The following is a 57,671-nucleotide window of genomic DNA, read 5'->3' as shown; positions in this document are numbered from 1 at the left end:
TCAGATCCAACATCGCGAGGATAAAAGCCTGATTGAACAAGTGGTTTTGCGGTCGCAATCACTGGCTACTTATGAAGCCGAGAATGCAGGGCACTTTGGTTTGGCTTTGACTCATTATGCCCATTTTACCTCGCCGATCAGGCGTTATCCTGATTTGATGGTGCACCGGGCCATTGATCACATTTTGTATCACAAAGGTGAAAATTACCGCTACACAGAGGCCCAAGCCGAGGAAATCAACAAGCAGTGCTCATTGACTGAACGGCGGGCTGAAACCGCCTCGCGTGAAGTTGATGCGCGTTTAAAATGCCTGTTTATGCAGCAGTTCATTGGCGATGAAATGGTCGGAACGGTATCAGGCGTCACCCGATTTGGTCTGTTTGTACAATTAGAGCAATACCAAGTGGATGGACTGATACATGTGACCTCTTTGCCCAATGATTACTATCATTATGATGGTATCAAACACCAACTGACTGGTGAACGGGGCGGTAACCGGTTCCGTTTGACTGATGAATTGATGATTAAAATTGCGGCAGTTGATCTGGATGACCGTAAAATTGATTTTGAATTTGTCGGTAAGATCAACGCCAAAGGCGAGTTAAAACGTGCACCTGAGGAAGGCGAAAATAAACAGTCAAACAAAACTAATAAATCCAAAAAGCACAAAAAATCAAAGCAAAAAGACCACAAAAAAGACCATAACAAAAACCAAAATAAGAAAACAAATAAGGGCAAAAAACGCCGAAAAAGATAACCAATATGACATCAGAGAATAAACTCATATTTGGCATTCACGCCATCGAAATGGCGATAAAGGCTGGTGAAGTCAAAACAGTTTGGTTGCAAAAAGACGCTCAAAATAAACGCTTACTTAAATTGCTGGCTCTGGTAGAGAAAGCCGGTGTCACGTTGAACCGACTGAGTTTACAAGAATTGGATCGTTTGTGCGATGAACGACATCAAGGTGTGGTAGCCAGCATCAATGCGGTACAGCTGAAAACAGAAAAAGAACTTAAGCTGGCATTACAACAATGGGACAATCCATTGATTCTGATCTTAGACTGCATTGAGGATCCGAGAAATTTGGGTGCATGTTTGCGCAGTGCCGATGCAGCTGGTGTGACTGCGGTGGTATTCAGTAAAGACAAGTCAGCTTCCATCACCCCGATAACCCACAAGACAGCGGCAGGTGCAGTCGAACATTTGGAAATCTTTCAAGTGACCAATTTAGCCAGAGCCATTGAAGCCATCAAAGCCGCTGGTGTCTGGGTCTATGGCACCGCACTGAGCGATGACAGTGTCAGTATTTATGACACCAAGTTCTCAGGTGCAGTGGCTGTGGTTATGGGCAATGAGGGCAAAGGGTTGCGACATTTGGTCAAACAATCTTGTGATCATTTGGTGCACATTCCAATGGCCGGTGAAGTGCAGAGTCTTAATGTATCCGTGGCCACCGGCGTGGCTTTGTTCGAGGTCATCCGACAAAGAGCCAAATAAATCACACCAATTCAAACGAAAGCAATCCAAACTGACAACCACAACGTTCTGTTTTATAGGATGTGGTGATTTAATCATTCAATTTTACAAATCATTCTTCATTTACTATCATGAGCTCAACTTATTTAATTAACCCACAACAGGAGTAAAAAATCATGATCAGTGTAGGTGAAAAATTTCCAGCATTTGACTTAACTGCCGTAGATGGCAAGCCTTTTGACGAAATCAATATTGATAATGTTTTTATCAACTTAACTAATGAAAGTTTTCCCGGTAAGTGGCAAGTGATTTTCTTCTATCCGAAAGATTTCACGTTTGTCTGTCCAACTGAAATTGCTGCATTCGGTGATTTGAACGAAGATTTTGAAGACCGTGACACACAGTTAATCACTGCCAGTACCGATACTGAATTTACCCACTGGGCTTGGCGTAAGCACCAAGAAGAATTGCGTGACTTACCGATTCCAATGTTGGCTGATGTTAAGCGTGAATTGACTTCGGCTTTAGGTATTTTGGATCAAAATGAAGGCGTGGCACAGCGTGCTGTTTTCATAATCGACCCAGATGGTATTGTCAGGTTTTCAATGGTTACCGACTTGAATGTTGGCAGAAACCCGAAAGAAGTTCTGCGTGTTTTAGATGCCCTTCAAACCGATGAACTGTGTCCTTGTAACTGGAGCAAAGGCGACGAAACCATCGATTTGAACCAAGCCACAGCATCATAATTAGATAGCGACTTAAACCCACAAATAAAGACTGCGCAGTTGGGTGTCACCACCCAACTGCTAACAGCGGAGAATAATATGTCAATCAAAGAATTAAAATCAGCCCTTCCTGAATTTGCCAAGGACATCAAATTGAACCTTGGTAGTGTACTGACTGAAGAAGGATCAGCCGGTTTAACAGAAGCCCAAATAGCCATGATTGCTTTGGGTTCAGCCTACGCCACCAAAGACCGTGAAGTCATCCAAGGCATCACAGGTGCTGTTGAGACTTTGCTTTCAGCCGAAGACATCACGGCGGTCAAAGCAGCCACCACCATCATGGCCATGAACAATGTGTATTACCGATTTACACATTTGGTCAGTGACCAGGGTTATGCCAGCATGCCAGCCAAGTTGCGTATGAACGTGATGGCCAATCCAGGCATTGATAAAGTGGATTTCGAATTGATTTCTTTGGCCGTGTCTGCCATTGAAGGTTGTGGGCTCTGTATTGATTCCCATGTGGCAGTCATTGCCAAACATGGTATCAGTAAAGAAGGCATTCAGTCATCTATACGCATAGCGGCTACCATCAATGCAGTGTCTCAAGCTTTGGATATTGAGCGATAAACGACACATTTTGAAGATTAAATAACAACTTTTTCATTTAAAACCTCCCTTGGCCACTCACTGAAAACATTTGGTGGGTGGTTTTTTTTGTTCCGCTCAAGTGATGCAGCAATTATGGTCTATAATGTTTGTATTCATTCAAAGGGGCAGCAACATGAAAAAAACCAATCGCCGACATTTCATCAAACAAGGTGTTGCCAGTACTGCACTGGCAGCAATCACTGGGTCTGCATTATCGGCTCAGGCCACACCCAGTCAAACAGCTGGTCCTTTTTACCCCATCACACCACAAAAAGACCAAGATTTTGATTTAACCCAAATTGATGGTCACACACAGAAAGCTTTGGGTGAGGTGGTTGTTATACATGGACAGGTGGTTGATACCAAGGGAGATCCTATTGACAACGCCACGGTAGATATTTGGCAGGCCAATGCGGCCGGCCGTTACAATCACCCGCATGATACAAATACAGCGCCTTTAGACCCTCATTTCCAAGGCTGGGCCATTGTACAAAGTGGTGAGAACGGTGGTTTTAAATTCAAAACCATTATTCCAGGCGCCTACCCAGTATCGGCTGAATGGAGCAGGCCGCCACACATCCATTTCAAAGTGAGCAAAGCAGGCTTTCAAGAAGTGGTGACACAGATGTACTTTCCAGATAATCCACTGAATGATGTTGATAAATTATTACAAAGTAAAGACGCCCATGAACAAAAAATGATGATTGCAAATGCTGATGAAGAGCAAAAAGATCGTCTCAATTACCAAATCGTGATGGCCGCAGTTTGAAATTGAAATCAGAGTTTACGATGTTGCCATTTTGGCCTTGATTCCAGCAAAAGATTCACTGCCTTTGATGGTGATTTTCGGACAGTCTGTGCGTTCTGTGCCCCACTCATAACGACACTGTTCGATCACCAGTTCAATCCGTAATTGATCACAAGCAATCACTTCATTCAGCAGACTGATGGTTTCATCTGCCATCTTGATTTGTAGGGGGATGTTGCCAATTTTTATTTGCTCATGGTTGTAGTAATGGGTCTCACCGTTAATCAAGTAGATTTTATTCAGAGGTAAGCCATCGGCATCGTTCTGAGTCAAGGCCTCATAGGTGGGTCGACAACCACCCGCCTCATCAGTGACTGCTTGGTAGGTGATGATGACCTCATCTTCAGCGATGGCTTGTTTGGGTTCAGTGGCATCGCAGCCAATTAAAAAAACGCAGCAGGTTCCAACTGGCAAAATTTTAAGCATTGTTTGTATCCAAGTTCAAAATAAACAGCGTATAAATGTTTCATTGCTGTTGCAATTAAAACCACCAATAATTCGCTGGATTGTGGCCAACATCACAAGCACCAACTCAATGCATTCAGAAAGCATTCAGCTGACTTGCAGATATGTTAAATAAGTTTTACAGCAGTCAGAACTCAGTGATTAATTACTGCCATTAATAACAACAAGCGTAACCAAATAAATCGGTGTTTGGGTTTGGGTTGTCTGGTTGTGAAGCCAAGACGCCCGCGCCTCTGTTGGAATCATTGTCGGCGCCATCGCTGGTCCAACAGGCATTGCTGAATTGGCCGTTGTTGCGCAACACCTGCATTTGACTTTTGCTGCAAATATTGGCACCTTCTGCATGACAAGTACGAGCAGCATCAAAAAAATTGCTGTCATTGGCATCATTGATGGTGCCTGTGCAGACGCCAGCAATCACTGTGCCTGGGCAAGAGTTATCTGTCGGTTTGGTTGACAGGCCGCAGCAGGCAAAAGCAAATGTTTGAAGATAGTTTGCGTTATCTAATGAGTTGGTGCCCAAAACATCGTTCATTAAATTAGCATCATTATCAGACAGGTCGTTACTGGCTCTGCGCACAGCAGTGGAACCAAAAGCATTGGCATCATTCAATGCCACCAGTTGGGATTTAGTACACAAATCTGAATTCTTTTGGTGGCAGATTTGACTGGCAGTTGACCAAATGGTGTCCTGTTTGTCATGAAGATAGGTTACTTTGACGCCATTGATGTCGGTGGCATTTGATCGGGTTGGTTCAGGTAAGACATTGCCACAGCAGGCATAACTGTACTGCTGAATTAAAGAGGGATCATCAGAGCTGTGGAGGAATACACCTTTCGAATTACTGTCATTATCAGAAAAATCTTGGGTCCAACGCGGTCTACCTGAATAGAACAAGTCTGTGTTAAATGTCCCACCATTCGTGGTCATGGCGACGTATTGGCTGGCAGAGCATAAATCACCACCCAATGCCGAGCAGGATGTCACTGCTGTGTTCCAATCGGTTGATTGGGTGTTGTCGTAATCCAATATACATACGTTATTGAATATCACACCTGGTGACCCATTGGATGACTGACAAACGCCCTGTGCGCTCTGATCTATTGCATCGTTACATATGATGCTGCCGTCTGCATTGATGGCACTGACATACTGGCCTTGTGAACAGCCGCCGGTGATGCGTTGTTGCACTTCAGCAATGTTTATTTGTGCTGCACCCACTTCACCATCAGCTAAATCAGCTGAGGTTATGGTGGCATCGAGGATGCTATCAGTGGTCACCGCACCGTTAGCTAAATCTATATTGTTGATGCTGCCATCTGAAATTTTAATACTGTTCACTGCGCCATCAGCCAAATCACTGTTGCTCACTTCACCGTCAATTATTTTTGCTGTATTAACCGCGTCATTGGCCAGTTTGGTCGTGGTGATAGAACCATCTTGAATTTCTGAGTTACCCACAGCATCTGCGCCAACAAATTGGGCGTGAATGGCGTAAGGAGAAGAATTGATTTTATACCTGGGTAACAGCTGTTGGAAACCGCCGTTGCTGCTGCCTTCACGGATACGAATTTCTAACCAAACTTGATTGCCAGTAAAAGGAACATCACCAAAATCCAGCTCTACGCTAAAAAAACCTTGATTAACATTGGCGTCATCGACCAGGAATTGTGCCAATTCGTTACCACCGTTTGCTGCATCATACGCATATAAGTCAAAATCATAGGACCCATCCACAGGGACACCGTTTATAGTCAAATTACCTTGATAACTGATTTCAGAGCCTAATTCTGTTTGTGCTGTTACAGCCAAGCTGATAAATATCAGTGCCACTGGTATGATTAAATCTTTCATTTTGTTCCCCATTAATTATCAAAGCCGTTCTTAAATATGATGTCATTGTTGCTGGAGGCAGACCATATGCCACCATTGATGACATAGATGCCACCTGTAACAAAGGATGATGCTTCGGATTGACCAACGCTGCCCTTGACTTCATATGTTGAGCCAGAGGCAGTGCCGCCAGAAGCTTGTATAGTGGATTGGGTGATTTCATAATCGTCACCCGACTGGGCAGGACTGATTGTTAATGCCACCAGTGCCCAAGTTGTTATGCTTGTTGCCTTCACTTTGATTATTCCCCTCAGCGAGTCTTTGCAATCATTAATATAGCACAGCACAAATAAGAAAATAGTTTTTTTGAGAAAGCAATTCAGTACCTAGAGGTTTTCAATCTATCAGGTAACAACAGTCAGCGTATGCTTATGTCTAAGCCAGACTAACTCACTCTACTGAAAAAATGCTTTTGATTGAATCAATGGTTGTCTCTGTTTATGGTCGAATTTATGCAATAGACCATATTCTGATGGTGTACTTTTGATTGGTAGAAAACAATTCAAACATCAAACCAAAAATCCAGCCATTCACAGCAAAACCAATCAGTTGTAATATAACCAATGGCAACAGTGAGTCACTAAAAAAAGGATAATTACTGTAGTCATATTGGAACATCATGTTAAACAGCAAGATTAAGACAAACATCAAGCCTGTTATTAACCCAAATCTGAATCCATCAGATAAGGCTGTTTTGGGCATCACATAAAGGTAAGCAGCAAAACTCAGGGCCAGTCCTTCAATGCCCCAGATTATGGTGTTTTTAACAGAAAAAAGGTGTGTGCTCAATAAACCGTTGAATCCAGCATAGGTGGTGAAACCCGGATTATTAGACATCATCAAATCAATCAAAAATGAAATCAAAATGAATGATAGGGTCGAGAAAAGCAGATATATTTTCATGGTAACCTCGATTGCTTGCATAATGAAAGTAATTCCCAGTTTAATTAAATACTTGTAAAATGCAAGTAATATTTGTATTATTTAGCCATGACCAAAAATACCACATATAAAATGACCGTCTGTCCGATGACATACGTGTTGGAAATACTCGGTGATAAATGGAGCTTTCTGATCATCAGAGACATGCTGTTCAAGGGCTGTTGTCAGTACAAACAATTCATCGAGAGTGATGAGGGCATGGCCACCAACATCTTAGCCAATCGCCTCAAAAAACTGACCCAACATGATTTAATTACACAATGTAAGGACCCCAACAACGGCCGCCAGAAGCTGTATCACCTGACCACCAAAGGTTTGGATTTGGTTCCAGCGATCTTGCACCTGATCAAGTGGAGTGGAAAACATGATTCTGAAACATTGCTTTCAGAGAAAATCATGCATTATTTAGAACACCGTTTTGATGATGCGGTTGACATCGTGAAACAGGAATACCGGCAAAAGTGCCATGTCGAAACGGTGAACTAGATACAAGTTTTAAAGCTGCTTTAAGACCTGATCGGTAAATGCAGTGGTTCCCAATGTTTGACAAGTACTTTCGCTGATATCAAGGGTGCGAAAACCTGACGCCAGCACCTGTTCAATCGCTTGTTCGATGGCCGATGCTGCAGCGTCTTTGTTGAGCGAATGCCGCAGCAGCATAGCCAGTGACAGTAATTGTGCCATTGGATTAGCCACATCTTGATTGGCAATGTCTGGGGCTGAGCCACCAGATGGTTCATACAAACCAAAACCCTTGTCATTGAAACTGGCTGATGGCATCATCCCCAGTGATCCCGGTAAAGCACTGGCTGCATCAGACAAAATATCACCAAATAAATTGGCGGTGGCAATCACATCAAATTGCGCTGGGTTGAGAATCAGTTGCATGGCACAGTTGTCAACCAGCATGTGAGACAGCTCGACTTGAGGGTAGTCTTTTGCCACTTGATTAAAAACCTGGCGCCACAGTCTGGAGGTTTCGAGCACATTGGCTTTATCGACTGAAGTGAGTTTGCCGGATCTCTGTGCCGCGGACTCAAATGCTTGCAACGCAATGGTTTTGATTTGTGCTTCATTATAAGAGGCTACGTCTTCAGCGACTACTTGCCCATCGACTTTAAAACTGCGTTTGTCTCCAAAATAAATGTCTCCGAGTAATTCACGGTAAATTAGGATTTCATCACAAGCATTAAATAAGTGATTTTTTAATGGTGAGATATTGGCCAATGATGAATAAAACTTGGCTGGTCTGACATTGACACTTAAATTCAAGTGATTACGCAGAGCCAGGATTGAATTGACTTCACAGTTGAGCCATTGGGGTGAATCTGTGGCCTCAATGGGCCCCCCTACTGACCCAAATAAAACAGCATCAACTTGGTTGATTAATTTTTTGGTGGCAGTTGGAAAGTGCTGTTGGTATTTGACATAGGCAGCACCACCAATCAGGCCGTGGGAATAAGTAACTTCTGGTGCCACTTTATGTAACACCCTCAATGCCTGCTGCATCACTTCGGGACCAATGCCGTCACCAGCCAGCACCGCAATGTGTGGCTTATTTTTAGCTTCACTCACTGTGATGCCCCATTTTGGATAAACAGCGAGTGATTCACGGCAGCCGTTTTGTGGGCTTTGATTTGACCCATGTGCTGCAACAAATAATCAACCTCATTACTGCCATGGGTGATGCAGTATTGAAAGAATGGATTGATATTAAATGCATGGTTGAAGTGTTTACTTGTGACGTTCGCTGTCGCTAGGTCTATGCTTAAATACAGGTTTTCAGCTTCAGCAAATTGGGCCATTTGTTGACAAGTATCAGTGCTTAATTCGATCAATACCAAGCCGTTTTTCTTGGCATTATTACTGAAAATATCGGCAAATGAAGGTGCAATGATGGCCTCAAAGCCTAATTCCTGTATCGCCCAAACGGCATGCTCACGTGAAGAGCCACAGCCAAAATTATCACCAGCTATAAGGATTTTAGCTGCTTGATAGCGTTTTTGGTTCAAGACAAAATCAGTGTTTGCCTTTTTCAGTCGAGCAAATGCATGTTGACCAAATCCAGACTGTGAGGTTTGAGTCAAGTGTTGGGCTGGAATGATGATGTCAGTGTCTATGTCATCAATCATCATTGGCGCACATAAACCTTGAATATTGTGTTTTGCAATTTTTTTATACATCATCATGAAGCCTCGTGTTGGATGAATTCAGTACAGATAAAACCGGCCAATGCGCTGTAGGCAACGGTTGCTGGTGATGCCAGATGAGTGATGCTGCCGGTTCCCTGTCGCCCTATGAAATTGCGGTTGGTGGTGCTGATACAACGTGCTCCAGCAGGCACTTTGTCATCATTCATGCCCAGACACATGGAACAGCCAGGCAGGCGAAATTCAGCACCAGCCGTTTCGAAAATTTGATCTAAACCTTCTGCTTTGGCTTGAAGCATCACCTGTTCAGAACCGGGCACCACGTACATGGTGACAGCTGTGGCAATTTTTCTGTCACGCAATATATCTGCCACAATCCGCAAGTCCTCTATGCGGCCGTTGGTACACGAGCCGATAAAAGCCCATTGGATTGGCGTACCTATCAGCTTTTGATTGGTGTTTAATTTGACGTAATCCATGGCTGCATTGTGTTCATCGGGTGTTTTTTGGTGACTTTGAATCGCTTGTTGGGGGTTGGTGCCCCAGCTGATCATCGGTTTAAGCTCAGCAATGTTCAATTCAATGGTTGAATCATAGCTGCAGTCTGGCTCACTGCAAAGGCTCTGCCAATACTCAACGGCTTGTGCAAACAATGGCCCCTGAGGCGCGTAAGGTCGATCTTTGATGTAATCGAAAGTGGTTTGATCAGGTGCAATTAAACCCGCAATCGCACCGCATTCAATACTCATGTTACATAATGTCATGCGCTGTTCCATGGACAAGGCCCTGACCGCAGCACCGGTGTATTCAATCACGTGTTGAGTGGCTCCACCGATACCAATTTCAGCAATCAAATGCATGATCATGTCTTTGGCATAAGTCCCATTGGGTAATTCGCCTGTGAACGCCACTTGCATGACTTTGGGTTGGTTCATTAAGATCGCTCCTGTGGCAAAAACATGAGCCAAGGTTGATGTGCCTATGCCAAAAGCCAAGGCACCAAAAGCGCCGTGAGTGGCGGTGTGTGAATCACCACAAACCAATGTCATGCCCGGTTGGGTGACACCCATCTCAGGGCCAACCACATGAACTATGCCCTGACGAGTGCTGTCTAAATCACAGATGGGTATGTTGTGTTTGGCACAATTTTTGCGCAGCAATTCAATCTGAGCTTTGGCGGTTGGGTCATGAATTTCATGGCGATTGGTGCGGGTGGGAATGCTGTGATCGATGGTCGCCAGGAACTTGCTGGAATCATATACGCCCAAATTCTTATCATCAAGCATGTCAAAAGCTTGAGCGGAAGTCACTTCGTGCAACAAAGCAAAATCAATACCTAAGATATCGGGGAAGCCGTTCTGTTGCTTGATTAAATGCTGTTGCCAAATCTTTTCTACAATATTATCAGGCATCTTCAGTCCCTCATAGCAACTTTTAACGCCGGTTCTTGAGCTGTTTCTAGGCGGTAATGTTCGGCAATCAAATGCTGGTTGAAAGCATCTATCAAAGCCATCAAAGCAGCTGTTTCAATGTCGTGGTGATGGGCTTTTCCTTGATAAAAATCATCACCTACAGCGATGCTGATGGTGGCATATGCCTCGGCATGACGCCCGGGTTCTTTGGATTCACTGCGATAGGATTGGATGTGAAATTGAGCAAAACGTTCACGCAGGTATCGATGCAAGGCGGTGGTTGCAGTGGCATCATCCTGACATGTGATGTCAAAGCGTTCGTCTTCGCCAAAGACTTTGGCGGCAATGGCAAAGTGCTTTTGTTGTGATTTATTTTCAAACACAATTTTTTTCACATCAATCGGTTTTCGGTAACTGAAGTAAGCTGCCATGAATTCAGCATCGGTTAAGCCTTTGCGTCGGTTTTTGTGATAATCCTTGATGTACTGGGTAATTGTTTGACGTTCTTGAGGTTCACACACATAGCCATGTTTTTGGATGATTGACTGTGCGTGGTTGCTGCCACTTAAGGGACCGAAGACAAATGATATGTTTTGACCCACTGAGCTGGGAGGAAATGGTTGGTAAACTTCTGCATTTTTCAGGATGGCGTTGGTGTGGCCGCCAGATGAATGCTTGGCTGCATTGTCGCCACTGATGGGCCAGTGTGGTTGGCGGATCAACATGTGTTTATCAACAAAGTCTGAAATTTGACTAATGTGTCGATTTTGACAACGCGTCATGGCTGGATTTTTTTTACTGCTGAAGGTTTTGATGTACATGATGCATTGTTCTAAAGCGGCATTACCGGCCCGTTCACCAATGCCATTAAAACAGCCCTCTACTTGCGTTGCTGGGCCATCAAAAACGGCGCGCATGCTGTTATCCAAAGCCAAACCAAAATCATTATGACAATGCACAGACCAGGTGATGTCTCGATCTGGAAAGCGTCGTTTCATGATGGCAGCATGTTGGTTCATGTGGTTGACAAAATAATCATCACCTTGCAGATGACAGGCACGCCCAATGGTATCTGGACAGTTAATGGTGGTGGCACCTGCGGCAATAGCGGTGCTGATTAACTCAGTGGTGAAATCAAAATTATTACCCATTTGTGAATAGGCTTCAGGACTGAATTCAACTTCTAAACCGGCATTCACTGCCATTTCAATCATGCTTTGGGTGTCTTTTATGATTTGTTGTTCATCCTCAGCATATTTGCCCAGAGAGGCTTTCATCAGTTCAGGAGCCACTGGTAAATAAACATGCAAAACGGCACGTTTTGAAGGTATTAGCGGACTCAAGGCTTGCATGGTTTTCAGCACTTGCTCTTCACGTAATTGACTCAAAGCAGCCACTTTGGGACTGTGTGATTGTTGCGCATACATTTGCGCGATGTGGTTGACTATTTTGTAGTCTTCAGTACTTGCACTGGGGAAGCCAGCTTCTAAAACGTCGATGTTAATTTTAGCCGCCAACTGCGCATATTCGATGTTTTTACTGTAACTCATGCCAGCGCCTGGACACTGTTGGCCATCCCTTAATGTGGTATCAAATATTTTAATGTGTTTCATGGTAATCACCTCTTTGTGTGACGTAAAACGCAGGTACAGTTCACCTGTATTCAAAGATTCAATCTTCGAAAGAAATCACGTCAGTTTGGTTTTTTTAAATGAGTTTGTTCTGAGTGTCAGAACGGACTTAAGTGTTTGATTCGAAGTTTAAATTCTAATCAAGAGGAGGAGGTCGAGGAGAATGATGCGGGCGTTAGATGGGTTGGTTGTTGAGCTGTTTACAGGTGTGTGATGATGTCGATAATGTTGCCGTTTCATAACGGTTTCCTCTTGGTTATTTTTAATCTAATAAGTGATCGATTTGTCCTGTTTTTATGCTTAAAAATTGGACGCCTTTTTTTAAGCTAACATAAATAAATTGAAAAAAGAAATACTTTTTTTGTATTCATGCAGCGCCATGAAAAAACCAAAAATAATTGTTGACAATAAAAATTAGCTGCAACAACATATGCCGAAACGAACACAAAATATTTTATTAACAACAACAAAAATAAACTGAAAAAATTAATCCAAATGAACTTATTTGCCAACATTCAACTCATTAACATCGTCGTCATCGTCCTCGTGATTATTGACCCACATGTGTGGTGAGTTCGGCAAACAATTGGTCAATCCAAAAAAGCCCTTCTCACCAAGAAGGGCTTTTTTTTTACTTTAATTTTTTAAACCAACAAAAATAAAAAAAGAGAGAACGATGTATTACAACAACGAAACAGTGATTTACCTTAATGGCCAATGGCAATTGGCCAAAGACACTTCAACAGGTCTGTACCAACAGTCTTTCCATTATGGCAATGGCGTCTTTGAGGGCATTCGGGCCTATGCCACTGATCAGGGTGCACAAATCCTTAGGGCTGAAGCGCACTATGAAAGGTTGTTGTATTCAGCCAAGATGATGCACCTTGATGTTGACTACAGCGTGGAGCAGTTGATTCAATTAACGCAAGAGTTATTGGCAAAGAACAATTTACAAGATGCCTACATCAGGCCACTGGTATATGCTGAGGAAAAACTGGGTCTGCAGGCTGAAAATAAATCCAACTTGTTTCTCTGCGCATGGGACTGGAGTCAGTATTTCGCCGCAGGTGAATTGAGCATGAAAGTTTCACCCTATTGTCGCCCTGACCCACGTTCATGTCATGTTGATGCCAAGGTCTCAGGCCATTATGTCAATTCAATTTTAGCCATGAAAGATGCCCATAACGAGGGCTTTGATGATGCTTTGTTATTGGATCAAAAAGGCTATGTTGCTGAGGCCAGTGGTGCCAATATATTTTGCCAAAAAGATGGTGCACTTTTTACCCCGCCTAAAGGCAATATTCTGCCTGGTATCACCCGTTCAATAGTCATGCAGTTGGCAGCAGCCAATGGCATAACTGTCCATGAAAAGTTATTCACACCGGATGAATTGATGGCAGCAGACGGTGCCTTTTTAACCGGTACAGCGGTTGAGATACAGGCCATAGGTAGCATCAATAGACAACCCTTCAAGTTACCTTGGCCAGATACTTTTGGTGCCACATTACAACAACAATTTCACCAACATGTTCGACTGCGAAAAGTTAAATTTAAAAAAACCAAGGCTGCCTGATGAAAATATTAAACCCCTATTCACAAGCTGTTACTCAAGACGACAGCCAGCCAGCAGCCAAAGCCATGTTACATGCGATTGGCTTGACGCCTGAACAATTGAATCAACCATTTGTTGGTATCGCATCCACAGGATATGAGGGCAACCCTTGTAACATGCATTTGAATGACTTGGCAAAGCACATCAAACAGGCGGTCAGTCAATACCCACTCAATGGTTTAATTTTTAATACCATCGGCATTTCAGACGGCATCTCAATGGGCACCAGTGGCATGCATTATTCTCTGCCATCCAGGGATTTAATTGCTGATTCGATGGAAACAGTGGTGGCAGGTATGCACTATGATGCGGTTGTAACTGTGGTTGGTTGTGATAAGAACATGCCAGGTGCGATGATGGCGATGTTGCGTTTGAATCGACCAGCTGTTTTGGTTTATGGCGGAACAATCGCCTCAGGTTGTCATGCAGGAAAAAAACTAGATGTGGTTTCTGCTTTTGAGGCTTGGGGTGCCAAAGTGGCGGGCCAAATGGACGAGAAAAACTACCATCAAGTGATTCAAAAAGCCTGTCCCGGTGCCGGTGCTTGTGGTGGGATGTACACCGCCAACACCATGGCCGCGGCCATTGAGGCCATGGGCATGAGCCTGCCTTATTCGTCATCCAATCCAGCTGTTAGTAACAGCAAAGCGGGCGAATGCCTTCAAGTGGCAGATGCCATCAACGGGTTGATTCATAAAAATCTGAAGCCAAGGGACATCGTAACCAAAGAATCGATGTTGAATGCTTTCAAGTTGGTGACAGTGTTGGGCGGATCGACCAATGCGGTGCTGCACTTTTTGGCGATTGCCGATGCCGCCGGCATTGATTTGAGTTTGGAGGATTTACAAGAAGTCAGTGATACCACACCTTTTCTGGCCGATCTCAAACCCAGCGGACAATACCTGATGGAGGATCTGCACCGCATTGGTGGAGTCCCTGCCGTGCTGAGTTACATGTTGGATTTGGGTTGGTTAGATGGCAGCTGTATGACCGTGACCGGTCACAGCATGAGTGAAAATTTAGCCAAGGTCAAACCGCTCGATGCTGATCAGGATGTGGTTCTCCCTTACCACAAACCAATTAAGGCCACAGGTCACATACAGATTCTCAAGGGCAATCTGGCCAGTGCTGGTGCGGTGGCTAAAATCACCGGTAAAGAAGGTGAGTTTTTTCATGGCCCAGCGCGGGTGTTCAACAGCGAGAAAGAGGTTAACGAGGGCATTGCATTAAACCAGGTAAAGGCCGGTGATGTGGTGGTCATTCGCTATGTAGGACCCAAAGGTGGGCCTGGTATGCCAGAAATGCTCAAGCCAACAGCCGCCATCATAGGTGCCGGGTTGGGTGATTCCGTGGCCTTGATCACTGATGGGCGTTTCTCTGGCGGCACCCATGGTTTTGTGGTTGGCCATGTCACACCAGAGGCTCAAGTCGGTGGCGAAATTGCTTTGGTAGAAGATGGCGACCTCATAACCATTGATGCCAAACAAAATCAAATAACCCTGCATGTGGATTCAACAAAACTGGCACAGCGCAGAACAAACTGGCAAGCACCGCCGCTCAAAACACAACGTGGCACATTAGGAAAATACGCCCGCACAGTTTCATCGGCGTCAACCGGTTGTTTGACTGACCTGCCGAGTGAAGCTGATTCAGTGGTCGAATTCAGCGCCGCAAAACCGGCACCACTGGCGTTGAATGTGAACCCTGATGAAGGCGCAGAAAATCATTCAAGACAAGGAGCTCCATCATGAAATCAGCCTCAATAATTGCCGATCCTAACATCAAGCAAAAACCTGCAGCCAGCGCTGAGACCCGAACTGTGACTGGGGCCGAGGCCATCATCTTGAGTCTTTTGGCTGAAGGTGTTGAAAAAATATTTGGCTATCCAGGTGGTGCCATCATGCCCACTTATGACGTGCTGTATAACTATGAAAATCAATTAGAGCATATCTTGGTGCGCCATGAACAAGGCGCCGTACACGCTGCCCAAGGTTATGCGCGTGCCAGCGGTGAGGTCGGTGTTTGTGTGGCCACATCTGGTCCAGGTGCTACAAATTTGATTACCGGCATTGCTGACGCTTACCTTGATTCAACGCCTGTCGTTTGTATCACAGGTCAGGTCTTTGCCAGCTTACTGGGAACAGATGCTTTTCAAGAAATCGATATATTGGATATATCCATTCCAGTTACCAAGTGGAATTACAAAGTAACCACAGCCGCTGAAATTCCAGCGGCAATGGCCAAAGCGTTTTATGTCGCCAAAAGTGGTCGACCAGGCCCGGTGTTGATTGATATCACAAAAAATGCCCAGATGGATGCATTGGATTTTGTTTATCAATCGTGTCATAACTTAACGAGTTATGCACCCTACCCCAGGCCCAGTCAATTGGCATTGGCGCAAGCCGCCAGTTTGATTAACCAAGCGCAAAAACCGATGGTGCTGATGGGACAGGGTGTCATTTTGGGCGAGGCTGAAACCGAGTTTCTGAGCTTTTTAGAGCGCAGTGGGATGCCCGTTGCCAGTACTGTGCTTGGCTTATCAGCACTACCAACAGATCACCCGCAGTACGTTGGTATGTTGGGTATGCATGGTAATTATGCGCCCAATACGTTGACTAATGAGTGTGATGTATTGGTGGCTGTGGGCATGCGGTTTGATGATCGGGTAACCAGTAATTTGGCCTATTATGCCAAACAAGCCCAAGTGATTCATTTGGAAATTGATCCCAGTGAAATCAACAAAAACGTCCATGCTGATGTTGCTGTTTTAGGAGATGTGAAGCAGACCTTGCCAGAGCTGAGCAAATTATTGAGGCCAAAAACTTATCCAGTGTGGCTGCAGAATTTTCAAAAATTACATGCGGTTGAGGATAAAAAAATTATCCAAGCTGATTTAAATGTTGAAGGTGATGAGTTAGGTATGGCTGGGGTGATTGAAGCCATCAATCAAAACTGCGATGATGCCATTTTAGTGACCGATGTCGGTCAGCATCAGATGGCAACTTGTCGCTATGCCAAATTCAAGCAAAGTCGCAGCCTCATTACTTCCGGTGGACTCGGTACCATGGGCTTTTGTTTGCCTGCAGCCATTGGTGCTAAATTTGCCCGCCCAGATCGTCCAGTGATTGGTGTGGTTGGTGATGGTGGGGTGCAAATGACCATGCAAGAGCTTGGTGTGATGATGCAACACCAGCTGGCTGTTAAACTCATCATCTTGAACAATCAATTTTTGGGTATGGTTCGCCAGTGGCAGGAGTTGTACTTTGAACAACGCTATGCTTCAACTCCCATGAGTAACCCAGATTTTTGCATGGTTGCTGAGAGTTACGGAATTGCCAATCAAAAAATTGATTCACCCAAGGCATTGAATCAAGCCATCAAAGACATGCTCTCACATCCCGGTGCTTATGTACTTGAAGTGATGGTGAAGCAGCAAGAAAATGTATTTCCAATCATAACGCCAGGTGCTTCAGTGGCAGATATGTGCCTAGAATCACCCGAATCTGATGTCGAACAAATGGGAGGCTAATCGCATGAAAAAGAATTATAACTTTGCCATTTATTCGAGTGACCAAACCGGCATTTTGAACCGCATTACCGCAGTTTTTTCGCGGGTGAATTTGAATATCGATGCACTTTCAGTTTGTGAAACTGAACAAGTTGGCGTATCCAGACACAGCGTTCAGGTACATTGTGAACAGCAAGTGGCCATGCGATTGAGCAAACAATTAGAACGCCAGATTGATGTTATAAGTGCGGAATTCAGGGAGGAAAGAGATTTGATTCAACTTGAAGTGGCTTTGTTCAAAGTGGCCACCCAGTCGATGTTAGATCAACCAACAGCTGAACAAATCATTCGTCAGCACCATGCCAGCGTATTGAGCATGAACAATGAATTCACAGTGATTCAAAGAACTGGCCAATACCAGGAAAACCAGGCTTTTCTTGAGGCTTTAACAGTTATTGGCGTCATTGAATTTGTGCGTTCAGGACCGGTAAGTATCAGCAGGCCTTTGATGCAGGCTGCATCACAAACTGATGCGGTTATTTTTAAACAACATGCCACCTGTAGTCCTGAAGAGCAGGCGGTTGCAAAATTTTAGATTAATAAAAAAGTAGGAGAAAATTATGGCTAAATTGAATTTCGGTGGCACATGGGAGGAAGTGGTGACTCGAGAGGAATATCCCTTGTCTCAAGCACAACAGTATCTTAAAAATAAAACCATTGCGGTTTTGGGCTATGGTGTGCAAGGCCCAGGTCAGGCTTTGAACTTAAAAGACAATGGCTTTCAGGTCATTGTGGGACAACGCAAAGCATCCGCTTCATGGGACAAGGCACTTGCTGATGGCTGGCTTGAGGGGGAGGACCTGTTTGATTTGGCTGAAGCCACGCAACGCGCTGATGTGGTGATGTATTTACTGTCTGATGCTGGTCAAATTGCGGCGTGGCCAACAGTCAAAGCAAACCTCAATACCGGTGATACCTTGTATTTTTCGCATGGTTTTGGGGTCACATACCATGAGCAAACCGGCATTGTGCCACCATCTGATGTAGATGTGGTATTGGTTGCACCGAAAGGTTCTGGAACTTCATTGCGCAGCTTGTTTAAACAGGGCAAAGGCTTGAACTCAAGTTATGCGGTGTTTCAGGATGTGACCGGCAGTGCCAAAGAAACCGCCACCGCATTGGGAATCGGTGTGGGTTCCGGTTATTTGTTTGAAACCGACTTTAAAAAAGAAGTTTACTCAGACCTAACTGGTGAGCGTGGAATTTTGATGGGAGCCATCGCTGGCTTGTTTGAAGCACAATATAACGTGCTGCGTGAAAATGGTCACTCACCCTCAGAGGCCTTTAATGAAACGGTGGAAGAACTCACCCAAAGTTTGATGCCACTGGTGGCCGATAATGGCATGGACTGGATGTATGCCAATACTTCAACCACGGCACAACGTGGCGCATTGGATTGGCGTCATAAATTTCGTGATGCCAACACCCCAATTTTCAAAGAGCTGTATGCCAGGGTTGCCAGTGGTGAAGAAGCCAAGGTGGTGATCGAGGCCAACCAAAAACCTGATTACCGAGAAAAACTGGATCAGGAGTTGGAACATCTGCGCAATTCGGAGCTGTGGCAAACTGGCCAACAAGTCAGAAAACTCAGACCTGAAAATGCTTGATTCAAGTGAGTGAATGATATGAGTGTCGCGCCTTTAAAAAAATCAATGATCTCATTGATTGATGTTGAATCTGCACAAAAGAGGCTTGAGGGTGTGGTTCAACAGACGCCATTGATGCCCAACTTCAATTATTCAGAACATTTTTCTGCAGAGGTGTTGTTAAAAAGGGAAGATTTACAAACCGTCAGATCCTATAAGATTCGAGGCGCGTATAACAAGTTGGCGAGTTTACAGGAACAGCAACCAAAGATGTCACATGTGGTTTGTGCCAGCGCAGGTAACCATGCCCAGGGCGTGGCTTTCACTTGTTGTAAACTGGCAATCAAAGCAACAGTATTTATGCCAGTTACCACACCGCGACAAAAAGTTGATCAGGTGAAAATGTTTGGTGGTGATTGGGTAAAAGTGAGTTTAATTGGTGATACTTTTGATGAGGCCCAACAGGCTGCCGTTAAATTCAGTGAACGCCATTATCACCCTTTCATTCATCCCTTCGATGACCCGGAAATCATTGCGGGACAGGCAACCATAGCAACTGAGTTATTGTCACAATCTGCCAATGAAAACATTGACTATGTATTTGTCCCTATAGGTGGTGGTGGCTTGGCCTCTGGTCTGTTGAGTGTTTTCAAACAACATGCACCACATACCAAAGTGATTGGTGTGGAGCCCGAAGGAGCAGCATCAATGACCGCTGCTTTGCAGGCGCGGCATCATGTCAAGCTGCCCCAAATCAGTCGTTTCGTCGATGGTGCTGCAGTACAACAAGTGGGCGAACACACCCGTGCCATCTGTCAAAATTACTTGGATGATGTGATTCAGGTTCCAGATGGTTTGATCTGTCAAACCATTTTAAACCTCTACAACAAAGATGCGATTGTGGTGGAACCAGCAGGTGCTTTGTCTTTGGCTGGTTTGCATCAATACCGCTCAAAAATTCAAGGTAAACGTGTGGTTTGCATTCTTAGCGGCAGCAACAATGACATCACTCGCATTGAAGAAATTCGGGAGCGAGCGCTGTTATACAATGGTTTAAAACATTATTTTTTGGTGCGTTTCCCGCAACGGGCAGGTGCATTAAAGGAGTTTGTAGCAGATGTTTTGGGGCCACAAGATGACATCACTTATTTCCAATACCAAAAAAAACACAACCGTGAACACGGGCCTGCTGTGGTTGGTATTGAGCTCAATGCCAACCAAGATTTTGAACCCCTGTTAAAGCGCATGAAGGCAGGGGGGTTCTACAACGACTACCTCAACAATCAACCTGAGTTGTTTTCTTTGGTGCTGTGAGTGTTGCTTTGCTTGTGCAATCAACAGATGATGGTTATTGTTGCTGCTTATTTTCTTGTTGGCGCTTTGTGCTTGCTGGGGAAATCATTGATGATTTGTTGGTAATCGATGGACTGTTTGGCCACTAAATTTCTTCTGGGTTCTGCTATGTGAACCACCCAATGGTGTTCATGCGGTGTATCTGGGTTGTAATGATAGCCCACCCCAATGTGTATTTGGCCTTGGTGAAAGTCTGTCAAACCGAGCATGTGCGATCGGTGATTTTTACTGTTTTTTAGGTTGTACAGGGTTTTTTCTGCCGTTTTACTGCCACCGGCAATTGATTCGACCTGGTTGCTGGTCGGTAAAAATGCCGCTGGCAAGAAGTAGCCATGTGACTCAAGCAAAGCGTTGGGCGCGCTGTAATCAAGGTTGTGCTCGATGCGTTGGTTGGACGCCATGGCTTTGGCTTTTTTGGCAGCGGTCAGTGCCAGGGTTGGGTGACACGCTAAATGGAAACGTTGTTGCTCATCATGTTGAATAATCAATTGAGCCAAATGTGCTGCTTTGGGATGGATGCCACAAGAATTCAGTAATGGCGCTTCAGCTTGGCTAAAAACAGGATTGCTGGAAGTCATCATTAACAGCAGCAATAGCTTTTTAATCAATTCAGTCATGGTAATTTAGTTCAACTGTAAGGCTTTAAGTTCAATTTATTTTAAAGCAACTCTTTGGACTTGACAATCAACTCACTGGAGGGTTGTAGTGCTTTTTACATTGGTGTTAACATTTTTATTGACGTTAAAATGATGGTCAAGTTGCTAGTGTGTAAACCTTTAAACAAAAGGAGGTACCATGAAAAAGTATAATTTATTGGCGGCGTTGTTGTTGATTTTGTTCAGCCCGTTGGCTTTGGCAGACCCATTCTTAGGATTTGGCTGGGGTGGTGGGATTATTGGTCTGATTATCTTTATTTTGGCCATCATCGCCATTCTTGATGTTTTGAAATCTGGCAAACCTACAGAACAAAAAATACTTTGGGTATTGGTGATTTTATTGCTGCCATTGATTGGTTTTATTCTCTACTATGTCATTGGTAAGTGAGGTGCTACAAGACGCATGCTGAATTGAGCCCAAAGGATGAGAATTCTGTGGGCCAATTCACACGGCAAGACTTAATCTCTGTTTGACTGTGAGTGTTTGCTTTTTTCTTCAAGATGCGATTTCATTGCTTGGGCAGGCAAGTATCCTGGCAACAAAGAACCATCGGCGAACAGCACGGCTGGCGTGCCTACTTTATGTACCCCCATACCCAGTCCCAAATTGAACTGAGTTTCAATTGGGTTCGGGCACATCATAGGGGACAATGATTGACCTGATTTGGCTTGGGTCATGGCCGTTTGCTGGTCATCTGCACACCACACATTGATGGCTTTTGTGTGTGAAGCTGTGTTCAGTCCGGTGCGCGGAAAAAACAGATACGAGACACCTATACCCAGGTCATTGTATTGCGACACATCCTCATGTAATTTCCTGCAATAGCCACAATCAATGTCGGTGAAAACAGTGATGTGATCGGTCATGGCAGCAGGAAAAAAGTCGATACTTTTGTGGGCTTTTTTGAATTCATCCAACATTTCCATTCGCATGCTGTTCTCAGCCAATTCTGTGAGGTTTTCTTTGGCCTGGGTGCGGATCAGGTTGCCATCAAAAAGGTACTCACCGTCGTTACTGAGGTAGATAATTTGATGGGTCGAACCACCAGAGACGACCACTTCTTTGAATCCAGATACAGCGGCATCTTTGACCGACTTAACGGTTAAGTTTTGACCTGTCATGTTTTTTAAGATCTGTTGATAGTCGTTGCCAGCGGCCTGATTGATTGTTGTGAACACCATTAAACTGGTGGTAACCATTGTTTTGAAGATGACTGAGATCGGCATGTAAGCTCCCTTTTTTATGATTATTGAAGTCAATTCAGACTTTTAACTGGGTCATTTGTTCAAATTAATTCAGTTAAGTCCACATGAGGCCAATTGTTGGTTGAAAACAGCGTTCAGTTAGTTAAAAATGATTGGCTTGTATAAATCACACTGAGGAGTCTACTTTGACCACTGAAACCCAGAGCAACAAAAGTAACAATAACAATGAGCAAAACCCTCAGCAGCAAGGTTGGTTTGCTAAGTTTTTAGCCACGGTCGAATGGCTGGGCAATTTATTGCCACACCCAATCACACTGTTTGCTTTGTTTTGTGTGTTCATTGTGTTGTTCAGTGGGTTGGCAGATTTTTTAGGTGTCAGTGTCGAGGACCCACGCCCACTGGGTGCCAAAGGCCGTGAAGCGGATGGCATCATTGAGGTTATTTCGCTGTTTTCAGCAGAGGGGTTGCGCTGGATTGTCGCCAACTTAGTCACCAACTTCACTGGTTTTACCCCACTTGGTACCGTCTTGGTAGCACTGTTGGGTGTGTCAGTGGCAGAACACTCTGGGATGCTTTCTGCGGCCATGCGCTCCTTGGTTATGGGCGCATCTAAACGCATGGTAACAGTGATGGTGGTGTTCGCTGGTGTGGTTTCCAATACCGCATCTGAATTAGGCTATGTGGTACTGATTCCAATGGCAGCCATGATTTTCCACTCATTAGGTAGGCACCCATTGGCTGGATTGGCAGCGGCTTTTGCTGGTGTTTCGGCCGGTTACAGTGCCAATTTGTTGATTGGAACAGTTGATCCATTGCTTTCGGGAATCACCCAAGAAGCGGCTCAAATGCTTGACCCAGAATACTTGGTTGGCGCAGAAGTGAATTGGTACTTCATGATGATCAGTACGTTCTTGATTGCTGTTATGGGTACCTTTGTTACTGAGAAAATTGTTGAGCCTCGATTAGGGAAATACAACGAAGATGAGGCCAGTGTAGAGCTGGGTGAACAAAAAGTGGCTGATGTCACAGACCAAGAACGCCGTGGCTTGCGCATGGCTGGTTTAACTTTTTTGATCATTTGCGGTATTTTGGCATTAACCATTGTGCCTGAATGGGGTATTTTGAGAAATCAAGAAACAGGCTTGGTTAAAAATTCACCGTTCTTAAAAGGCATTGTGGCCTATATCTTCATCACTTTTGCCATACCAGGTTATGTCTATGGCAAGGTGGCCGGGACCATGAAAAATGACCGGGATGTGATTGATGCCATGAGCAAAAGCATGGGCACCATGGGCATGTACATTGTATTGGTGTTTTTTGCAGCACAGTTTGTGGCCTTTTTTAAATGGACCAATTTGGGTACCGTGATGGCAGTCAAAGGCGCGGTATTGCTACAGACCATCGGCTTAGATGGCCCCATTATTTTTGTCTTCTTTATTATGGTTTGTGGCATGGTCAATCTTTCGTTGGGCAGTGCTTCTGCACAGTGGGCAGTGACCGCACCGATATTTGTACCGATGTTGATGCTGATAGGCTATGCACCTGAAACCATTCAAGCGGCTTACCGAATCGGTGATTCAGTGACCAATGTCATCACCCCAATGATGAGTTATTTTGGTTTGATTTTGGCGGTGGCATCCAAATACAAGAAGAATTTAGGCATCGGCACATTGATAGCAACCATGCTGCCCTACAGTATGGTGTTCTTCGTCGGGTGGACTTTGTTGTTCTACATCTGGGTGTTTTTATTGGGTATGCCAGTGGGGCCAGGAGCAGCCACTTATTACAACCCCTGAGGGTTTGATGAACGATTATTTTGATTTGCGCGTGATGCTGATTCCAACAGACTCAGCATCCGCAATGGCTTCTGGTTTTAGTACAGTCAGTTTTATTTTGTGACATTTGAAATTGTTAAACACCAGTTGGCAGACTGATTCTGCCAACGCTTCAATCAATTCAAAATGACTGTTTGCAACAAATTCAGTCACCTTCTCACACACCTCAAAATAATCCAATGCATCTTTTATATCGTCACTTTGCGCGGCTTTCTGACAGTCAAAATACAATTTGAAATCAAAAAACAATGGCTGTTTTTTTTGTTTTTCCCAGTCATGAATGCCAATGATGGCACCTACTTCTAAACCACGAATTAGTATTTTATCTGACATCTAAGGCGTAGGCTATCAGTTGACTATCTTGGGTAAACCACTGAGTAACAGCCAAGTTTTGTTGTCATTATCGTAGGTCCAAACCTGACGATCAATGATGACTTTTTCGCGTTTGGTGTGTTTGTTATACAACTTGATTTGGACATCTTGCATGATTTCATTTTCATCAGCTCCCGGTAAAATGGGTGAGGCCACATAGGAACTGACACCAAACTGTTTCAGTCGCTCTATGTCGGTATTTGACGGCTTGTTTGCTGTTTCCATTTCAGGGCTAAAGAAAGTCAAAGCAGTATTGAAGTCGGCCCAACGCATGACTTTGGCGTATTGGTATAAGGTGTGATCAAGTGATTGTTTCTTTCCCATGCGACCGCCACAAGCTGACAACAGGGCACAAATAAGCAAAGCGATGGTAATTTTTCTCATGAGTGGACCTCAGTGGTGATTAGAAATACTGAGTATGCCACAACCCTGCTTAAAAAAAAATTAAAAATCTAAATGGGATTCAGCTGTTTAGTTTGAGCACAACATAGTTGGCACTCATGCAGCTACAAATTTCTTGCTTTTGATTCAATACCTGGCACTTGATGGTGATTTTTTTTGCCCGATTTTTGCTTTTCAAGGTGGCTGCGACTTCATACCAATCGACATCATCAATGGTCATGGCTTTGATGATGAGGTCGTCATACTGAGCTTGTTTCCAAGTGGTTTCGGCTCGATGAATCACCACGTCATTTTCTATACCATGCGACTCTAATTGCAGTTTAATTAAACTCCAACCACAAATGGTCATCAAAGCGGCACTGCTGCCACCGAACACCGTTGATTTATCATTGATGTTGGGAGCCAATGGTGCTGCCGCCAGTAATTCCTGAGTGGTTAAATCAAGTAATTCCATTTTCATTTGTGCAACCAATGGGATGTGCTGATACAGGAATGATTGAAATGAGCGCAAAGCTGTCATATGAGTGGCAAGGTTTTTGATGTCAGTGGTGTGGGTTATTTAACCGGGTTTCTGAGTTTTGCAGGCAATAAAATATCAAAAATATTACCCAAGCTGGATTCTTTTTTAACTGTTGGTTCTTCTTCTGTAGCACTGATGGTGTTCTCTGTTTTTGACTTTTCAATGTCTTTAGAACGGTTCTCTTTCAACCTCTTTTGGGTATCAGAGACGGTCAGTTGCGCCGGCTTTTCAGCTTCGGTCAGAGTCATTGTGTTGTTCAGCTTTGGTTTCATTAAATCACTTTGACATGAGACGTCATTGGCAACAGCTGCAAGGCTGATGAACATCAAAATGATAAGTAAAAAAGCTGTTTTCATGGGGTGTTGATAAAATTGTCTACTTGAACCGAGTGATTTTTCTATAAAATAGCAGATAAATCAACCAAAAGTAGGTATTTTTGTCGTTAATTAACGAAAATAATCGTAGATGAGCAAGCAACTGAATCCATTACAACAGCCTTGGCTGGCTGATTTTTCTGACACGGTGCGTATTTTTGTCGTCATCGTGGTGGCAGAAATGATGGTGCTGGTTTACTCTTTGAGTTTCTTCAGTTTCAATTTTAACTTTCTCAACCAGTTGGCTTTACTGAGTTTACTGGCCCAACTCATTGCCATCAGCGTGGTGGTTTTATTAACCGCATTAAGAGATTTTTTTAACCGATTCAGTGTTTATATCGGTCTTTCTTTGGTCATGGTCATGACCTTGTTGGTGGCTGCTGCCTATACCTTGCTTTTGGCCTGGATAGATGAAGCCCTGATGTTCGACTTGATTGACCGCAGCTTCATGACTACTTTTAAAATCACTTTGGCTACTGGCCTTACTTTATTGGCATTGATGCGTTATTTTTATGTTCAGGAACAATGGTTGTTCCAGGTAGAAGCCGTAGCAAAGGCACAAATGAGTGAACTACAAGCACGTATCAAACCACATTTTCTATACAATTCACTGAACTCGATTGCCAGTTTGATTCCGCTAGATCCAGTGGCTGCAGAGAAAGCCGTTCTGAACCTATCGGGTTTGTTTCGCAAAGCTTTTTCAAACCCCGAGAAAAACATGACGGCTTTGCGCCGAGAATTAGAATGGGTGGATGAATACCTAGCCATTGAACAACTGCGTTTGATGGACCGATTGAGTTATGAGATTGTGGTGAATGATGCCTTATTAACAAAAAAAATTCCTTTATTATCGATACAGCCGTTGGTCGAAAATGCAGTGATCCATGGCATACAACACCTTTCAGAGGGTGGTCAAATTAAGGTACAAATCACCCATGAAAAAGATCAATTTCAAGTTCGTGTAACCAATCCATACAAAGCTGAAAAAGTGACCCCTGGGTTACAAACAGGTATTGATAACATCAGGCAGCGCTTAAAACTGGCATTTGGAGATAAGGCGCAAATGACGGTGCATGCTGGCGAATTATTTGAAGCGATTTGGACGGTGAAAACATGAAAGTGCTGATTGTTGATGATGAACCGTTGGCCAGGATGAGGTTAAAATCAATGCTAGAGCACCTCGGTTTCAATGATGTGCTTGAGGCCAATCACGGTAGAGAGGGGATGAATATGGCAACAGAATATTTACCTGATTTGATTTTTATGGACATTGAGATGCCTGAGATGAACGGCATTGAAGCTGCATCACAAATCAAACAAAACCACCCCAGTATGCCGATTATCTTCTCTACTGCGCATGATGAATTTGCACTCAAAGCCTTTGACTTATCAGCCGCTGATTATTTATTGAAGCCGCTGTCACTGGAACGGTTGAAACAAGCGATTGAAAAAGTCGGTTTCACAGATTCTCATGATAAAATTCAGGTCAAACGAGGCACTGACGTGTTTTTATTGGCTGCCAGTGATGTGATTTGTTTGCTTGCTGAGGATAAATATGTCACGGCTTATTTATCAAAACAAGCTTTTTTATTGGATCAAAGTTTAGCCGAACTGGAAAACAAATACCCATTGTTTATACGTATACACCGCAATGCCTTAATCAATCCAAATTTTTTAACGGGCATTCATAATGCTCCTGGGCAGCTGCCACAATGTGTCTTAGAACACATTGAATTAAAACCCACTATCAGCCGGAGGCAACTACCAGCTGTGAGGAAATTGCTTAAACAAATATGAAAAAAACCATAACCATAGCCACCCGAGAGTCTGCACTTGCGCTTTGGCAAAGCCGTTTTGTGGCTGATCTAATCGAAGCCAACACACCTTACAAAACTGAATTGTTACCGATGACAACTGAGGGTGATCAACGCCTTGAAGTGACTTTAAATAAAATTGGTGGCAAGGGGTTGTTTTTGAAAGAGTTAGAACAATCTATGTTGGCTGGTGAGGCCGATATTGCTGTTCACTCGATGAAAGATGTACCAGCAGATATGCCGGAGGAGTTTCAAATATGTGCGGTCTTTCAGCGGGCCGATGAAAGTGACGCTTTTGTCTCAAATACCTATGATCAGTTGCATCAATTGCCGCCAGGGGCGGTGATAGGTACTTCAAGCCTGCGGCGACAGGCACAATTGTTGGCGCTTCGACCAGATTTAAAAGTCAGGCCATTGCGCGGCAATGTCAACAGTCGTTTACAAAAGTTAGATGATGGCGGCTACGATGCGATCATACTGGCATCGGCGGGCTTGCAAAGACTGGGCTTTGATGCGCGCATCAAATCACGTCTGACCACGCCAGACTGGCTTCCCGCTGTTTCTCAAGGTGCTGTGGGCATTGAATGCTTGCAGGACAACCATGATTTGGCGGCGGTATTAAAGCAGTTGGCAGATGTAAAAACTTGGCAATGTGTTAAAGCTGAAAGGGCTTTGAATTTAAAACTTGAAGGTTCGTGCTCAGTGGCCATCGGTGCCTTGGCTGAATACCACGCTGATAATACGCTGTCTCTGAAAGCCGGTGTATACAGTCCGGATGGCAAGCAGTCGATAGTCACCCAACAACAAGGTTATGATCCGGAGGAATTAGGCCAATACGTGGCCGAAGAACTGTTGTCGCAAGGTGCCAGAGCGATCCTCGATTTAGCCAACTGACATGCCTCAAACAACCGTCATCATTACTCGGCCAGCGCCAGTGATTGATACCACTGCGGCAGTTTATGAGGCAGCAGGGTTTAAGGTATTTAAGTCCCCTTGTTTTGATATCCAAACCAATAATTCGATAAAACCTGAATGGCTTCAGCTCAAAGCCGATGTGTGGGTGATTCTCAGTGTCAATGCTTTGAATCATGCTTTAAAAATAGCTCCTGAATGGGTGCCACCAGCTGGTACTGAGGTCATTGCCGTCGGACCAGCGGTGGCAGCTGCCTGGGAAAAACACTTCAATCAAAGCATCAACTACCACCCCTTGATGAATTCAGAAGGAGTGATAGAGCTGTTAAAAAACAGTAAGCCGCAATCTGTCAAAACCATCAGCACAAGCGGTGGTCGTGATTTAATCAGAAAGTACTGTATGGACCAAGCCATCAGCTTTAATCAAATTAACAGCTACATCAGGGTGTCATTGGCTATCGATGTGGCTGCCATCAGTGTTTTACTTGAAGCCAGCAAACAAGTGGTTTTAACTGCTACCAGCAGTGATATTTTGAACCATTTTGTGGCGCAATTACCAACCAGCTTAAAGTCCCAAGTACTGGGTATGCCGTTATTGGTAGGAGCAAAAAGAATCGCCGAACTGGCCTGCGCATTGGGATTTGTTGACATCGCTGAAGCTGGCAGCCCCAGCGATCTATCGATGTCATCAATGATCTGAATTAATTATTGTTGATTAAAGCCATCAGCAAAAATTAAATCCCTGCCCAAACTGCCATTTGGATTGAGATTTTGGGCTTTCAAGTCTGAATTTTCGGTCCATGTGAACATGCCAAAGCCTTGGCTGTTAGCGACACTGTTGAGGCGTGAGTCAGTGCTGGTGTTGCTGCCAATTTCTGTTTGCCAAATGACCTCACCGTTGGTGTTAACTTTACTCGCCTCAATGCTGTCGTTATTGAAGCTGCGGCTGTTAATCCAAGCCACCATAGGTTGGTCATTGATTAATAAGTTTTGTACAAAACTGCGGGCGCTTGAAGTGATGGCTGCAACCACTCTACCATCGTTGGTCCACTGTCGATTGCCCATGGCATCAAATTTTTGGCCGTAGATTCCTGCTTGTGATTGGTTGTTACTCAGCTCGACCCAAAAGGTATATATTTCCTTGGTCAATGGATCAAATGAGCTGGTGGGGGAGACCCTCAGTTGTGCCTGGTTGGTTGAGGTCTCAATACCATCAGTGTCGAACAACTCATTACCATTGGTATCAATTCTTTGTACCCAAGTATTTAATGAAGGGGATGAGGTATACCAAGTGAAAATCGCACCGCCCATGGAGTCACTGATGAATGCTGGGAAATTGCCAAATTGCAGACTGCCATTGGCAGGCGCGAACACTGGAATCGGATTTAAGCCCCAAAGGCCGGCGCCATCCAAAGCGGCCAATTTTTGTGCGAACAAGTGCTTGGGAGAGGAAAAACCAGATGATTCAACCATGGCAACAATCACTTGACCCTGATCACTGGCTTGAATGTCACTGCTGATAAAAGTGGAACTGGGGTCAGAGACGGTGATGCCATCGCTCCACAGTTTGGTGCCATCGACATCTAATCGTTGTGCTTTGACCAGTGGTCCTTCTGTCCAGATGATAACTGCTTGACCGTCAGTGGTACCGCTGATTTTCGGGTTGGCCAAAATACCACCGTTGCCGCTGACATCAACACCGTTGACTCCCCACATCAGGCCACCTTGAGAATTGATTTTCTGACCGGTGATACTTTCATTGCCATCACGGTCATTGCGAAAGGCCAATAGGGCATGGCCGGCAGCATCGATTGCCAGACCATAATCTTGGGTGGAGGAGAAATTACGCGAGGCAACCAATATACCATTTTGAGCCCATTGGGCATTGCCATTGGCATCCAACCGTTGCAAGTAAACGTCATAGCCACCATCACTGTTATCAAACCAACTGATGTATGAAAACCCGTTTTCTGCAGCCACCATTTTTGCTTGTGCCTGTTCACCGGAGCGGTCAGAAATAATTAAATTATTGAAGGCGTCATCAGACCATTGTGCTTGACACATCAACGGGAAAAGTAGGCAAAAAATCAGTTTTTTCATGGCTCAAGTTTCGGACTTGGGAGATGGGTCAGTATAGCATGTGAACTGTTGCTGTTGACGCAGTCTTGTGGTCTGTCTTTAGAGCACAAAATCAGCTGGTGTGGCCCGTTCCCAAGTGGCTTCAGTGATGAGGTATTCACCATCAATCAATTCAAAATTAACCTTGAATTTTGCCATTTCACCTCTGAATGTCGGCAAGTCAGTGAGGCTGATATCGCTGCCAGCTACTGCAGCCACAACAGTGACCTCAACTTGGCTATCACCACCATCAGTCCATGTCAGATTTTTGGTCACTTGGTGTACATGGATGTTTTTGTTCCGCATCAAACGGATTCTGAGCAGGCGCTCGGCATCTTTTTTGTTGTAGCCGCGACTGACCAAAGCAAAGTCGTCGCTAACGAAATCCATAAAATCGTCCAAGGCTTTGGCTTCTATCAGAGTTTCCATGGTTTTTAGGGTATTCAAGATGCGTGTTTGTTTATCTAATTCAGGGGCACTAGAGCAGCCTGACAGCAGCCAACATACGACCAAAGGCAGGACCATGGATTTGATTTTTATGGATTGAATAATCATGATAAAACAGATTTTAAAATCATAGTTTGCATTGTATCATGTAAGAACAATGAGAAAGTATTAATGAATTTTGGTCAGATTTTTGGGTGATATGGGTCTGGTTTATTAATCAGCGGAGATTTAAAGATGAAATATACAATGAGATTGGTTTGTTTGGGCTGGGTCCTGATCAACCCACAAGCGCTTCAAGCACAAACCAACCCAGACCCAAAGCCAGCAGCCATAAAACCTGATACCACTCAGTTGAAAGGTGCCGGAGAATTATTGGCACAAAGTTCTGAAACGGCCGATGATGCCACCAGTGTCAAAGTCATAGTGCAAAAAAAGCAAACCATAGAAGAGTACCGTCAACGCGGTGAACTGGTATTGGTTAAGGTCATCCCTAATGAGGGCGTACCTTATTTTATTGACCCCTTGGAGCAACAAAAAAACCATGGCTCGGGACAGGACTTGATTAATTCTGGTGTGAAACCAGTGCGTTGGGTGATTAAGGAGTTTTAAGTAGTGACGGTTAGACAAAAATTTGTGGTGCTGTTGGTAGCAGTTCCAGTTTTGGTGGTTTTGTGGGCACAATATTGGCCAGCAGCATGGTGGTCTTTTGTCATTATCGGGCCGTTGGCTTTATTGGGTTTGCGAGACATGCTGCAAAAAAAGCGAGCCATATTGCGCTTGTACCCAGTGATTGGTCATTTTCGTTACCTGTTAGAATCGTTTCGGGTTGAAATTCAACAGTATTTCATTGAGTCTGATTTGAATGGTTCACCGGTACCTCGTGAATTCAGATCGCTGGTTTACCAAAGAGCCAAAGGCGATAAAGATACCCGCCCTTTTGGTACCATCATGGACGTCAACGAGGATGGTTATGAGTGGATCAATCACTCGGTGTCACCCATTCATCTGGAGCGCGACCAGTTGGCGGTAAAATTTGGTGGTGAATCTTGTCAACAACCCTACCATGGTTCGCCAATGAATATATCCGCCATGAGTTATGGGTCATTGAGCAAAAACGCCATCGAAGCATTGAACCTGGGAGCCAAACAAGATCAATTTGCGCACAACACCGGTGAGGGCGGTATCAGCCCATACCACCTCAAGCACGGTGGTGATTTGATTTTTCAATTTGGAACCGGTTATTTTGGCTGTCGCAATGCTGAGGGTGGTTTTGATGCTGATTTATTCAAACAAAAAGCGGCTTTAGATCAGGTCAAAATGATTGAAATAAAATTATCTCAAGGTGCAAAACCAGGACACGGCGGTATTTTACCAGCGGTAAAACTGACTGCTGAAATCGCTGAAATTAGACATGTACCGATGGGCAAGGATGTTTTGTCACCGCCCTATCATACAGCTTTTGACACGCCCACAGGCTTGCTACAATTTGTGCAACAATTACGTGAGTTATCAGGGGGTAAGCCAATTGGCTTCAAACTGTGTTTGGGTAAGCGAAGTGAGTTCTTGGCCATTTGTAAAGCCATGCTTGAAACCGGCATTAAACCTGACTTTATCACCGTCGATGGCAGCGAAGGTGGTACCGGTGCTGCGCCGATAGAATTCACCAATTCGGTTGGTACACCATTAAAAGATGCTTTGATCATTGTAAACAACGCCCTGATTGGTTGTGGCTTGAGGGATGAGATTAAAGTCATTGCTGCAGGAAAAATCATATCGGCTTTTCATTTAATCAAGGCCATTGCGCTCGGCGCAGATGCAGTCAACTCTGCGCGTGGCATGATGTTTGCTTTGGGTTGTATCCAGTCCAGGGCCTGTAATACCGATCACTGCCCCACTGGCATTGCCACCCAAGATCCTGCCAGAGTGGTTGCTTTGGATGTAGGGGACAAAGCCAAGCGGGTGGCTCGATACCACCATCAAATGATGAAAAATTTGGCAGAACTGTTGGGTGCTGCAGGAGTTAAATCACTGTCAGAATTAAAACCCAGTCACATCATGCATCGCGTTCAAGGTGCGGAAGTCAAATCTTATGAGGCTATGTTCCCTACCTTGAATCAAGGGGCCTTGTTAGCTGCTGAAACACGACCTGAAAGTTGGTCGACTGATTGGCAAGCGGCTAGGGCTGATCACTGGTAAAGTGCAAAACATTTGCTAATAAGCTATCATTAAAACCTATTCTTAGAAATCAGACACATGACACTCACTAAAAAAATCATCATCTTTATGGTGGTCGGCGCTTTGCTCGGCCTGACTTTGAATTTAACGGGACTGAACAGCAACGCTGCGGTTGATCTGTATTTAATCAATGGCTTGTTTCATGTGATTGGACAGTTGTTTATTCTGTCTTTGAAAATGATGGTGGTGCCGCTGGTTTTTGTGTCGTTGTTCTGTGGTACCACAGCCTTACGAGATCCGGCCATGTTGGGTTCAATTGGTGGGCGCACATTGGCTTTTTATTTAATGACTACTGCCATTGCCTTAGCCATCGCGTTGTCTTTTGCCTTGATGATAGGTGTAGGTGTGGGTGCCGATATTGCCACCAACCCGGGCTACACACCGAAAGAGAGTAAGACATTCATTGAAGTGATTCTCTCCATCATTGACAACCCAATTAAAGCCATGGCAGAAGGTAATTTATTGGCAGTGATTGTGTTTTCTATTTTGTTGGGCTTGAGCGCCACCATGGCAGGTAAAGCTGGCGATCAGATCATCGATTTTTTCAAAGCATTCAATGAAGTGATCATGAAGTTGGTGATGCTGATCATGCATTTCGCCCCATATGCAGTTTTTGCCATATTGGCCAAGGTTTTTGCTGAGCTGGGTGTCGATGCCATCAAGTCATTGGCAGGTTATTTCTTCACGGTTCTGGGTTTGTTAATTTTCCATGCCTTGGTGGTTTATCCGGTGTTGTTGAAGTTACTGTCGGGATTAAATCCATTGATGTTCCTGAAAAAAATGGAAGGCGCGGTTACTTTTGCTTTTGGTACTTCCAGTTCCAATGCCACCATCCCGGTAACCCTCAGGACGGTAACAGAGCGCATGGGTGTGAGTAAATCAGTGGCTTCTTTTACCATTCCATTTGGTGCCACCATTAATATGGATGGTACCGCCATCATGCAGGGTGTTGCTACGGTTTTCATTGCCAATGCTTATGGCGTCGATCTGACCACTTCACAATTATTGATGGTGGTGCTGATGGCCACCTTGGCATCGATCGGTTCTGCCGGTGTTCCCAGTGCTGGGCTGGTGATGTTACAAGGCGTTTTGTTGCAAGTGGGCTTACCAATCGAGGGCATTGGTATCATCTTAGGGATCGACCGTTTGTTGGATATGACCCGGACCGCGGTGAACATCACAGGAGACGCAACAGTCACTTGTATCGTGGCCAAATCACAAAACCAGTTTGATCAAGCTGTTTTTGATGCTGAACATGCCGGTGAAATCAAAGAGTAGCGCGTCTGAATTTGATTTGGCTGCTAATTAATAAAAGTTATTGACAATCATTCTCATTTGCATTTATACTTTACACAAGTATTCAATTAAAAGTATTTATGTACGTTTGTATTTGTCACGGTGTGACTGAAAAAGACATCCAAAAAGCAGCTAAAAATGGTGCTAATTCATTGCAAGATGTAAAGCAAATTACCGGCGCATCTACCGGTTGCGGCTCATGTGCCGATATGGCCTTGGAAGTGCTGTTAGAAGCGCAGCCCAAACCGACCCCTGATTTTCTGCAAATCATTCAATCCGGATTGAACATACAGACACAGGTTTAAAATAAATCAATCAGACAAAAAAAGGGTTCCAATCGGAACCCTTTTTTTTGTCTTATAAAATAGTTTTTTTATTTTTTGTGCTCAATCACCACATCAGTATAGATACCACCGCGAACATTAAATTTCATGGTAATTTTCATCCATTTGGGATTTGTGGCTGCAACCAGGTCATCTAAAATTTCATTGGTTACCGCTTCGTGGAAGGCACCGCGTTCACGAAAAGTCCACATGTAAAGCTTCAAGGCTTTGAGTTCTACACATTTTTCATCAGGTTGGTATTCCAGTTTGATGGTAGCAAAATCTGGTTGGCCTGTTTTGGGGCACAAACAAGTGAATTCAGGAATATCAATAATGATGGTATAATCTCTTTCCTGATTGGGGTTAACAAATGTTTCTAGGTCTTTTGTAGGGTGTGTGGACATGTTATTCTCTGCTCTGTTATATTCTGTTCTTAAGGTTTTGATCAAGGGCGGAACAATACCCAAAAAAGGGAAATTTATCAAGCAAAATAGACATTAGATGAAGCTTTCAAAGATAAAAATTGCCGGATTTAAATCATTCGTCGACGCCACTGAGGTGCTGTTACCCAGTAACCTGATTGGTGTGGTCGGACCCAATGGTTGTGGTAAATCAAACATCATTGATGCGGTGCGCTGGGTAATGGGTGAGACATCTGCCAAGATGTTGCGTGGGGCTTCAATGACCGATGTGATATTTTCTGGTTCCTCTACCCGCAAACCAGTGTCTTTGGCGACGGTGGAACTGATTTTTGATAACTCTGACGGCCAAATAAAAGGCGAATTCGCCAACTACAACGAAATCTCAGTCAAACGACAAGTCAATCGTGATGCCCAATCAATGTATTTCTTAAATGGCAGTAAATGCCGAAAAAAAGACATCATTGATTTATTCTTGGGTACTGGCTTGGGTCCAAGGAGTTACTCAATCATCGAGCAAGGCATGATCTCGAACATTGTTGAATCCAAACCCGAAGATTTAAGGGGGTATATTGAGGAGGCAGCAGGTGTTTCAAAATACCGCGAACGGCGACGAGAAACTGAACGCCGCATCAAACGCACCAAAGAAAATTTAGAGCGACTGGATGATTTAAGAACTGAGGTGGGCAAGCACATTCAGCACCTACAGAGACAAGCCAAGAATGCCGAACGCTACACCCAATTAAAACAACAATACAAACTGATCAAAGCAGAAGTATTGGCCCTCAGGTGGCAACAGTGGAACACCCAAGCTGAACAAGGCCAAAACGAGGTGGCTCGCTTAAATACAGCACTTGAGAAAGCCAAGTCAGGCCAAACGGATGGCGAAAAAAACATAGAGTTTCATCGCAGCGCACACCAGACATTGAGTGATGAAAGCAACAAGCTACAAGAACAGTTGTACCAAATCAATGGTGAAATTGGCAAGATTGAACAGGCCATTGCCCACTCGAAATCTTTGTCTGAAAGGCATCAAAGGGATTTAACCACCACTGAAAATAATTTAAACAATGCCCAAAAACGATTGCAAGAAGATCAAAAAGAACTGGCAGAGCAACAACAGTTATTGCAACAGTCAAAACCGTTGGAAGAAGAACTGGCATTGCAGCTAGAGCAAGCCCAAGAGCTGAATCAAAGCAGTGAAGAACAACAAGAAACATGGCGCCAAGCCTGGGACGAAAACAATGCACAAATTGCCGCACACAACCGCACTGTCGATGTAGAAAAAACCCGCATCACATCATTAGAATCACACATGATGCGCCAAGCCGAAAGGTTACAGTCGGTGACGCCATCAGACAACGATGAGTTGGTGGTCAAGTTGCAATCAGAGCTGTCAGAACTATCAACTCAAATTGAGACCCAACAAGCCAAGCATGATGGTTTTGAAACTGCCCTGGCCGAACAAAAAGACCAAGTTAATTTGTCGGCAGAACGCAGTCAACAACTGCGCCAACAAATTGATACAGTGCAACAAGAGTTACACCAAGCAAAAGGCCGCAGGGGCTCATTGCTGACCTTACAACAAGCAGCCCAATCTCAAGACAAAGATGAGCTTAAAGCCTGGGTCAAGAACAACAAACAACTGAGTAAAGACCGATTGGCAGCATTGATTGATGTTGAGGCTGGATGGGAGACGGCGGTTGAAACAGTGCTACAGCAACGCTTACAGGCATGGGTAACCAACAACAAAGATGTGCATGAGGTCACAGCTGGCTGGTTATTTGGTGACATGACCATGGTGCATTCAAGTCAAGGCAACCTCAAACCCAGGAATGGCACACTGGCTGAATGTGTCACGGCTCCGGATGCGGTGATTGAATGGTTCAATGAGATTAAGATTTGTACTGATGTGGAGGCGGCCAAAGCACTGACCAGTAAATTAGCGGCCGGTGAATCTGTGGTGACACAAAAGGGCGAATGGTTTGGACAAAACTGGGTGCACATCAACCAAGGGGAACAATCAGAAGGGTTTTTGTTGCGCCAAAAAGAGTTAAAAAAACTCGAAAAAGAAATTGAAAACAACGAGCTGAAATCAGAGACTTTGCAACAGGAACTAGCAACACTCAAAGCCGAGCGGGTCAATTTGGTCAACGCTGTTGAGCAGTTACAGTTGGATGTGAATATGTCGCATCGCAAACTCTCTGAACTGAATGGGCTGGTGTTGAACAAAGAACAGTTGATTGTGCGGGAACAACAACAAAACAAAGAAAAAGTGGCTGAATCGGCACAAATAAAAGCCCAGATGACAGAGGATGAAGCACAAGTTAAATCTTCTCGCGCCAGTCTCGAGAAAGCCATGAACGAACTGGCAAAGTTTGAACAAGAAAAAACCAGCTTACTCGACCAACAACAGCAACAGCAACAACAGTACCACCAAACCAAAGCACAGTTGAGTGATATTTCAAATCAATACTACCAGCATAAAATGGGCCTTTCAGCGACCCAAAACAAAATCGATTCTTTGACCCAAAACATCGAAAGAACGGCTCAGATGGTAGCCGAACTGGTAAACCGCAAAGATGACTTATTGAAGCAACTGACAGAAGATTTGAACCCGGTTGAAGGACAAAAGCAAAGCCTTGAGCAGTTAATCAGTCAGCGTTTGGAAGTAGAAAAACAACGCGATGTTATGCGTCAAGAAGTTGCCGTTTCACAAGCCAAGCTGGATGAACTTGAACGCCTGCGCCACCAACACCAAAGCCACATTGATGAGGCCAGAAATGCCCTCGAATCAGCCAAATTAGCCTTCCAGTCAAACGAGTTAAGGGCCAATGGCTTTGCAGAACAACTTCAGGATCAAGGTCATGACGTACAAGAACTGTTAAAAACCATAGGTGAAGTTGCAGCTGACGCGTTGCCTGAGGTGGTTGAGAAACGTGAGGAACAAACCGAACGTTTACATCGCAGCATTGTGCGCCTTGAGCCAGTTAACCTGGCGGCCATTGATGAATTTGAAGAGGAATCAAAACGCAAACAATATTTAGATGAACAAAACGACGATTTAGAACAAGCATTGAAAACCTTAGAGGATGCCATTGCTCGAATCGATAAAGACACCCGTACTTTGTTCAAAGAGACCTTTGAGGCAGTCAACACCAACATCAAACAATTGTTTCCACGTTTATTTGGTGGTGGGCACGCCTACCTTGAGTTGACTGGTAATGACCTGTTAACCACTGGCGTTTCCATCATGGCCCGCCCACCAGGAAAAAGGGTCTCCAGTATTCAATTATTGTCTGGTGGTGAGAAAGCATTGACAGCAGTGTCTTTGGTGTTCGCAATTTTTAATTTAAACCCAGCACCTTTTTGTATGTTGGATGAAGTTGATGCACCATTGGATGATGCCAATGTGGGGCGTTTTTCGGCAATGGTTGCTGAGATGTCAGAAAAGGTTCAATTCTTGTTCGTTTCCCATAACAAAGTCACCATGGAAATAGCCAATCAATTGATGGGTGTGACCATGCGGGAGCCCGGCGTGTCACGTTTGGTCAGTGTTGATTTGTCCGAAGCAGCCCAATTGGCGGCTGCTGAATAATTCGGCAGACAGCATCCATGCAACGCTGTGCGATTTGTCATGTACACAGCACAACTGGCTTATGTTCTGGTTGTCAGAGCCTCATCAAAGCACCAGAAAATCCCTGTTTGCTCTGTGCCAAACCCTTGCCACATGCTGGTGCCATTTGTGGAGAGTGTCGCAGTGATTCACCGGCTTTTAATCAAACCATCTGTGCTGCCATCTATCAAGCACCGATTGATAAGTGGATACAACAACTGAAGTTTGGTGAGCAGTTAGATCGTGCCCGTTTGATGGCTGAAGCTTTGTTGTCACTGATGGGTGAAATAGATCAGCACATACCATTGATTCCGATGCCACTTCACATCAACCGCCTGCGGAAACGAGGCTACAACCAGGCTTTCGAAATTGCCAGAATCATTGCCAAGAAACAAAACAGGGCTTTGCTCGGTGGTGCCTTGATTCGTGTCAAGAACACAGCGATGCAGGCAGAACTGCATGAAAAACAGCGCATAAAAAATGTTCGTTCAGCGTTCAGAGTGAACCAAGCTATTGGGCATAATAAGGTGGTGTTAATTGATGATGTGATGACCACAGGTCAAACCATGCGATCTGCCGCCAAATGTTTGGTCGGTGCAGGTGTCCAAGAGGTAATAGTGGTGGTGTTTGCGCGATCAGGTGGGTAATTTTTAAAATTCCCAATAAGCAGGAATCAATAAGATAAATAAAGTAAATAATTCCAGCCGGCCAAATATCATGGCAATAGACAGAACGGTTTTGGCCCCGTCGGAAACGTTGGCATAATGTGCGCCAGCATCACCCAGGGCTGGGCCCAAGTTGGTGAGACAAGCCAGAGAAGCAGAAAAAGCTGTGGTGATGTTCTCACCAAAACCAGCCAGCAGTAAGGTAAAGACACACCACAGGAATAAAAATTGGACAAAGAAGGCCGAGACCGAGTCCAAAACCCGATAATTTACGGTTTTGCCATTGATCTTTACCAAGTATTTACCGTGCGGATGAATCAATCGATACAATTCGCGCATGCTCATCTTGAATAACAAAATCATGCGGATGACCTTAAAACCACCTGCGGTTGAGCCGGCGCAGCCACCAATCACACTGAACAAAATCAGCAACAAGGGCAAGGCACCAGTCCACAGGTAGAATGGTTCAGTGGTGAAGCCAGTGGTGGTACCAACCGAGACTGCTTGGAATGTACCTTGGCGTATCGACTCATAAAGTGATTCGGAAGTGCCAGTGGTGTACAGCTGGAATGAGGTGATGGCAGAGGCCGCAGCCATGAATCCTAAAAATACTTTTACTTCTGTGTCGGCTAAATATGTTTTGATTGAAGCCGATTTCCAGGCCAGAAAATGCGAGGCAAAGTTAACACCTGCAATCAGCATAAAAATCACTGCAATCATTTCTATCAAGGAGTTATTGAAGTGACCTATTGAGTTATCATAAGTTGAGAAACCACCAATTGAGATGGTGGTGAACGCATGACAAATGGCATCAAATATGTTCATACCTGCCATGTAATAGCTCAAAGCACAAACCACGGTAATGCCCAAATATATGTACCACAACGCTTTGGCAGTTTCAGTGATTCGCGGCGTGAGTTTTTGGTCTTTCATGGGGCCAGGTGTTTCAGCACGAAATATCTGCATACCACCAATGCGTAACATGGGTAATACAGCCACCGCCAAAACGATGATACCCATGCCACCAAACCATTGCAATTGCTGGCGATAGTATTTGATTGAATGCGGCAACTCATCGATGTTTGTCAAAATGGTAGCGCCAGTGGTTGTTAAACCTGAAATTGATTCAAATATTGCATCGGTTATTGATAAATTCAAATATTCAGAAAGGTATAAGGGCAGGGCACCTGCCAGGCCAACAATCAACCAAGAAGCACCGACCACCAAAAAACCACTGCGAATTTTTAATTCAGCATCAATTTTACGGTACATGAAAAAAGGAATGGCACCAATAATGGCCAAGGTGGCAAAACCTTCCAAAAAGGGCAATACATCGCCATCTTGATAAATCAATCCAACCAGTGCCGGTGGTATCATCATGAAACTGGCGACCAGTAATAACAAGCCAATAATTTTTGCTATCAGACGTGGATTCATCGCAGTAAACTCATCAGATCAAAGGAATGAAGCATCCACCTCAAATAATCGCTTGAGGTCATTGATGTTGCGTTTGTCAGTCACAAACATGATCAGGTGGTCTTTGTTTTCAATCACTACATTGCGATGTGCCATCACCACTTTGTCATCGCGAACAATGCCGCCAATGTTACAACCTGGTGGCAGGTTGATGTTTTGAATCATCTTGCCAACCACTTTGGAAGTGCTGCTGTTGCCAGTGACCTCTACCTCAATGGCCTCGGCCGCGCCTGAACGCAAGGAGTGAACCCTGGCGGTGTAGTCGCCACGCACATGGGCCAGGATTCCACCCATGGTGATGTGTTGTGGTGAGATGGCAATGTCAATGGTGTCCTTCTCAATCAATTGTGCATAATTTTGTTTGTTAATCAGGGTTAATACCTTTTTGGCCCCCATTTTCTTAGCCATTAATGCTGACAGCAAATTGGCCTGATCGTCATTGGTCAAGGCACAAAAGATGTCGGTATGATTGATGTTTTCTTCGTTCAGTAATTCCTCAGATGTGCAATCACCACGAATTACCAAGGCTTTGTTCAGTTCTTCTGCTATGAACCTGGAGCGGGTTTTGTTGTATTCTATGATTTTTACTGAGTGTTCACGTTCCAGAGCCTTGGCCAAATTAAAGCCGATGTTACCACCACCTGCCAGAATGATTTTATAACTGCTTTTATCGGTACGGTGCCAAGCATCCATGAGCTTATTGATGTGTTTGCGCGCTGCCAATAAAAACACGATATCATTGAGTTTTAACACGGTATCGCCATCTGGGAAAACAGATTTGTTGTTACGGAATATGGCTGCGACACGGGCATCAACCCCTTCAGGTAGGATGTGATTGAACTCTCTGAGCTGTTGATCAATTAATGGACCATTTTTCTTCACCTTCAAGGTAACTAATTGGGCTTTACCGCCCGCAAAGTCCATCACTTGTAGGGCACCTGCATATTCAATCAGCCCTTTGATGTGTCTGGTAACCAGTTGTTCTGGTGAAATGTGGAAATCAATCGGTACGTGTTCGTGCTCAAACATTTCTGGGTGTGATGCGTACTCTGCCTCTCTGATGCGGGCAATTTTAGTGGGTGTATTAAATACGCTGTAGCAGACCTGACATGCGACCATATTGACTTCATCAGAATTAGTTAATGCCACCACCATATCTGCATCATTGGCACCGGCTCTGATCAGCACCGAGGGATGAGATGCATGACCGTGAACCGTGCGTATATCAAATTTGTTTTGTAAATCAGTTAAGCGTTCGGCATCGGTGTCAACCACAGTGACATCATTATTCTCTTGAGATAAATGATCGGCTATTGAGGAGCCTACCTGACCTGCGCCCAAGATGATGATTTTCATGATTTATCGGTGTTTTTAAAATTGATGTTTAGGGCCCTGAGTTTGCGGTATAAATTGGTTCTCTCCATGCCTGATATTTTTGCAACATCTCCCACTTTGCCTTCGGTTTGTTGCAGGTGGTGAAGGAAATAATCTCGTTCAAACTCCTCTCTGGCATCACGCAATTCCAGGTCGTATCGGGTGTTATGTGAACTTTTGCTCTGTGCGGCTTCGGTTTGTAACAACAGCTCTTTGACCTCTTCTAATTGAATTTCAGCATCGCCTGGTTGTAACTGTAACTGCCTGACCAGGTTTTTTAATTCTCTGAGGTTACCTGGCCATGCATAGTTACGTAAATGATTTTGTGCAGCAAATGATATCTTGCGGTAAGGGGTTTGTTCTTGATCTGGTAAGAAGTTGACATAAAAGTTGAGTAATTCAGGTACATCTTCTGAACGTTCAGACAGGGCGCTCACAGCCACTGGAAACTCTGCCACAAAATCGTACAATTCGCGATCAAACTCACCATTGTTCACCAGCACCTTGAGATCCTGCTGGGTGGTGGTTAATAATTGGATGGTGTTGTTTTGATGTGGTTTTTGCCATTGCTTTAAGTGAATCAGCAGTTTGTTTTGTAGGTTTTCTGTCAGACAATCAACGTTAGTTAAAATCACCGACCCACTGTCATTATGATGGGTGATTTGCTGGAAAGCCGCTTCTAATTCAGTATCCATTGAAGCATCATCCAAGGTTAAGCTGTCAATGATGGCTGCTGAATGTTGTTCATGATGCCGCAGTTGGTGTAACCACAGCGCGAGTGTCAGTTTGCCGCTGCCACTGTCGCCAATGAAACAGGTGTTGTTGTTGGTCTTGCCCAGTTTTTCAATACAGTCTCGCAGTTCTTGTGCCGCCCTCGAGCTGCCAATGGGTTCAAGAATTTGCCATGTCTCGCTGGCTGAAGGTGGTGCTTGAACCTGGCTTTGATTGGCCAGCGTTTGTTCAATGGTTTGTAATAACTTGGCCAAAGAAATGGGCTTTTCAACAAAGTCTCTGGCGCCCATTTTGGTGGCCTCAATGGCTGTTTCAATGGTGCCGTGTCCCGACATCATCACCACCGAAAATGGCATCCTATGGCCTTGGTTCCATGATTTTAATAAACTGATGCCATCAATATCTGGCATCCAAATATCCAATAAAACCAGGTCAGGCGTGATTTCTTGTAACTGTTGGTTGGCATTGTTGCCGCCATCAGCTACAGAAACTTGATAGCCCTCATCAGTCAGGATTTCAGAAATCAAGTTCCTTATGTCAGGTTCATCATCGACAATTAATATGTGTGACTGGCTCATTACTTCGGTCCTGGTTGATTAGGTATTGCTGTCAGATTAATATCTTTTTTCAATGTCTTAATTTTACACGATTTCTTTTGTTCAACCTCTTCTATCTTTAAAACATTTTGAATCGGCAGGTGCAGTGTTTTGACCCCCTTGAATTCAGTTTTCAACCGTTCTTCTGTCGGATCTATTACCACTCCGGATTGTTGGTCGAATAATAAATCAGAAATCGAGATGAAGCCAAGCAGTTCTTGGGTGTTTACTGCTTTGGCATAAAGTTCGTAAACTTCTTGGTTGGTGTTGTAGTTGATGCGGTAAATTTTGTGGTTTTTCATGCTGCTATCAAGCCATTCTCATGTTCAGTTATTTTACAAACCAAGCGAGTACAAAACCAGTTGAAAATCCCATGATATGACTGATCCATGCTATGTCATAGGAAGGGTGTGGTTGAAACTGAAGTATCAATTGAACCACCAGCCACAGCAGAATAATAACTGCCAGAGGCATCGAGGTTTTTTGAAAATACAGTCCAATTGGCAACACAAAATTTATCTTTTTGTGTGGGAACATCACCAGCCACAATCCAATCAAGCCAGAGACAGCGCCGCTGGCACCCATCAATAAATTGTTTTGTTCCTGTAAAAAGTAGCTGGCTGATAAATTACCTATGATGCCGGAAAGTAAAAAAACAGATAAAAATTTTTGTCCACCAATGACCCGCTCGATGGTAAAAGCCAACAGCAAAAACACCGTGTTATTGATCACCCAGTGTAGGATGTTGCCATGTAAGAAGGTAGCAGTCAGTAAGCGGAACAATTCAAATGGTTGGGTGCTGATTGAACTCCAGTATTCCCTGGTCTTGATGGCGTAAAGCGCCATGATTTGAGACCCATAAACGGTGAATTCATTGAGTAACAAGAACAGCAAAAAAACCACAAAAACCAGCATTGAAACATAAGGAAAATAACTGGGTTTTCGGTTTGAGAAATTAATCACTTGGGAACCAGAAACTCCAGGTTTTCAAACTTCAGCACCACACCTTCTTGGGTGATGTCTATGACTTCTACCATTTCTTCGATCAAATCGCCAATGCCGTATTTGGTCCCGTTGAGGAAAATCATGCGATTTTCGACTTGAGGATCGTACAAATGTATGCTCAGTTTAAGCGGTGGAATGTTTTTGCGGGTTTGAAAAGGAATTTGATGCAGCAACAAATAGTCTTGTTGCTGGGTCGATGTTTCGGCTTTGCTGTTGGCTGGTGGTTTGTTGCTTTTAACCGTTTCAAGCTCAGCGGGTGGGGAGGAGCTTGCTTCGCGTTTTGCAATGACTGCCATTTCATCATTCTGTTGCTGAGTTTCTGGCTTACTGGATGACTTTGTTCTTTGTGCAGATTGTTGCTTCGAGCCTTCACCAGCCGATTTCACTGCATCGCGCTCAGCATCGGCAAGCTTAACAGCTGTTTTGCTTGTTGCTGAAATCTTCTTAACCGCTTCTGTTTTAGGTGGTATCAGTTTATTGGCGTTAGTGGTTTTGGGCTGTGGTTCATCGACTTTGGTCACTGCTTTATCGGCATCATCTTCAGCAATTAATTGGGCAGGCTTATCTTCGCCACTCCAACTTGATGTAACCACTGCGAGTGCTTTTTCATGCCAGCCCTGTTGCCAGGCATAAACCGCTCCAGCCACCAACAGCAGCACTGTTACGAGTATCCAAAAGCCTTTGCGACTTTTCTGTTTGGCCTGATCGCCAAACTTGATGGCATTTACTTGAGATTTACCATCTGTGTTGCGATCATCATCTGATTTTTTTAACGCATCAATAATAGAAGACATTTTTTACTCTGTTAGTTTGGGTCCTTGGTATGCCATCAATGACAATGCCATCTGGGTTTCTTTGCCTATGATTCCATCAGCCAAAAGCCCGTTGGCCTGTTGAAAATCTACGATCCATTGGTTCAAGTTCTGTGGGCCAAGATTGGGGTTGTTATCAATCACCTGCGCCATGTTTAAGGCCCAAGTTGTCGTTGATGAGTCAATTGTACCATCTATCAACTCCACTGCCAGTGGCCACAAGATAAAATAATGTCCGTACCAGAGGTTGTTAAGTTGGGGTGCACTGATGGATAAGTCTCCATCGCTGGTGGCCAGCATCAGTTCGTCATCTTTTATGGCTTTCAATAACACCAAATTGCCATCACTTAATTGCAACATGACTGGCACATTTAACTGTTTTATTTTATTCAGATTGCCTTGTTTTAACAGACAGGCCATACCAATCATGGTGACATCAGGGCAGGCATTTTTACTCCAAATAAACCCATCTGGTTCACCCCATAAGGCCAAGTACTGTTGCCAGCTGACTGCTTTGCTTGGGTATTTGATTTCCATGGTGGTGGAAATTGTGTCAACAACAGTGTCAGCGGGTAAAGTTTGCTCAGTTGTTGTTTTGGGGTTGAAGAATTGCCAGGCCAATACAGTGAAAAACAACACGGCTGATAAGGCAGCGAATGCATAAGTGCGCGGTGATTTTTTCTGATCTGGGTACAATTCTGCAACAGCGGTTTTCACTTGCTTTGACTTGACTTGTTTGGTCTCAGCCACAAAAGCAACCAACAAGGCACGATCACACAGCACGTTAATCAAGCGCGGTATGCCACCGGTTTGCTGAAAGATTTTGTTAATGGCTGGAAGTGAAAACAAGTCTTTATCACCACCACTGACAGCCACTCGATGCTTGATGTAATGAGTGGTTTCATCCTTGGATAAGGGCTGCAGGTGGAATCGCGAGGTGATTCTTTGTGATAATTGACGCAAATCTTTGCGCTGCATCAACTGCTTGAGTTCGGGTTGGCCAATCAAGATGATTTGTAACAGTTTTTGTTGATCAGTTTCTAAGTTAGTCAGTAGGCGCAATTGTTCCAGCGTATCACGAGGAATGTTTTGAGCCTCATCAATGATTACCAAAGTATTTTTGCCCGCAGACCACCAGCTTAATAATTGTGTATTTAGCTTATCAACCATGGCGTTTAATTTGCCTTTGATGCCACGGGTTGAAATTTTTAATTCTTTGAATATGTTTTCCAGTAATTCTTCAGGTGTGATGTTGGGATTCAGGATCAAGGCTGCCTGGGTGTCCTCAGGTAATTTTTGCAAAAATAAGCGGCTGATGGTGGTTTTCCCGGTGCCCACTTCACCGGTCAGTTGCACGAAACCAGCCCCACCGCCGCGCGTCACACCATAGATAAGGTGTGCCAGTGACTCTTGGTGTTTTTCACTCAAATAAACAAATTCCGGATCAGGGGTGATCGAGAATGGTGCTTGTTTTAAATCAAAAAACTCTAAGTACATAGGCTCTCAGGCACAGAATCACGCAAAAGGTTCAATTGTATAGCCCTTTGCGTGGCGATTCAAAACACTTGTGCCTGATGACTCGGTGAAAGGTTTTCTGAGTGAATAATTGATGTTTGTTTAGTCATCATCAGATAACTCCAATAAGTCGGCATTGCCACCCACAGCGGAGATGTTGTTGGTGATGGTTTTTTCGGTCATAAACTGGCGCAAATACCCTGGGCCGCCTGCTTTCGGTCCAGTTCCTGATAAGCCCATGCCGCCGAAAGGCTGCACACCGACCACCGCACCAGTCATATTGCGATTGATGTAGCAGTTGCCTGCTTGCACTTTGGAAACCACGTATTCGATGGTTTCATCAATGCGTGAATGGATGCCAAAGGTCAGGCCGTAACCGGTGCTGTTGATGTCATCAATGACTTGATCGAGCTGATTCGATTGGTATCGGATCACGTGTAAGAATGGCCCAAATACTTCTTGCTCAAGTGCTTTGATGTCGCTGATCTCAACGGCCTGAGGACCAAAGTAATGGCCATTGATGGCCGGTGCAACAAGTGACTTAATGGGTTTGGCTACTTGTTCCATGCGGGTTTTATGACTCAATAATATACCCAAGGCTTTTTCGTCAATCACTGGTCCCAAGTCAGTAGCAAATAAATCTGGCTGGCCCACAACCAGCTCATCCATGGCGCCCTGTAACATCTCAATGACCTTGTCGGCTACATCATCTTGTATGTACAGGATACGCAGTGCTGAACAGCGTTGTCCGGCACTGAGGAAGGCAGAATTGACCACGTCTTTGACCAGTTGCTCTGGTAAACATGAAGAATCGGCAATCATACAATTTTGACCACCAGTCTCCGCAATTAACGTGGCTATGGCTGCGCTTTTACGATTGGCCAGATTCAAGCTGATTATCTGAGCAGTTTGTGTAGAACCGGTAAAGACCACACCAGTGATGGCTTTGTTTTGGCACAGTTGGTTGCCTATTTGGCTGCCAGAACCTAGTATCAACTGAAAAACTTCTTTGGGGATGCCAGCCTGATGAATCAGTTCAGCAGTGAAATGGCCAATCAAACTGGTTTGTTCAGCTGGTTTGGCTATCACGCAATTACCAGTGACCAGCGCCGCCACAATTTGTCCGGCATAAATGGCCAATGGAAAGTTCCAAGGGCTGATACAAACAAATACGCCTTTGCCTTGATGGTATAAATAGTTACTTTCGCCAGTTGGACCAGGCATCTTTTCACCATGGCTACACAGTTCGGCGGCTTGGTGTGCATAATAACGACAAAAATCAACTGCTTCTCGCAATTCGGCAATGCAATCACCCAATGTTTTCCCAGCCTCTTTTTGTAGCAGATAAATTAAGGTGTTTTGCTGCTGCTCCATCAAGTCTGCCAGTTTCAATAGGCAATCTGCTTTGGCTTTAACATCGCCATCACGCCATGCAGGAAATGCTTGTTGGGCGTTGTTAATGGCTTGTTCAATGTCAGCTGTTTCAGCCCGATTGTAGGTGCCCACTAGGTGTGACAGATCAGCCGGTGAAAAAACTTCTACCAATTCACCTTCGGCTGCTGCACCCGGTATCAATGAGGTGGCATGAAACTTGAGTCTGGCATCTTCAGCAACGGCTTTTAACAGTTCATCAACGGTTTTCATGTCCCCCAGATTTACCCCGGCTGAGTTAATGCGAGCATCACCATAAATTTCACTTGGTAAGGGTAAGGCTGGGTGCATGTGGGTTTTGTGTTTGCGGACTTTTTCAATTGGGTCTTGGGTGATGTCATTGATGTCCAGAGTCAGATCCGTCAAACGGTTGACGAATGAAGTGTTGGCACCATTTTCAAGTAAACGCCTGACCAAATAAGGTAGCAAGTCTTCATGTGAGCCAACTGGTGCGTAAATGCGGCAAGGACGACTCAAGCCATCCTCGCTGATGGTTTGGGCGTGTAAGGCTTGGCCCATGCCATGCAGACGCTGATATTCATAACCCCCTGATTCACCTGCCATGATGTTGATGGCAGCAACCGTATTGGCATTGTGCGTGGCAAATTGTGGGTAAAACCGCGATCGATTACTCAATAGAAATTGCGCACAGGCCAAATACGACACATCTGTATTGACCTTACGGGTAAATACTGGGTAGTGACTGAGGCCTTGTTCTTGAGCTCGCTTGATCTCAGTATCCCAATAGGCGCCTTTAACCAGTCGCAAGGGTATCAGTCTTTTATGTTTATCATGCAGATCAGCCAGCCATTCCAGTACTTTCAGTGCGCGTTTTTGGTAAGCCTGTACCACCAAGCCAAAGCCTTGGTAGTCCTGTAGTTGCTCGTAGACTGTTTGAAAAATTTTCAGTGAAATTTCTAAACGATCAGCCTCTTCGGCATCTATGGTGACAGCTACATTAAGGGCTTTGGCGTGGTTGGCTATTTCCAGAACTTTGGGTGCCAACTCTGCCATCACGCGTTCAACATTGGCCACCTCATACCTGGGGTGTAGGGCGGATAACTTGATTGAGATACTGGAGGCATCATTGATGTGTCGTTTTTTGTTGGCTTCAGCAATGCTGCCAATGGATGACAAGTATGCTTCAAAATAGCGATCGGCATCGGCTTGGGTCAGTGCCGCTTCACCCAACATGTCATAAGAGTAACGGTAATCTCTGAAGCCTTTTTTACCAGAACGCTTGATTGCCTCTTTGATGTTGCGGCCCATCACAAATTGTTTACCCATAACTTGCATGGCGCGATGGATGCCTTGGCGAATGACGGGTTCGCCGGTCTTGTTGATGAATTTGTCCAGCGCACGTTTCATGCCACCTTTACTTTCATCGATGTCGATGATTTTGCCGGTTAACATCAAGCCCCAAGTCGAGGCATTAACAAACATAGAGTCACTCTTGCCTAAATGCGACTTCCAATCAGCTTCCAGTATTTTATCCCTGATGAGTTTGTCTGCTGTGTCTTTATCGGGGATGCGCAGCAGCGCTTCAGCCAGACACATCAATAAAATACCTTCTTTTGAAGACAGATCATATTGTTTCATGAATGCATCAACACCATCCATGTCATCAATTTGACTGCGAACATTTGCGACCAGTTGATTGGCCAACTGCTTGATTGCATGGCGTTTCTTAGCCCCAGGGTTGGCATAATCAAGTAACTGATTAACCCAGGTTTCTTCATCAATTAAATAATGGTCATAAAATGGCAGTGCGCTGATGGTCATGGTGGCATCTCAAGTGTTAAAGGAACAGGCGTGGATTATAAATGAATCCACTAATAGGGTCATTTGTTTTTGTCAGATCTGACCATATATAATTGCTGTGTGGAGGTGCCTGCTGCTGCATCGGCGTTAAAGGCGTTGGGTGCAGTCGCTGAACGTGAATATTTGTGCCTTGGTTTTGTGCTGTTTTTTGATAAATAATTTAATATCTGTGCGGCATGGCCTCAGGGCGGTCTAAACGACAATGATTCTTATTTCTTAAATGTCTAAAAAGTTAACAAAAAAATAATATTGTTTGCGGATATTTTGTCGCGGGGATGGTAGAATTGCCGCCCATAACCTGTGCGACAAATAGTCGCGTTGATTGTGATGATAATAAAACAGTCAAATCTGTATATGTGACTGACAATTTATCAAGTGACAAAGCAATGTTTGTTGGTGTGTGTGGCCATCAACCAAACCGAGTAATCATAACCACACGTTCATTAGGTTAGGTTTTCAAAATTCATTAGGGTATTATTTTATGAAAAAAATGCAATTAAAATTCATGATGTTGTTGGGCGGCCTATTGGTCTCAACCCTGTCAGCAGCTGAATATGGGATGAACTTAAGAAAAGGCGTTACCGAGTTCAGTGAAACCGCTTTTGGCTTGCACACGTTTACATTGTGGATTTGTATAGTCATAGGAATCATTGTATTTGGTGCCATGATTTTTTCAATTTTTGCTCACCGCAGATCGAAAGGAGCAAAAGCAGATCAATTCGACCACAGCCTAACTGCTGAAGTCATCTGGACAGTGATCCCCATCTTGATTTTGGTGGTAATCGCAGTGCCAGCGACCAAAGCCTTGATAAAAATGGAGAACCCCACCACTGATGACGGCAAAAGATTAGCCATGGATATGACCATCAAAGTGACAGGTTACCAGTGGAAGTGGAAATATGATTATATGGACGAGGGCATCAGCTTCATCAGTTCACTGGATCGTGATCATGATTTGGCTCGTCAGAAAGGTTCTGGCGTGGATGTGACCACCATTGAAAATTATTTGTTAGAAGTGGATAACCCATTGGTGATTCCAGTTGATACCAATATCAGATTTTTGTTGACTGCTGATGATGTGATTCACGCTTGGTGGGTACCTGATTTCGGTTGGAAGCGCGACGCCATTCCTGGTTTTGTCAATGAGGCTTGGACCAACGTGCAAACTCCGGGCACTTATCGCGGACAATGTGCAGAGCTGTGTGGTAAAGACCACGGTTTTATGCCGATTGTGGTTGAAGCAGTCAGTAAAGAAGATTATGCCAAATGGGTTGCTGATCAAAAAGGTGAGCAAGAAGTTGAAGCACAGATGGTTGATACTGAATGGACCAAAGATCAATTGATGGCCAAAGGTGAAGAAGTTTACAACACGCAATGTGCTGCATGTCACCAAGCAACAGGTGCAGGTATGCCTCCGGCATTCCCGGCGCTGGCTGGTAGTGCCTTAGTCAACGGTGATCCTGCTGCGCAAATCGACCTGATTTTAAATGGCAAGCCTGGCACGGCCATGCAAGCATTCGGCAACATATTGTCGGAAACAGACATTGCTGCGGCCATCACTTACACACGAAATTCTTTTGGCAACACAGCTGGTGATGTAGTTCAACCAGCCACCGTCAAAAGCATGAAACAATAACAGAGGAATACTATGAGTCAAGATATCACACATGATGAAGTAGCTCACGATCACCACGATCACGACCACAAACCAAAAGGTTTTGTTAAGCGTTGGTTGATGACCACCAACCACAAAGACATCGGTACTTTGTATTTGGTTTTTGCATTGGCTATGTTTATGGTCGGTGGTGCGATGGCAATGATCATCCGCTTGGAGTTATTCCAACCAGGCTTACAATTTGTAGAACCTGCTTTCTTTAACCAAATGACCACCATGCATGCTTTGGTGATGATTTTTGGTGCCGTTATGCCGGCCTTTGTTGGTTTGGCAAACTGGATGATACCAATGATGATTGGTGCACCAGATATGGCTTTACCCAGAATGAACAACTGGTCTTTCTGGATCCTGCCTTTTGCATTCACTATGCTGTTGGCTACCTTGTTCATGCCAGGCGGTGCGCCGGCTGGTGGTTGGACCATGTACCCACCCTTGGTGCTCCAAGGCGGACACAACGTAGGCTTTTTGGTATTCGCAGTACATATGATGGGTATCTCATCCATCATGGGCGCCATCAATGTAATCGCAACCATCATGAACATGCGTGCACCTAATTTGGGTTATTTGAATATGCCTTTGTTCGTTTGGACTTGGTTAATCACTGCTTTCTTGTTGATTGCTGTGATGCCAGTTTTGGCCGGTGCAGTAACCATGATTCTGACCGATCGTTATTTCGATACCAGTTTCTTTAATGCTGCTGGTGGTGGTGATCCGGTGTTGTTCCAGCATATTTTCTGGTTCTTTGGACACCCTGAGGTTTACATCATGATTTTACCGGCATTTGGTATCATTTCTGAGATCATACCTACTTTTGCTCGCAAGCCATTGTTCGGTTACGTATCAATGGTATATGCCACAGCTGCAATTGCTTTCTTGTCATTCATCGTATGGGCGCACCACATGTTCTCAGTGGGGATGCCGCTGGGTGGTTCACTGTACTTCATGTATGCCACCATGATGATTGCGGTTCCAACCGGCGTTAAGATATTTAACTGGGTAGGTACCATGTGGCGTGGCTCGATGACTTTTGAGACGCCGATGCTGTTCTCATTGGCATTTGTTGTGCTGTTCACCATTGGTGGTTTCTCTGGGGTCATGATGGCCTTGGCGCCAGTTGATTTGCAGTACCACGATACTTATTTCATTGTGGCGCACTTCCATTACGTGCTGGTAACTGGTGCGGTTTATGCCATCATTGCAGGTGCTTATTACTGGCTGCCAAAATGGTCTGGTCACATGTACAACGAAAGATTGGGTAAAATTCATTTCTGGTGGTCAACCATCTCAGTTAATGTGCTGTTCTTCCCACAACATTTCTTAGGTTTGGCTGGTATGCCACGTCGTATTCCAGATTATTCAACACAGTTTGCTGAGTTCAATATGATGTCATCTATCGGTGGTTTCGCTTTTGGCTTGGCGCAAGTGTTGTTTGTTTACATCGTTTGGAAAACTGTCAGGGGTGGTGAGAAAGCCACTGCACAAGTTTGGGAAGGTGCCAAAGGCCTGGAGTGGACAGTTCCGTCGCCAGCGCCACACCATACTTTCTCGGAGTTTGGCCCAGTTGATTTGTCTAAGCTGGCCAATGGTGAGAAATTCTCAATTCTCAGTGACATCGATGAGAAAGATGACAAACAAAAATAAACAAACTGAAGAACAGGTTGCAGCCAACCGCAAAGCTGCCAGAAAAACAGCAGTTATTCTGGCAGTGGTGGCTTTGGCTGTTTTTGCTTACTCCGTTTATGTAGTATTTGACCATGCAACAAAATAAACAAAACAGACAGAAAGACAATAGAAAAGTATTGAAGCTGGGTATTGCAGGCTCACTGTTGATGGTGGGTTTTGGCTTTGCCTTGGTACCTTTGTATGACATCATTTGTGACATCACTGGTTTGAACGGTAAAACCGGTGTGTTGGCCACTTCTGAAGTCAAAGAACAAGCCATCGATCACACCGTGACCGTCCAATTTGACGGCACTGTGAACAGTGACCTGCCTTGGTCACTTAAACCTCAGGTTTTTTCCATGGAAGTGGTGCCTGGTAAACTGTATTCAACAGAATACATTGCCAAGAACATTGCTCAAATCGATGTGACCGGCCAAGCGGTGCCTAGTGTGGCGCCGAATGAAGCTTCTATTTACTTCAGCAAAACAGAGTGTTTTTGTTTCACTGAACAGTTATTGACATCGGGCGAAGAGAAAAACATGCCCGTTACTTTTATTGTCAGTCCAGATATTCCCAAAGACATCAATGTATTGACTTTGTCATATACTTTTTTTAATAAAAGTCGCCTGACAGCAGCACAGCAAGCAGCTGCCGCTGAGGCGCACGAAAAAATATAATATTTAAAGAGGCTTAACTATCATGTCAGAAGCAAGTAACGATCAATATTACGTACCTCACCTAGCCAAATGGCCGATTGTCGGTTCAATTGGTTTATTCGTCACTTTCATGGGCGCCATCCAAGCATTGAACAGCCAAACTTCAATCACCCCGTGGTTGATGTTTGTTGGTATCGGTATCATTTTGTGGATGATGTTCGGTTGGTTTGGTGATGTCATCAAAGAAAGTGAGGAAAAGCTTTACAGTACCCAAGTTGATACTTCGTTCCGTATGGGGATGATTTGGTTTATTTTCTCTGAAGTGATGTTCTTTGCTGCCTTCTTTGGTGCTTTGTTTTATGCCCGGACTTTCTCTGTGCCTTGGTTGGGTGGTGAGGGTATCGGTCTGGCTACCAATGAAACGCTGTGGAGCGGCTATGAAGGCGTTTGGCCAACCAATGGCCCTGCTGACTTAAATGGCCGTTTTGAAATCATTGATCCATACCACTTGCCTTTGGTTAACACCTTATTGTTGTTAGCCAGTTCGGTTACCATCACCATTGCTCACCATGCATTGCGGGCTAATAATCGCAAACAAACCATCATTTGGTTGATTGCAACGGTATTACTGGGCGCTGTTTTCATCTTCTTCCAAGCCGAAGAATATGTTTTGGCTTACCGTGATTTTAATCTCAAATTGTCATCCGGCATTTATGGCTCTACCTTCTTCATGCTTACAGGGTTCCACGGTCTGCATGTGACTTTGGGTGCGATCATGATTGCTATCATTACCATACGTGTCATAAAAGGCCATTTCAGACCTGAAAGTCACTTTGGTTTTGAGGCGGTAGCATGGTATTGGCACTTTGTGGATGTGGTCTGGTTAGGCTTGTTTATATTTGTCTATATTTTGTAAAAAAAGTAATGATATAGAGACACGAAAAAGCCCATCTTTGATGGGCTTTTTACGTTGAATCAATTAAAATATCGGGTATCAAATTAATACCCACAAACTTATGAAATACCTTATTATTGTTATCTTTTTATTCATTGTATTTAGCTTGGGCTCGGCCATGTTTTACTTGGTAAAAGGCAAAGGACAAAGTCAAAATACAGTCAGGTTTTTGACGGTTCGCGTGGCGGTCAGTGTTTTGTTGTTTTTGTTCATCATTTTCGCTGCCTATATGGGATGGATTGAACCCAACAGACCATCATTTTTGCAACCCAATTAAGCCTAATTTAATGAAACGTTTTCCTTGGATTTTCACTGCCCTGTGGCTGGCCGTTTTGTCGGTTATGCTGTGGGCCGGTTTTTGGCAGCTTGATCGGGCAGCACAAAAAGAATCCATCAATGAACGGTTGGCTGATGAACAGTTCCAAATGCCACAGACCCAAAAGCAATGGCAGCAGCTGGTTGCTTTTAATCGCATCCGCACCACTGGTGAATACCTTGATACACACCTGATATTAGACAATCAAATCATGGATGGTCAAGTGGGTCATTTCATATTCACTGTATTCAAAACCATTAACAACCAAATCATATTGGTCAATCGTGGCTGGACTGATAATGATATACAGCCCTTGGATGTGACAAGGGACACACAAGAAATCACAGCACTGGTGGCAGATTGGCCACGTCCTGGGATTCAGTTGGGTGAACAATCAGTACAATTACAAGCACGACAGAACCTGACTTATATGCCAGTGGAAAAAATCAATCAACTGATCACTGCACGACACTGCCCTCTGCCCAACGGCGGTGCATGTGTTATTTTGCCTCAAGTGTTAAAATTAGATCCTGGTATGGCGCATGGGTTTGAGCGAAATTGGCAGCTACCTAGAATGACCGTAGCCAAACACCAAGGCTATGCAGCCCAGTGGTTCACCATGTCATTGGTGTTATGTTTTGCCTACGGGGTATTTCTTAAAAAAACTTATTTCAACGCTTCAACTGAAGAATAAATTATGCAGACAAAAACCAAAAATAGATTAACCATCGTATTGACCATACTTTTTTTTACTGCACCTGTGGTCGTTGCATACGTGCTCAGTTCTGGTTTGATCAGTTTTCAACCAGAGAATAAAAAGAACAACGGTCACTTTGTTTCGCCATTGGTTAAATTGGCTGATTATACCGACAAAGACTGGGTCAAAGCACTGGATGGCAATTGGACTTTGATCAGGCGAGTGCCAGGTACCTGTGCAGAACAATGTATTGAACTGGAAGATGAATTACACCGTTATCGATTGAGTCTGGGGCACCGTGCAGAGAAATTGAACTTGTTATTGATTGCTGATGCGTTCAGTGCCGATATGCAAGATCCCTATGTGCACGTCAAAAAGGTATCCATTGAAGACAATGCAGCCATTCAAGCCGTATTTGATCAGCTTTCTGATGTTTCACTGAAACAAGGTGAAGGTTTGTATGTGGTTGCACCTGAAGGATTTCTTATGATGGCGTTCACGCCTGAAAACACATCAACACAAATCATTCGTGATTTGTCTTTACTCGTAAAACGTAAAGGAGAATAACATGAAATATAGACATTTGGCCTGGTTTGCAGCCGGCTTGACCCTGTGTGTCATCATCCTTGGTGGCTATGTCCGATTATCAGATGCTGGTTTGGGTTGTCCTGATTGGCCAGGTTGTTATGGTCATTTGGCGTGGCCCAATGAGGCGCATGAGATCGAAAAAGCCAATGCCACTTTCACTGAGAGAGCAGTTGAAGTGGGTAAAGCATGGCGTGAAATGGTACACCGTTATTTGGCCACCATTCTGGGTATGGTTGCCATAGCGCTGGTGGTGTGGGCTTACCGACGTCGCCATTTGGAATCATATACCTTACCTTCTATCATCTTACTGGTGGTGATATTCCAAGGCATGTTGGGTATGTGGACAGTGACTTGGAAACTGCATCCCAGTATTGTCATGAGCCACCTGATTGGTGGCTTAACCGTGTTGTCCTTATTGGTGTGGCTGGCCTGTTCCAGGACCCCATCAATGACGCCCTATCGTTATGCCGGACATGTTAAGCAGTGGATGGTTGTGGTTGGAACTGGGTTATTGATGTTGCAGATTGCTTTGGGTGGCTGGACCAGTGCCAACTATGCTGCTTTGGCTTGCGTTGGTTTCCCACAATGTAATGGCGTGTGGTGGCCTGAGATGGATTTTGTACAAGCCTTGGACATCTTTAAAAAATATGGGCCAGATTATGAATTTGGAGTCAAAGATGGACCGGCGCGTATGGCCATACAAATGATGCACCGCATCGGTGCTGTGGTGGTCACTTTGTACTTTGCTTGGCTGATATTTAAGCTCACCAGAAACCGTGAATTGATGCCTTTGGGCTTGAGTTTATTGCTTTTATTGGTGATTCAAATTACCCTAGGCATCATTAATGTCACCTATTCGTTGCCATTGTTGGTG

The 57,671-nt window shown here is 44.4% G+C and carries 58 protein-coding genes (2 of these 58 cut by a window edge); 33 read left to right on the top strand and 25 right to left on the bottom strand.

The features are described from left to right. From rnr to QNI24_RS06765, 5 genes are all read left to right on the top strand, one after another. Positions 1-757, top strand: partial view of a ribonuclease R gene (rnr, locus tag QNI24_RS06785; RefSeq protein ID WP_267175227.1) — the final stretch only. Its footprint begins 1,583 nt before the window's first position; 757 of the gene's 2,340 nt are visible here — the last part of the coding sequence; the start codon falls outside the window, past its left edge; the stop codon is at positions 755-757. A 5-nt stretch (positions 758-762) separates the two neighbouring features. Further along, positions 763-1,500 (top strand): 23S rRNA (guanosine(2251)-2'-O)-methyltransferase RlmB, encoded by a 738-nt coding sequence (gene rlmB, locus QNI24_RS06780; RefSeq protein ID WP_267175228.1) that lies wholly within the window; start codon positions 763-765, stop codon positions 1,498-1,500. 155 nt (positions 1,501-1,655) lie between these two features. Then, positions 1,656-2,225 carry a peroxiredoxin gene (locus QNI24_RS06775; RefSeq protein WP_267175229.1) on the top strand — a complete coding sequence of 190 codons (570 nt, stop codon included), beginning with the start codon at positions 1,656-1,658 and terminating at the stop codon, positions 2,223-2,225. 78 nt (positions 2,226-2,303) lie between these two features. After that, a complete protein-coding gene (locus QNI24_RS06770; RefSeq protein ID WP_267175230.1) occupies positions 2,304-2,834 on the top strand; it encodes a carboxymuconolactone decarboxylase family protein in 531 nt (176 codons plus the stop codon). A gap of 154 nt (positions 2,835-2,988) precedes the next feature. Then, positions 2,989-3,624 carry a protocatechuate 3,4-dioxygenase gene (locus QNI24_RS06765; protein ID WP_267175231.1) on the top strand — a complete coding sequence of 212 codons (636 nt, stop codon included), beginning with the start codon at positions 2,989-2,991 and terminating at the stop codon, positions 3,622-3,624. Between the two features lie 15 nt (positions 3,625-3,639). Here the strand turns inward: QNI24_RS06765 and QNI24_RS06760 are convergent, their stop codons facing one another. The 4 genes from QNI24_RS06760 to QNI24_RS06745 all read right to left on the bottom strand — a co-directional run bounded on the left by QNI24_RS06760 (position 3,640) and on the right by QNI24_RS06745 (position 6,925). Next, positions 3,640-4,089, bottom strand: a complete 450-nt coding sequence (locus QNI24_RS06760; protein WP_267175232.1) for a hypothetical protein — start codon at positions 4,087-4,089, stop codon at positions 3,640-3,642. A gap of 193 nt (positions 4,090-4,282) precedes the next feature. After that, positions 4,283-5,983, bottom strand: a complete 1,701-nt coding sequence (locus QNI24_RS06755; RefSeq protein ID WP_267175233.1) for a hypothetical protein — start codon at positions 5,981-5,983, stop codon at positions 4,283-4,285. An 11-nt stretch (positions 5,984-5,994) separates the two neighbouring features. Continuing rightward, positions 5,995-6,258, bottom strand: coding sequence for a hypothetical protein (locus QNI24_RS06750; protein WP_267175234.1), 264 nt, complete (start codon positions 6,256-6,258; stop codon positions 5,995-5,997). Positions 6,259-6,472: 214 nt separating this feature from the next. Beyond that, the gene (locus QNI24_RS06745; protein WP_267175235.1) at positions 6,473-6,925 is read right to left on the bottom strand and encodes a hypothetical protein; all 453 of its coding nucleotides are present in this window, start codon (positions 6,923-6,925) and stop codon (positions 6,473-6,475) included. 87 nt (positions 6,926-7,012) lie between these two features. On the opposite strand from QNI24_RS06745, the gene QNI24_RS06740 reads away from it, so the two are divergent. Continuing rightward, a complete protein-coding gene (locus tag QNI24_RS06740) occupies positions 7,013-7,450 on the top strand; it encodes a winged helix-turn-helix transcriptional regulator (protein WP_267175236.1) in 438 nt (145 codons plus the stop codon). 9 nt (positions 7,451-7,459) lie between these two features. Here QNI24_RS06740 and leuB read toward each other — a convergent pair whose 3' ends face one another. From leuB to QNI24_RS06720, 4 genes are read right to left on the bottom strand one after another with little or no spacing between them, the layout of a single operon-like run. Continuing rightward, positions 7,460-8,539 carry a 3-isopropylmalate dehydrogenase gene (gene leuB, locus QNI24_RS06735; protein ID WP_267175237.1) on the bottom strand — a complete coding sequence of 360 codons (1,080 nt, stop codon included), beginning with the start codon at positions 8,537-8,539 and terminating at the stop codon, positions 7,460-7,462. Next, a complete protein-coding gene (leuD, locus tag QNI24_RS06730; RefSeq protein WP_283708587.1) occupies positions 8,536-9,150 on the bottom strand; it encodes a 3-isopropylmalate dehydratase small subunit in 615 nt (204 codons plus the stop codon). The genes leuB and leuD overlap by 4 nt, the downstream gene beginning before the upstream one ends. Then, positions 9,150-10,526, bottom strand: a complete 1,377-nt coding sequence (gene leuC / locus QNI24_RS06725; protein ID WP_267175238.1) for a 3-isopropylmalate dehydratase large subunit — start codon at positions 10,524-10,526, stop codon at positions 9,150-9,152. The genes leuD and leuC overlap by 1 nt, the downstream gene beginning before the upstream one ends. A 2-nt stretch (positions 10,527-10,528) precedes the next feature. Beyond that, positions 10,529-12,139 carry a homocitrate synthase/isopropylmalate synthase family protein gene (locus tag QNI24_RS06720; protein ID WP_267175239.1) on the bottom strand — a complete coding sequence of 537 codons (1,611 nt, stop codon included), beginning with the start codon at positions 12,137-12,139 and terminating at the stop codon, positions 10,529-10,531. 694 nt (positions 12,140-12,833) lie between these two features. Between QNI24_RS06720 and QNI24_RS06715 the strand changes: the two genes are divergently transcribed. The 6 genes from QNI24_RS06715 to ilvA are packed head-to-tail and all read left to right on the top strand — an operon-like array spanning position 12,834 to position 20,237. After that, a complete protein-coding gene (locus QNI24_RS06715) occupies positions 12,834-13,730 on the top strand; it encodes a branched-chain amino acid transaminase (protein ID WP_267175240.1) in 897 nt (298 codons plus the stop codon). Then, entirely contained in the window at positions 13,730-15,520 is a 1,791-nt protein-coding gene (gene ilvD, locus QNI24_RS06710) for a dihydroxy-acid dehydratase (protein ID WP_267175241.1), read from the top strand. Before QNI24_RS06715 ends, ilvD begins: the two co-directional genes overlap by 1 nt. Continuing rightward, the gene (gene ilvB / locus QNI24_RS06705; protein WP_267175242.1) at positions 15,517-17,298 is read left to right on the top strand and encodes a biosynthetic-type acetolactate synthase large subunit; all 1,782 of its coding nucleotides are present in this window, start codon (positions 15,517-15,519) and stop codon (positions 17,296-17,298) included. Before ilvD ends, ilvB begins: the two co-directional genes overlap by 4 nt. A 4-nt stretch (positions 17,299-17,302) precedes the next feature. Further along, positions 17,303-17,872 (top strand): acetolactate synthase small subunit, encoded by a 570-nt coding sequence (ilvN, locus tag QNI24_RS06700; RefSeq protein ID WP_267175243.1) that lies wholly within the window; start codon positions 17,303-17,305, stop codon positions 17,870-17,872. Positions 17,873-17,897: 25 nt separating this feature from the next. Next, the gene (gene ilvC / locus QNI24_RS06695; protein ID WP_267175244.1) at positions 17,898-18,944 is read left to right on the top strand and encodes a ketol-acid reductoisomerase; all 1,047 of its coding nucleotides are present in this window, start codon (positions 17,898-17,900) and stop codon (positions 18,942-18,944) included. Positions 18,945-18,962: 18 nt separating this feature from the next. Then, on the top strand, positions 18,963-20,237 hold the full coding sequence (ilvA, locus tag QNI24_RS06690) for a threonine ammonia-lyase IlvA (protein WP_267175245.1): 1,275 nt from the start codon (positions 18,963-18,965) through the stop codon (positions 20,235-20,237). 47 nt (positions 20,238-20,284) lie between these two features. Here ilvA and QNI24_RS06685 read toward each other — a convergent pair whose 3' ends face one another. Next, entirely contained in the window at positions 20,285-20,893 is a 609-nt protein-coding gene (locus QNI24_RS06685) for a CAP domain-containing protein (RefSeq protein WP_267175246.1), read from the bottom strand. A gap of 178 nt (positions 20,894-21,071) precedes the next feature. On the opposite strand from QNI24_RS06685, the gene QNI24_RS06680 reads away from it, so the two are divergent. Continuing rightward, positions 21,072-21,320, top strand: coding sequence for a PLDc N-terminal domain-containing protein (locus QNI24_RS06680; RefSeq protein WP_267175247.1), 249 nt, complete (start codon positions 21,072-21,074; stop codon positions 21,318-21,320). 71 nt (positions 21,321-21,391) lie between these two features. Here the strand turns inward: QNI24_RS06680 and QNI24_RS06675 are convergent, their stop codons facing one another. After that, entirely contained in the window at positions 21,392-22,159 is a 768-nt protein-coding gene (locus QNI24_RS06675) for a thioredoxin fold domain-containing protein (RefSeq protein ID WP_283708586.1), read from the bottom strand. Between the two features lie 164 nt (positions 22,160-22,323). On the opposite strand from QNI24_RS06675, the gene QNI24_RS06670 reads away from it, so the two are divergent. Beyond that, positions 22,324-23,934: an AbgT family transporter gene (locus tag QNI24_RS06670; RefSeq protein WP_267175249.1), complete on the top strand. Its 1,611-nt coding sequence runs from the start codon at positions 22,324-22,326 to the stop codon at positions 23,932-23,934. Between the two features lie 15 nt (positions 23,935-23,949). Here QNI24_RS06670 and folB read toward each other — a convergent pair whose 3' ends face one another. The 4 genes from folB to QNI24_RS06650 form a co-directional block, all read right to left on the bottom strand. Continuing rightward, positions 23,950-24,306 carry a dihydroneopterin aldolase gene (folB, locus tag QNI24_RS06665; RefSeq protein WP_267175250.1) on the bottom strand — a complete coding sequence of 119 codons (357 nt, stop codon included), beginning with the start codon at positions 24,304-24,306 and terminating at the stop codon, positions 23,950-23,952. Positions 24,307-24,321: 15 nt separating this feature from the next. Beyond that, a complete protein-coding gene (locus QNI24_RS06660; RefSeq protein WP_267175251.1) occupies positions 24,322-24,729 on the bottom strand; it encodes a hypothetical protein in 408 nt (135 codons plus the stop codon). A 79-nt stretch (positions 24,730-24,808) separates the two neighbouring features. Beyond that, positions 24,809-25,267: a YiiD C-terminal domain-containing protein gene (locus QNI24_RS06655; protein WP_267175252.1), complete on the bottom strand. Its 459-nt coding sequence runs from the start codon at positions 25,265-25,267 to the stop codon at positions 24,809-24,811. A 35-nt stretch (positions 25,268-25,302) separates the two neighbouring features. Then, positions 25,303-25,623, bottom strand: coding sequence for a hypothetical protein (locus tag QNI24_RS06650; protein WP_267175253.1), 321 nt, complete (start codon positions 25,621-25,623; stop codon positions 25,303-25,305). Between the two features lie 109 nt (positions 25,624-25,732). Here QNI24_RS06650 and QNI24_RS06645 point away from each other — a divergent pair, with 109 nt between their 5' ends. The 4 genes from QNI24_RS06645 to QNI24_RS06630 are packed head-to-tail and all read left to right on the top strand — an operon-like array spanning position 25,733 to position 29,067. After that, on the top strand, positions 25,733-26,758 hold the full coding sequence (locus QNI24_RS06645) for a sensor histidine kinase (protein WP_267175254.1): 1,026 nt from the start codon (positions 25,733-25,735) through the stop codon (positions 26,756-26,758). Continuing rightward, on the top strand, positions 26,755-27,438 hold the full coding sequence (locus QNI24_RS06640) for a LytR/AlgR family response regulator transcription factor (protein ID WP_267175255.1): 684 nt from the start codon (positions 26,755-26,757) through the stop codon (positions 27,436-27,438). Before QNI24_RS06645 ends, QNI24_RS06640 begins: the two co-directional genes overlap by 4 nt. Continuing rightward, on the top strand, positions 27,435-28,349 hold the full coding sequence (gene hemC, locus QNI24_RS06635) for a hydroxymethylbilane synthase (RefSeq protein WP_267175256.1): 915 nt from the start codon (positions 27,435-27,437) through the stop codon (positions 28,347-28,349). Before QNI24_RS06640 ends, hemC begins: the two co-directional genes overlap by 4 nt. A 1-nt stretch (position 28,350) precedes the next feature. Then, positions 28,351-29,067, top strand: a complete 717-nt coding sequence (locus QNI24_RS06630) for a uroporphyrinogen-III synthase (protein ID WP_267175257.1) — start codon at positions 28,351-28,353, stop codon at positions 29,065-29,067. A gap of 5 nt (positions 29,068-29,072) precedes the next feature. Here the strand turns inward: QNI24_RS06630 and QNI24_RS06625 are convergent, their stop codons facing one another. Both QNI24_RS06625 and QNI24_RS06620 read right to left on the bottom strand, forming a co-directional pair. Continuing rightward, complete coding sequence (locus QNI24_RS06625; protein WP_267175258.1) at positions 29,073-30,467, bottom strand: hypothetical protein; 1,395 nt, start codon at positions 30,465-30,467, stop codon at positions 29,073-29,075. Positions 30,468-30,545: 78 nt separating this feature from the next. Beyond that, positions 30,546-31,040, bottom strand: a complete 495-nt coding sequence (locus tag QNI24_RS06620; RefSeq protein ID WP_267175259.1) for a hypothetical protein — start codon at positions 31,038-31,040, stop codon at positions 30,546-30,548. 126 nt (positions 31,041-31,166) lie between these two features. On the opposite strand from QNI24_RS06620, the gene QNI24_RS06615 reads away from it, so the two are divergent. The 4 genes from QNI24_RS06615 to QNI24_RS06600 all read left to right on the top strand — a co-directional run bounded on the left by QNI24_RS06615 (position 31,167) and on the right by QNI24_RS06600 (position 34,768). Further along, entirely contained in the window at positions 31,167-31,541 is a 375-nt protein-coding gene (locus QNI24_RS06615) for a DUF2782 domain-containing protein (protein ID WP_267175260.1), read from the top strand. A 3-nt stretch (positions 31,542-31,544) separates the two neighbouring features. Beyond that, positions 31,545-33,128, top strand: a complete 1,584-nt coding sequence (locus tag QNI24_RS06610) for an FMN-binding glutamate synthase family protein (protein ID WP_267175261.1) — start codon at positions 31,545-31,547, stop codon at positions 33,126-33,128. 57 nt (positions 33,129-33,185) lie between these two features. Beyond that, on the top strand, positions 33,186-34,445 hold the full coding sequence (locus QNI24_RS06605; protein WP_267175262.1) for a dicarboxylate/amino acid:cation symporter: 1,260 nt from the start codon (positions 33,186-33,188) through the stop codon (positions 34,443-34,445). Positions 34,446-34,543: 98 nt separating this feature from the next. After that, the gene (locus QNI24_RS06600) at positions 34,544-34,768 is read left to right on the top strand and encodes a (2Fe-2S)-binding protein (RefSeq protein ID WP_267175263.1); all 225 of its coding nucleotides are present in this window, start codon (positions 34,544-34,546) and stop codon (positions 34,766-34,768) included. 68 nt (positions 34,769-34,836) lie between these two features. On the opposite strand, the gene queF is transcribed toward QNI24_RS06600, so the two are convergent. Then, on the bottom strand, positions 34,837-35,190 hold the full coding sequence (gene queF, locus QNI24_RS06595) for a preQ(1) synthase (RefSeq protein WP_267175264.1): 354 nt from the start codon (positions 35,188-35,190) through the stop codon (positions 34,837-34,839). Positions 35,191-35,287: 97 nt separating this feature from the next. Here queF and smc point away from each other — a divergent pair, with 97 nt between their 5' ends. Both smc and QNI24_RS06585 read left to right on the top strand, forming a co-directional pair. Continuing rightward, positions 35,288-38,803 (top strand): chromosome segregation protein SMC, encoded by a 3,516-nt coding sequence (gene smc, locus QNI24_RS06590; protein ID WP_267175265.1) that lies wholly within the window; start codon positions 35,288-35,290, stop codon positions 38,801-38,803. Positions 38,804-38,820: 17 nt separating this feature from the next. Next, positions 38,821-39,468 (top strand): ComFC family protein, encoded by a 648-nt coding sequence (locus QNI24_RS06585; RefSeq protein WP_267175266.1) that lies wholly within the window; start codon positions 38,821-38,823, stop codon positions 39,466-39,468. A gap of 3 nt (positions 39,469-39,471) precedes the next feature. Here the strand turns inward: QNI24_RS06585 and QNI24_RS06580 are convergent, their stop codons facing one another. The 8 genes from QNI24_RS06580 to putA form a co-directional block, all read right to left on the bottom strand. Continuing rightward, positions 39,472-40,923, bottom strand: a complete 1,452-nt coding sequence (locus QNI24_RS06580; RefSeq protein ID WP_267175267.1) for a TrkH family potassium uptake protein — start codon at positions 40,921-40,923, stop codon at positions 39,472-39,474. Between the two features lie 18 nt (positions 40,924-40,941). Further along, positions 40,942-42,318, bottom strand: coding sequence for a Trk system potassium transporter TrkA (trkA, locus tag QNI24_RS06575; RefSeq protein WP_267175268.1), 1,377 nt, complete (start codon positions 42,316-42,318; stop codon positions 40,942-40,944). Then, a complete protein-coding gene (locus QNI24_RS06570; RefSeq protein WP_283708585.1) occupies positions 42,315-43,646 on the bottom strand; it encodes a sigma-54-dependent transcriptional regulator in 1,332 nt (443 codons plus the stop codon). The genes trkA and QNI24_RS06570 overlap by 4 nt, the downstream gene beginning before the upstream one ends. Then, a complete protein-coding gene (locus tag QNI24_RS06565; RefSeq protein WP_267175270.1) occupies positions 43,646-43,966 on the bottom strand; it encodes a DUF1820 family protein in 321 nt (106 codons plus the stop codon). Before QNI24_RS06565 ends, QNI24_RS06570 begins: the two co-directional genes overlap by 1 nt. A gap of 28 nt (positions 43,967-43,994) precedes the next feature. Continuing rightward, positions 43,995-44,627, bottom strand: a complete 633-nt coding sequence (locus QNI24_RS06560) for a rhomboid family intramembrane serine protease (RefSeq protein WP_267175271.1) — start codon at positions 44,625-44,627, stop codon at positions 43,995-43,997. Then, positions 44,624-45,463, bottom strand: a complete 840-nt coding sequence (locus QNI24_RS06555) for a general secretion pathway protein GspB (protein ID WP_267175272.1) — start codon at positions 45,461-45,463, stop codon at positions 44,624-44,626. The genes QNI24_RS06560 and QNI24_RS06555 overlap by 4 nt, the downstream gene beginning before the upstream one ends. A gap of 3 nt (positions 45,464-45,466) precedes the next feature. Continuing rightward, positions 45,467-46,978: an AAA family ATPase gene (locus QNI24_RS06550; RefSeq protein ID WP_267175273.1), complete on the bottom strand. Its 1,512-nt coding sequence runs from the start codon at positions 46,976-46,978 to the stop codon at positions 45,467-45,469. A gap of 120 nt (positions 46,979-47,098) precedes the next feature. Further along, the gene (gene putA, locus QNI24_RS06545) at positions 47,099-50,209 is read right to left on the bottom strand and encodes a bifunctional proline dehydrogenase/L-glutamate gamma-semialdehyde dehydrogenase PutA (protein WP_283708584.1); all 3,111 of its coding nucleotides are present in this window, start codon (positions 50,207-50,209) and stop codon (positions 47,099-47,101) included. 520 nt (positions 50,210-50,729) lie between these two features. Between putA and coxB the strand changes: the two genes are divergently transcribed. The 9 genes from coxB to QNI24_RS06500 all read left to right on the top strand — a co-directional run. Beyond that, positions 50,730-51,884 carry a cytochrome c oxidase subunit II gene (coxB, locus tag QNI24_RS06540; protein ID WP_283708583.1) on the top strand — a complete coding sequence of 385 codons (1,155 nt, stop codon included), beginning with the start codon at positions 50,730-50,732 and terminating at the stop codon, positions 51,882-51,884. A gap of 12 nt (positions 51,885-51,896) precedes the next feature. Continuing rightward, complete coding sequence (gene ctaD / locus QNI24_RS06535; protein WP_410174821.1) at positions 51,897-53,564, top strand: cytochrome c oxidase subunit I; 1,668 nt, start codon at positions 51,897-51,899, stop codon at positions 53,562-53,564. Then, positions 53,548-53,691: a hypothetical protein gene (locus QNI24_RS06530; protein WP_267175276.1), complete on the top strand. Its 144-nt coding sequence runs from the start codon at positions 53,548-53,550 to the stop codon at positions 53,689-53,691. The genes ctaD and QNI24_RS06530 overlap by 17 nt, the downstream gene beginning before the upstream one ends. Beyond that, positions 53,678-54,262: a cytochrome c oxidase assembly protein gene (locus QNI24_RS06525; RefSeq protein WP_267175277.1), complete on the top strand. Its 585-nt coding sequence runs from the start codon at positions 53,678-53,680 to the stop codon at positions 54,260-54,262. The genes QNI24_RS06530 and QNI24_RS06525 overlap by 14 nt, the downstream gene beginning before the upstream one ends. A 22-nt stretch (positions 54,263-54,284) precedes the next feature. Further along, positions 54,285-55,157: a cytochrome c oxidase subunit 3 gene (locus QNI24_RS06520; RefSeq protein WP_267175278.1), complete on the top strand. Its 873-nt coding sequence runs from the start codon at positions 54,285-54,287 to the stop codon at positions 55,155-55,157. A gap of 100 nt (positions 55,158-55,257) precedes the next feature. Then, complete coding sequence (locus QNI24_RS06515) at positions 55,258-55,473, top strand: twin transmembrane helix small protein (protein WP_267175279.1); 216 nt, start codon at positions 55,258-55,260, stop codon at positions 55,471-55,473. A 10-nt stretch (positions 55,474-55,483) separates the two neighbouring features. After that, positions 55,484-56,206: an SURF1 family protein gene (locus tag QNI24_RS06510; RefSeq protein WP_267175280.1), complete on the top strand. Its 723-nt coding sequence runs from the start codon at positions 55,484-55,486 to the stop codon at positions 56,204-56,206. 3 nt (positions 56,207-56,209) lie between these two features. Further along, positions 56,210-56,776, top strand: coding sequence for a hypothetical protein (locus QNI24_RS06505; RefSeq protein ID WP_267175281.1), 567 nt, complete (start codon positions 56,210-56,212; stop codon positions 56,774-56,776). A 1-nt stretch (position 56,777) separates the two neighbouring features. Next, positions 56,778-57,671, top strand: partial view of a COX15/CtaA family protein gene (locus tag QNI24_RS06500; protein WP_267175282.1) — the 5' portion only. Its footprint extends 81 nt past the window's final position; the window shows 894 of its 975 coding nt (coding positions 1-894); its start codon is at positions 56,778-56,780; the stop codon falls past the right edge of the window.

Origin of the sequence: Marinicella marina, assembly GCF_030065545.1 — a bacterium.
Lineage (GTDB): Bacteria > Pseudomonadota > Gammaproteobacteria > Xanthomonadales > Marinicellaceae > Marinicella > Marinicella marina.
Note: the sequence above shows the minus strand (reverse complement) of the source record. Positions and strands in the feature narration are given on the sequence as shown.

Excerpts from the sequence above, each read along its gene's own strand:
- QNI24_RS06585 (WP_267175266.1), top strand. The coding sequence starts at position 38,821 with ATGCAACGCTGTGCGATTTGTCATGTACACAGCACAACTGGCTTATGT.
- ilvN (WP_267175243.1), top strand. The coding sequence starts at position 17,303 with ATGAAAAAGAATTATAACTTTGCCATTTATTCGAGTGACCAAACCGGC.
- QNI24_RS06625 (WP_267175258.1), bottom strand. The coding sequence starts at position 30,467 with ATGAAAAAACTGATTTTTTGCCTACTTTTCCCGTTGATGTGTCAAGCA.
- QNI24_RS06765 (WP_267175231.1), top strand. The coding sequence starts at position 2,989 with ATGAAAAAAACCAATCGCCGACATTTCATCAAACAAGGTGTTGCCAGT.
- ilvD (WP_267175241.1), top strand. The coding sequence starts at position 13,730 with ATGAAAATATTAAACCCCTATTCACAAGCTGTTACTCAAGACGACAGC.
- QNI24_RS06525 (WP_267175277.1), top strand. The coding sequence starts at position 53,678 with ATGCAACAAAATAAACAAAACAGACAGAAAGACAATAGAAAAGTATTG.
- QNI24_RS06630 (WP_267175257.1), top strand. The coding sequence starts at position 28,351 with ATGCCTCAAACAACCGTCATCATTACTCGGCCAGCGCCAGTGATTGAT.
- QNI24_RS06615 (WP_267175260.1), top strand. The coding sequence starts at position 31,167 with ATGAAATATACAATGAGATTGGTTTGTTTGGGCTGGGTCCTGATCAAC.
- QNI24_RS06605 (WP_267175262.1), top strand. The coding sequence starts at position 33,186 with ATGACACTCACTAAAAAAATCATCATCTTTATGGTGGTCGGCGCTTTG.
- QNI24_RS06520 (WP_267175278.1), top strand. The coding sequence starts at position 54,285 with ATGTCAGAAGCAAGTAACGATCAATATTACGTACCTCACCTAGCCAAA.
- rlmB (WP_267175228.1), top strand. The coding sequence starts at position 763 with ATGACATCAGAGAATAAACTCATATTTGGCATTCACGCCATCGAAATG.
- hemC (WP_267175256.1), top strand. The coding sequence starts at position 27,435 with ATGAAAAAAACCATAACCATAGCCACCCGAGAGTCTGCACTTGCGCTT.
- QNI24_RS06550 (WP_267175273.1), bottom strand. The coding sequence starts at position 46,978 with ATGTACTTAGAGTTTTTTGATTTAAAACAAGCACCATTCTCGATCACC.
- QNI24_RS06715 (WP_267175240.1), top strand. The coding sequence starts at position 12,834 with ATGTATTACAACAACGAAACAGTGATTTACCTTAATGGCCAATGGCAA.
- coxB (WP_283708583.1), top strand. The coding sequence starts at position 50,730 with ATGAAAAAAATGCAATTAAAATTCATGATGTTGTTGGGCGGCCTATTG.
- ctaD (WP_410174821.1), top strand. The coding sequence starts at position 51,897 with ATGAGTCAAGATATCACACATGATGAAGTAGCTCACGATCACCACGAT.
- QNI24_RS06770 (WP_267175230.1), top strand. The coding sequence starts at position 2,304 with ATGTCAATCAAAGAATTAAAATCAGCCCTTCCTGAATTTGCCAAGGAC.
- smc (WP_267175265.1), top strand. The coding sequence starts at position 35,288 with ATGAAGCTTTCAAAGATAAAAATTGCCGGATTTAAATCATTCGTCGAC.
- QNI24_RS06620 (WP_267175259.1), bottom strand. The coding sequence starts at position 31,040 with ATGATTATTCAATCCATAAAAATCAAATCCATGGTCCTGCCTTTGGTC.
- QNI24_RS06775 (WP_267175229.1), top strand. The coding sequence starts at position 1,656 with ATGATCAGTGTAGGTGAAAAATTTCCAGCATTTGACTTAACTGCCGTA.
- QNI24_RS06640 (WP_267175255.1), top strand. The coding sequence starts at position 26,755 with ATGAAAGTGCTGATTGTTGATGATGAACCGTTGGCCAGGATGAGGTTA.
- QNI24_RS06755 (WP_267175233.1), bottom strand. The coding sequence starts at position 5,983 with ATGAAAGATTTAATCATACCAGTGGCACTGATATTTATCAGCTTGGCT.
- leuD (WP_283708587.1), bottom strand. The coding sequence starts at position 9,150 with ATGATGTATAAAAAAATTGCAAAACACAATATTCAAGGTTTATGTGCG.
- folB (WP_267175250.1), bottom strand. The coding sequence starts at position 24,306 with ATGTCAGATAAAATACTAATTCGTGGTTTAGAAGTAGGTGCCATCATT.
- QNI24_RS06570 (WP_283708585.1), bottom strand. The coding sequence starts at position 43,646 with ATGAGCCAGTCACACATATTAATTGTCGATGATGAACCTGACATAAGG.
- QNI24_RS06655 (WP_267175252.1), bottom strand. The coding sequence starts at position 25,267 with ATGACAGCTTTGCGCTCATTTCAATCATTCCTGTATCAGCACATCCCA.
- leuC (WP_267175238.1), bottom strand. The coding sequence starts at position 10,526 with ATGCCTGATAATATTGTAGAAAAGATTTGGCAACAGCATTTAATCAAG.
- QNI24_RS06515 (WP_267175279.1), top strand. The coding sequence starts at position 55,258 with ATGAAATACCTTATTATTGTTATCTTTTTATTCATTGTATTTAGCTTG.
- QNI24_RS06565 (WP_267175270.1), bottom strand. The coding sequence starts at position 43,966 with ATGAAAAACCACAAAATTTACCGCATCAACTACAACACCAACCAAGAA.
- QNI24_RS06505 (WP_267175281.1), top strand. The coding sequence starts at position 56,210 with ATGCAGACAAAAACCAAAAATAGATTAACCATCGTATTGACCATACTT.
- ilvA (WP_267175245.1), top strand. The coding sequence starts at position 18,963 with ATGAGTGTCGCGCCTTTAAAAAAATCAATGATCTCATTGATTGATGTT.
- QNI24_RS06510 (WP_267175280.1), top strand. The coding sequence starts at position 55,484 with ATGAAACGTTTTCCTTGGATTTTCACTGCCCTGTGGCTGGCCGTTTTG.
- QNI24_RS06555 (WP_267175272.1), bottom strand. The coding sequence starts at position 45,463 with ATGTCTTCTATTATTGATGCGTTAAAAAAATCAGATGATGATCGCAAC.
- queF (WP_267175264.1), bottom strand. The coding sequence starts at position 35,190 with ATGTCCACACACCCTACAAAAGACCTAGAAACATTTGTTAACCCCAAT.
- trkA (WP_267175268.1), bottom strand. The coding sequence starts at position 42,318 with ATGAAAATCATCATCTTGGGCGCAGGTCAGGTAGGCTCCTCAATAGCC.
- QNI24_RS06740 (WP_267175236.1), top strand. The coding sequence starts at position 7,013 with ATGACCAAAAATACCACATATAAAATGACCGTCTGTCCGATGACATAC.
- QNI24_RS06720 (WP_267175239.1), bottom strand. The coding sequence starts at position 12,139 with ATGAAACACATTAAAATATTTGATACCACATTAAGGGATGGCCAACAG.
- QNI24_RS06760 (WP_267175232.1), bottom strand. The coding sequence starts at position 4,089 with ATGCTTAAAATTTTGCCAGTTGGAACCTGCTGCGTTTTTTTAATTGGC.
- QNI24_RS06745 (WP_267175235.1), bottom strand. The coding sequence starts at position 6,925 with ATGAAAATATATCTGCTTTTCTCGACCCTATCATTCATTTTGATTTCA.
- QNI24_RS06530 (WP_267175276.1), top strand. The coding sequence starts at position 53,548 with ATGACAAACAAAAATAAACAAACTGAAGAACAGGTTGCAGCCAACCGC.
- ilvC (WP_267175244.1), top strand. The coding sequence starts at position 17,898 with ATGGCTAAATTGAATTTCGGTGGCACATGGGAGGAAGTGGTGACTCGA.
- ilvB (WP_267175242.1), top strand. The coding sequence starts at position 15,517 with ATGAAATCAGCCTCAATAATTGCCGATCCTAACATCAAGCAAAAACCT.
- QNI24_RS06645 (WP_267175254.1), top strand. The coding sequence starts at position 25,733 with ATGAGCAAGCAACTGAATCCATTACAACAGCCTTGGCTGGCTGATTTT.
- putA (WP_283708584.1), bottom strand. The coding sequence starts at position 50,209 with ATGACCATCAGCGCACTGCCATTTTATGACCATTATTTAATTGATGAA.
- QNI24_RS06675 (WP_283708586.1), bottom strand. The coding sequence starts at position 22,159 with ATGCCGATCTCAGTCATCTTCAAAACAATGGTTACCACCAGTTTAATG.
- QNI24_RS06600 (WP_267175263.1), top strand. The coding sequence starts at position 34,544 with ATGTACGTTTGTATTTGTCACGGTGTGACTGAAAAAGACATCCAAAAA.
- QNI24_RS06660 (WP_267175251.1), bottom strand. The coding sequence starts at position 24,729 with ATGAGAAAAATTACCATCGCTTTGCTTATTTGTGCCCTGTTGTCAGCT.
- QNI24_RS06680 (WP_267175247.1), top strand. The coding sequence starts at position 21,072 with ATGAAAAAGTATAATTTATTGGCGGCGTTGTTGTTGATTTTGTTCAGC.
- QNI24_RS06650 (WP_267175253.1), bottom strand. The coding sequence starts at position 25,623 with ATGAAAACAGCTTTTTTACTTATCATTTTGATGTTCATCAGCCTTGCA.
- QNI24_RS06580 (WP_267175267.1), bottom strand. The coding sequence starts at position 40,923 with ATGAATCCACGTCTGATAGCAAAAATTATTGGCTTGTTATTACTGGTC.
- QNI24_RS06685 (WP_267175246.1), bottom strand. The coding sequence starts at position 20,893 with ATGACTGAATTGATTAAAAAGCTATTGCTGCTGTTAATGATGACTTCC.